Below are 56,109 nucleotides of genomic sequence, written 5' to 3'. Positions count from 1 at the left end.
CAACAGGCTTTGTATTGCTACCGTGGAAAACTTACGGCGTTGCGACAGAAGCGCACGCTCTGAGCTTCGACGTCGTCGGCACCCGGGAGCGATATGCGAGGGAATGTAAGTACATAATGCGATGCCTCCTGGCTGGGAAAACGTTCGTCCTCCGGTGATTGTAGGAAAGATTATTCGCAAGGTGAGAGAAATTTGTTATCGCTACACTCCCCTCTCTTTTTGCTAATGCGCCTTCCGGGGGGAGTCTTCGAGAAAGGCTTCCAGAACGGCTGAGGCCTGCAACCGAATCTATCTGCGAGTTCGGCGCATCTGTTCAGCACCGCGTTGCGATAGCTGACCAGTGAATCATCGTCCTGGTGGTCGCAGAGTTCGTATCCCGTCTCTTCGACCATAAAGCGAGTAACAACCCCTTCATTCCCGTCTACGCTTGCTGGACGAGGCTAGGTTCTGTACGGAAAGTCTTGAGACGAAGGTAAGTCAAGGCGAAAACAGCCGTGGAACGGCCGGGGTCGCGTCCGACTGTACTGGAGTACATGAGCATTCCGAGGCTGTTTTCAACGCAGCATGAACGAGTATCAAGGCTTTTCGTACAGAACCTAAAGCGCTCGACAACCCCGGTCCGTAGAAGACAGATGGGGCTGAGCGCCGAATAGACCGATAGGGAGATCATCCTGTGATAGATAGATATGCAGTCAAGACTGCCCGCTGACGTCCGAACCCGAGCCAGAGGACGCCGTTGATGCCAATCACGCAAAACACCCGCCTGGTGCAGGTCGACAGCCCCCTTGGTGGTAACGTCCTGCTGCTGCAAAGCATGGAAGGCAGTGAAGAATTAGGCCGGTGTTTTCACTATGAACTGGATCTGACCTCCGAAGACCGGGCGATCACCTTCGATCAGTTGTTGGGCAAGCCCATGGGCTTGACCCTGGAGCTGTACGAAGGCGCTAAACGCTACTTCCACGGGATGGTCTGCAGTTGCCGTCAGTTGACCGGACACGGCCAGTTCGCCGGTTACCGTGTCACGCTGCGGCCCTGGTTCTGGTTGCTCACGCGCACGTCGGATTGCCGGATTTTCCAGAACAACACAGTGCCGGACATCATCAAGCAGGTGTTCCGCGACCTCGGTTTCTCCGACTTCGAAGACAGCCTCAGCGGCAGTTATCGCGAGTGGGAATACTGCGTGCAGTACCGCGAAACCAGCTTCGACTTCGTCAGCCGATTGATGGAACAGGAAGGCATCTATTATTACTTCCGGCATGAAAAGGCCCGCCATGTACTGGTGCTGGCCGATGCCTATGGTGCCCATACCACGGTGCCGGACTACGCCTCGGTTCCCTTCTATCCGCCTGATCGACAGATGCGCGAACGGGATCATTTCTACGATTGGCAACTGGCACGGGAAGTCCAACCCGGTTCCCTGGCGCTGAACGACTATGACTTCCAGCGCCCGCGCGCCAGCCTTGAAGTACGTTCCAGCGTCATGCGTGGCCACAGCAACGGCGACTACCCGCTCTATGACTATCCCGGGGAATACCTGCAGAGCAACGATGGCGAGCATTACGCGCGTACCCGTATCGAAGCCATCCACAGTCAGTTCGAGCGGGTGCAGTTGCGCGGTCTCGTTCGTGGGCTGGGCTCCGGTCATTTGTTCACACTGACGGGTTACGACCGGGCGGACCAGAATCGCGAATACCTGGTGGTGGTCGCACGCTACCAGATTCGCCAGGATCCCTATGAAAGCGGGCAGTCGGACCTCACCGAACAGTTCGTCAGCGAACTGGACTGCATGGACGCCCACCAGGCCTTCCGCCCTCTTCCGCTGACGCCCATGCCCATTGTTCGCGGGCCGCAGACGGCGGTGGTGGTGGGTCCCAGTGGCGAGGAAATCTGGACCGACCAATATGGCCGGGTCAAAGTGCATTTCCACTGGGACCGTCATGACCAATCCAACGAGAACAGCTCCTGCTGGATTCGGGTGTCCCAGGCTTGGGCCGGCAAGAATTGGGGTTCGGTGCAGATTCCAAGGATCGGCCAGGAGGTGATCGTCGGTTTCCTGGAAGGCGACCCGGACCGACCGATCATCACTGGCCGCGTCTACAACGCCGAACAGACCGTGCCCTATGGGCTGCCCGCCAATGCCACCCAGAGCGGGGTGAAAAGCCGCTCCAGCAAGGGCGGTTCACCGGCGAACTTCAACGAGATCCGCATGGAGGACAAGAAAGGCGCGGAGCAGCTGTTCATCCACGCCGAAAAGAACCAGGACATCGAGGTCGAGAACGACGAAACCCACTGGGTCGGTCATGACCGCAGCAAGACCATCGACAACGACGAAACCGTGCACGTCAAACACGACCGCAAGGAGACGGTGGACAACAACGAGACCATCACCATCGGCGTGGACCGTACCGAAGATGTGGGCAACAACGAAAAAATCACCATCGGCGTCAATCGTACCGAGAAAGTCGGCAGTAACGAGACCATCACCATCGGAGCGGACCGCACGGAGAAGGTCGGCGCCAACGAAACCATCACTGTCGTCGGCAACCGCAGCGAGGACGTGGGCGGTAACGAGACGATCGGTATTTCCGGCAACCGCAATGAATCGGTCAAAGGCAACGAAGGCATCGAGATCAGTGGCAACCAGAGCACCGATATCAACGGTAATCACAACACCCAGATCGGCCAGAACGAATCCCGCGACGTCACCCAGAACCGCAGCACCGGTATCAAGCAGAACGACAGCCTGGATGTGGGCAAGCATTTCTCCCTCACCGCCGGCGATTCGATCACGCTGACCACGGGAGCCGCCAGCATCACCATGAAGAAGGACGGCACCATCATGATCAGCGGCAAGAACATCACCCTCGACGGCTCCGGCGCCATCAACATCAAGGCCAACAGGAACGTCGTCGTCAAAGGCCAGAAGATCCTGCAGAACTAGCCATGGAGTGGCCGCTATGACCGTTGAATACCACCTACCCTCAGCCACCACCTGCGCGCCGATGCGCGTGGACGGCGTGGTGATTGGCGTATTGCTGGACGTGCCCAAGGTGGACGCCCCGGTGGTGGCGTTTCCCGGCTGTCCCGGTGAAACAGGCCTCGTCGCACGCACCACCACCCCGCTGACCCGTGAAGACATCGGCGTTCAGGTCGCGTTGATGTTCGAGGCGGGCGACCCGGCACGGCCGTTGGTGATCGGCCGCATCCAGCGCCTGGAGGAGCCTGCAGCGCCAGCGCTTGCCCACCTGGACGGTGAACGGCTGGAGTTCACCGCCGAGCGGGAAATCGTCCTGCGCTGCGGCAAGGCCAGCATCACCCTGACCCGCGCGGGCAAAGTGATCATCCGTGGCGCCTACCTCTCCAGCCGCTCCAGCGGGGTCAACCGCATCAAGGGCGGTTCGGTGCAGATCAACTAGAAGGTAGTCGGACCATGGAGCTGCTCAACGCCAGCAAACTGCTTGCTGCCTATACCCTGGGCATGGCCAGTGATGGCCGTGAATCCCTGGTCGTGGTGGTCAAGGGCACATTCAATCTGCCGCTGGACGGCCGCGTCGCGACCCTCGCCGACGTCCAGCAACCGCTACTGATGGCCGACACCTTTTTCGGCGAGCCGGGCCTCAGCGCGCCGCTGCGGGAGATGGACTTTGCGCCGCTCAAGCCATGTTGCGATGTGCTGGTGTGCGGCAAGGCCCATGCGCCCGGCGGCCGCCCCGTGACACAGTTGACCGCAGGCATTCGCGTCGGCCGCGTCAGCAAGGCCTTTTCCGTCTTCGGCCCACGGCAATGGCAACAGGGAATGCTCGGCGTCTCTCCCGGCTCACCGCAGCCATTCACCGAACAGGACATCACGTATGCCCAGGCTTTCGGCGGCACTCACTCCAGGGTGAACGCCCCCGAAATGCAGCAGTGCTACCCGGACAACCCGAGCGGTCGCGGCTGGTTTCCTGGCGGCATGGACAGCACGGTCATCATCGGCAGACCCATGCCGAACACCGAGGAACCGGGCAAGCCAGTCGACAGCCCTTGCGGTCACTTCCGCCCCATGGCCCTCGGCCCCATCGGCCGTAGCTGGCCGCAACGCGCCCGTTTCGCCGGTACTTACGACGATGCCTGGTTGGCGGACTGCTTTCCGTTTTTGCCGGGTGATTTCGACAATCGCTACTTCCAGGCCGCCCCTGCCGATCAACATACCGATTACCTGCGCGGCGGCGAGGATGTGCTGCTGTTGAACCTCACCCCCCTGGAGCGCGCCGGCTTTCGCATCCCTGAAATGGAAGTACCGGTGACCTTCTGCCTGAAAAAAGGCGGTCATGACACGGTGCAAGCGGTGATCGATACCTTGCTGATCGACACGGACGCGGGTCAGGTACAGCTGACCTGGCGTGTTTCCCGGCCCCTGCGGCGCAACCTGTTCGAGATCGCTCAGGTGCTGGTCGGGAGCATGTCCGCGGGTTGGTGGCGAGCCCGTGAATTGGGCAAGAACTACTACCCGTCGCTCTCTTCCCTGGTAAAAGCCAGGCAGGCGCCCGAGGAGACGGACTGATGAGCGCGCTTTGCATCGTCGGCTCCGGCATGGTCAGCGCGGTCGGCCTCAGCGCGCCGGCGAGCTGCGCGGCGATCCGCTGCGCCATCGATAATTTCCAGGAGACCCGCTTTATCGACCGCGGCGGTGAATGGCTGATCGCTGCCAGCGTGACCTTGGAGCAGCCCTGGCGCGGTCGCATCAAGCTGATCAAGATGGCGGCCCGCGCCATCGCCGAGGCCTTGCAGGACACCCCGGGCGTCGACCCACAAAGCACCCCGCTGCTGCTGGGGCTGGCGGAAGCCGAGCGCCCCGGCCGCCTCGAAGGTCTCGACAAGGGGCTGTTGCACGCCATCGAAGCCGAGCTGGGCCTGCGTTTTCATCCCAGCTCCAACGTCATCGTCCGTGGTCGGGTCAGTGCCGCGGTGGCGCTCCTCAATGCGCGCACGCTGATCTACCAGGGCGGCCACCGCCATGTGCTGGTCGCCGGCGTCGACTCCTTCCTCAGCGCCCCGACGTTGGACGCCTTCGAAGCGCGCCAACGCTTGCTCACCAGCCAGAATTCCAACGGTTTCATCCCTGGCGAAGGCGCCAGCGCCGTGGTGCTGGCCTCTCCCGTCGCCAGTGCAGATGCGCAACTGATGTGCGTAGGCTTGGGCTTCGGCATGGAAAAGGCCACGGTGGAAGCCGAAGACATTCCGTTGCGCGCCGAAGGCCTGACTCAAGCCGTACGCGCGGCCCTGAGCGAGGCCGGTTGTGGGCTGGAGCAGATGGATTATCGGCTCACCGACCTGTCCGGCGAGCAGTACTACTTCAAGGAAGCGGCCCTGGCCTTGGGCCGCAGCCTGCGGGTACGCAAGGAGTTCTTCCACCTCTGGCATCCGGCCGACTGCATCGGTGAAGTCGGCGCCGCCATCGGCCCGGTGATGCTTGCCGTGGCCCTGGCCGCCAGTCGCAAGGGCTACGGCGAAGGCCCGAATATCTTCTGCCATCTCGGCAACGACGCCGGCGAACGCGCCGTGGCGCTGCTCAGTTACCAGAACATGAGGGCTGCGTGATGGCGAACGAGGTCTACGCCAACAACATGGAAGTGTCTTGCAAGGCGGCGGATGGCAAGTCCGTGGCCTGCTTTCCGGATGTGTGTTTCACCCCGCCGCAAACCGCGGCCACTCCGCTTGGCGTGCCCATCCCCTACCCCAATACCGGCATGGCCAAGGACACCACCCGGGGCACGCGAACCGTGAAGATCAGTGGCAAGGAGGCCATGCTCAAGGATAAGAGCTACTTCAAGACCAGTTATGGGGATGAGGCTGGCAATGCGCCGAAAAAGGGGATCATCACCAATAAGATCAAAGGGAAGGTCTACTTCACGGCCTGGTCGATGAATGTGAAGTTCGAAGGCGAGAACGTCGTGCGAAACATGGACCTGACCACCCATAACCATGGTTCGACGGCCAACACACTGACATGGCCCTATCTGGATGCGGTGGCCATGGCGGATCCCGAAAATCCCTGCGTCAAGTCAGGAAACGTGAAGAAGGTAAAGGCCGCCTGTCCTCCACCGGCCAAGTCGTTGTCACGCGGAGCCATACCTGGCCCGGCCGACAATACCAGCCCCGAGTGTTGTGAAGCACGCAAGTGCATGCTGGTACCAAACTCGCCAAAGAGCCGCTGTTCCAAGTGCGGAGGAAAGACGCCGCACCACCCGGTGCCGGTGGCCGATCTGTCGACCCCTCGCCCCATAAACCCGAAGACCGGGAAGCTGAAAGTTCGCGGCGATCCTTTCGTGCCCACCTATGACCACAACAAGGCACCCTGCATATGCGTAGAGGGCGCCGACCACAATTCCCGTGAAGGGCCGACAGATAAACTCATGCAGCATGGACGTATCGGCCGCGGCTACGTGGTCAAGCGAGACGCGATGTTGAATGGTCGCGATGACTTCACCTACGCCGAAATCAGTGATCTCTCGGCACAAGCGGTCGCCGATGAGACGGGCTGCGACAAGGACTGCCTCAAGGCCCAGATCGACAAGGGACACCAAGACCTGGGGGTGGGTCCAAAATCAGGGATGCGCAGGGGAGAAGTTCGCGCACCTGCCCTTGAAAAAAAGCCGAAGAACCCGGCCCCATTGATATAGAGAAACCATCATGGACAATGAAGACTCCCTGTTTTTTACCTGCGGCCTGGTTGTGAAGGCCGGCACAATCGTTGTGCCTGCACAATACAACTCCCTGCCGGGCGAGCAAATGTCCAGGGTCGCCTTTTGCTTCGATGACAACTGGGTCTACAACGACGTCGACAACGATGTCATCGGGTCCGTCTGCTTCAGGCGCAGCGACAACAGCCTCTGGATGCTCGGACGCCATGGCAACCTTCGCCACGTGACGTCTGGCTCGGCGGACTTCACCCTCGCCAATATCCGAGGCAAGTTCGAAAACGATCGCATTGAAACAGGCCGCCTTGGCGAGCTGCTGTGCATCCGGGAAATCGCCAACGAATTGTACATCTGCGGCCAGTCATCCCAGGTCTATCGACATTCGAACGGAGCCTGGGCAAGCATGAGCCCAGCCGGGGCAAAGATCGGCTCGCCTACCCTGGAAAGCCTGGATGGGCTGGCCCACGACAACATTTATGCCGTGGGAGAAAAAGGCCTCATCCTGCACTACGACGGTTCACGCTGGAACTCGCTGGACTCCCCCACCAACCGTCCTCTGTCTCGCGTGCTGTGCAAAAGCGAAGACGAGGTTTACGTCTGCGGTAATGACGGTCTGTTGCTGGTTGGCAATCGCCATCAGTGGCATGTTCTCGACACAGAGAGAACCCTGAATTTCTGGGACATGGCGTTGTACGACGGGCAACTCTACATTTCCCACGTGCATGGCCTCGTTCGCTATGACGGGCAAGCCTTCTTCGATGTCGACACGGGCCTCACCCCTCCTCCCGGCGCCCATAAACTGGATACGGCAGATGGGCTGCTTTACTCCTTTGGTATCGACGACCTCCTCAAGTTCGACGGCCATCAGTGGGAGCGGGTGATATGCCCACACAACACGTGAGTTTGCGCATCGCCGTTATCATTGCGATGCCTATCCCATGAGCGACTCGCTGTCCCTGGTAATCGAACAACACGCCGAAGAAGCCAGCTTCCTCGCCAATCTGCGGGACGATGCCCTGCACGCCCCCCACTACGACATCGAACACCTCGGCACACTCGACAACCGCCTCGATGCTCACCTCGACGGGTTGCGTATCGCAGCCCATGACGGCCTGGAAATGCTCCTGGCGCAGCTCGGCCCCCATGCCATCGGCGAGATGTTCGCCTGTGTGGTACTGGCCTTCGAGACAGCCAATGGGAAAGTGTTGTCGCAGTTGAGCGAACACCTGCGACGTGCCCCAGAAACGGAACGTGGTTATCTGATGGCCTTGGGCTGGATTGACTGGGAACGGCTAGCGCCCTGGATCGAGCGCATGCTCGCCGCCCCTGAGCCGATGTTTCGCCGACTCGGCCTGGCCGCCTGCGGCATGCATCGGCACGACCCGGGCCCCGCCCTGCTTAAAGGGCTGTGCGACACGGACCCAAGCGTGCTGGCCCGTGCCGCCCGCACCGCCGGCGAACTGCGCCGGCGCGACTTGCTACCCAACCTCCGTGCCCACTGCCGACACCCGGATCCAGCCACGTGTTTTTGGGCCAATTGGGCTACCGTCCAGATGGGTGATCAGCAGGCCTTGGAGCCCCTGCGCCAAGTCGCCGAGCAGCCGGGCGAATTTCAATACCGCGCCCTCTGCGTGTTGCTGGCCTGGCAGGAACGGGAGCCCAGCATCGCCTGGATACGCCAACTGGTACAGGATCCCCGGCACCGACGCGTCGGCATCCAGGCCCTTGGATTGCTGGGTGATCCGGTCTGCGTGCCCTGGCTGATCCAACAGATGAGCGACTTGCCTTACGCCCGTGTGGCCGGCGAAGCCTTCAGCCTGATCATCGGCGCCGACCTGGCGCTACTCGACTTGGAATTGCAAGAACTGCCGGACTTCGACACAGGCCCGAACGACAACCCCGCGGACCCGAACGTCGCCATGGACCCCGATGAAAACCTGCCCTGGCCCGACCCTCGGTCCATCGAAACCTGGTGGCAAGCCAACAACGGGCAGTGGCAGGTCGGCACCCGCTACCTGCTGGGATTGGCCCACAGTGAACGCACGTTTGCACAGGCACTGGTTCGCGGCCAGCAACGCCAGCGCATCGCCGCCGCCTGCGGTCTGGCCCGTTATCGGCCGAACGAGGTGCTTTTCCCCACAAGCGCGCCGACCTGGCGGCAAAAGCGGTTGCTGGGCATGACGGCGACGTTCGGGCGTTGATCCGTCAGTCACCCAGCAGCAAAAGCGTTTTGGAATCGGGCTCACCCGAATAGAACTGATCGAGCGCCTGCGGATACAGGGCGGACTCGGGTTGCGCCGCCATGAACAGCGTCAGGCAGGAGCGAAACTTCAGATCGTCGGGCGAGCCGAATAGCTGCCCGGCGCTCAGGTCGTGGTGTTGCAGGACAGTGCTCACACACGCCTCCAGCCGGGGGCCGAGCACTTCGTGCTGCAGATACGCGCGGGCTTCGGCCACGCCAGAGATGGCGAACCGAGCGGCCATATCGGAACGACCAAGCCCCCGCAGTTGCGGAAATATGAACCACATCCAGTGACTGGTTTTCCGACCTGAGCGCAGCTCATCCATGACGCGGTTGAACACCGGGCCCTGGGCTTCGACAAAACGGGACAGATTGTAAACGTCATACATGATGCGTATCCCTCCACCCGCCGGCCGCATCGTTCGCAGCCGGCAGTGTCCGTTCCAGCGAATGACCCATGACTCAGGCAGACAGCTCCTGCTTCAGACGCTTGAGCAGCGCATGGGCGGCGGCTTCGGAAGACGCCGGATTCTGACCGGTGATCAAATGCCCGTCCTCCACCACATAACTGGCCCAGTCCGCAGCCTTGGAATACTCGCCGCCTTTGGCTTTGAGCATGTCTTCCACCAGGAATGGCACCACCTGCGTCAAGCCTACCGCCTCCTCTTCGGAGTTGGTGAATCCCGTCACCTTTTTACCTTGCACAATCGGCTGCCCGTCCGGTGCGTTAACGTTCTTGAACACCCCGGGGGCGTGGCAGACGGCGGCAACAGGTTTATTCGCCTCGTAGAAGGCTTCGATCAGGACCTTGGAGTCAGTGCTCTCGGCCAGATCCCAGAGCGGGCCGTGGCCTCCTGGATAAAACACCGCATCGAAATCATAGGGATCGATTTCACCCAGCGGCACCGTGTCGGCCAATGCCATCTGGGCCTGGGTATCCGTGCCAAAGCGACGGGTCGCATCGGTTTGCGCGTCTGCTTCGTTGCTCTTGGGGTCCAGCGGTGGTTGCCCGCCCTTTGGAGACGCGAGCGTGACCGAAGCCTTGGCGTCGACGAACACGTAGTAAGGCGCGGCGAATTCTTCCAGCCAGAAACCGGTCTTCTTGCCGGTGTCGCCCAACTGATCGTGAGAGGTAAGAACCATCAGAATGTTCATGTGCATCCAGCCTCCGAGGGTAAACGGGCGAAGTGGGCTCGCCCTGCATTACTCTCAGAGGCCACATTGAGGCAGACGTTCAAGCCGGTTGGATCAACGTCCTACCAAAGCGCGACATCGTAGGTGAAGTAGATTCGATTGCTGTCACGGCCCCGTGAGAAATCCGAACGATAGACGTAGTTGCGCAGCTTCACCCCCAGCCCCTTGAAAGTGCCTTGCTGCACGACATAGGCGACTTCGGCATCACGCTCCCATTCCTTCACGGTGCTGTTGGACTTGCCATCGTTGCCGCTCAGGTAGCGACTGGAAAACGTCAGGCCAGGCACGCCGAGGCGGGCAAAATCGTAGCCATAGCCGAGCATCCAGGTCTTCTCGTCTTCCTCGATGAACTTGCCAATCCCGACATTGCTGAAGGAATAGACCGTGGCACCGCTGATGTACGGCAAGCCGGCCTCGCCGCTGAGCGCCTGGTAGCCAGCACTGAACGTATGGCCGACAACAGCGTAGGACAGCAGGCCGCTGAGCATGTCGTTGTCGATCTTGCCGCCGTAGGCCGAACCTGTATCGACACTGTTGAAGTAGCGCAGGTCGCTGGTCAGTACCCCGCTGCCCAGCGGCAGGTCGTGTTGGATGCCGGCAAAGTTCTGTCGGTAGAAGTTCTCAAGCTCGCCGTAGAAGTAGCTCAAGCGGGTATTTTTCCCCAGCTTGTAATCGGCACCGGCGTAGTTGAAGTCACCTGACTGATCGCCACCATAGCCGTCAGGCACGATTGGCATGCTGTCGCTGGAGTCCCGCAGCTTGAAACGCTCAAGATGCCCCCCGGTCAGGGCGAGATTGTCGATGTCGGTGCTGCTGATCTGCATGCCCTGGTAGGTCTGCGGCAACAGCCGTGCATCGTTGTAGATCAGCACCGGAGTCTTGGGCAACAAGGTGCCGTACTTGAGGGTGGTTTTGGCCACCCTGGCCTTGGCGGTCATGCCCGCGCTGGCAAACTCATCGGCGGCACGACCATCGTCATGCACAGGTAACAGGCCGGTGCCACTGCGGCCACGTCCGGAGTCGAGCTTGACGCCGAGCAAACCCAGGGCATCGACGCCAAAGCCAACGGTGCCGGGGGTAAAACCGGATTGGTAATCCAAGAGGAAGCCTTGGGCCCATTCGGTGCGCTCGCTCTTCGCGGTTCGCGCCGCTCGTGCGCTCATCCCGTGCTCGTCGCGGAAGTTTTCATTGAAGTAGACGTTGCGCAGTTGCAACTTGAGCTTGCTGTCGTCGATGAAACCCTCGGCGTTGGCGGCAGCCAGCGGCAATAGGCCAAGCATAGGAAATACAGTCCCACGGATCAGAGAAGTGTGCATATCGGTTTCTCGTTGTTGTTATTTGGCGTGCAAGCCAGCGCACACCTCGGCGACGAGGCGTGACAGGCGCAAAAGAAGGTGTCGGGTGGTTCAGGAAAACAGGGTCAGCGCACCGGTCAGCAAGGCCAGCGCGGTAATCACCAGGGACGTGAGCACGGCCCACTTGACGGTCGCTTTCTGGAAGTCGCCAAGGTCACGATCGACCATGCCCACCAGCAACAAAGTCGAAGCCACCAGCGGGCTCATCAGGTGCACCGGTTGACCGAGAATCGACGCCCGGGCGATTTCCACCGGATCGATCCCATACGCAGCAGCGGCATTGGCCAGGATGGGCACGACGCCGAAGTAGTAGGCATCGTTGGACAGGACGAAGGTCAGCGGCATGCTGGTGATCGCCACCACCAGCGGGAACAGATGTCCCCACGAGGGCGGAATCCAATCGACCAGAGTCTGTGCCAGTGCGTCGACCATTTTCGTCCCGGAGAAAATCCCGGCGAAGATGCCCGCAGCGAAGACCAGCAGGACCACGGTCATGGCGTTGCCCGAATGGGCAAGAATGCGCTCCTTCTGAATGTCCAGTTGCGGATAGTTGATCATCAGCGCCAGGACGAACCCGATCAGGAACAGGATCGCCGAATGCATGAGCCCCATCACCAGAGCCGCCATGACCGCGATCACCAGGAGCAGATTGACGTAGGCCAGTTTCGGGCGCTTGTGCGGGGTGTCCTCGATGATTGCCTTGATATAGCAATCCCCGCCGCCGCTTTGCAGCTGGACGTTGCCAATGCGCTTGCGCTCGGCACGGCCCAGCAGGAATGCGGTGAACACCACCCACAGCGCACCGCCGATCATGGTCGGCAGCAAGGGCACGAAGTAATCGCCGGCATCCAGGCCCAGTGCGGCAATCGCACGGGTCGCCGGGCCGCCCCAGGGGGTCATGCCGCTCATGATGCTCAGGGAGAGCATCGCCACGGTCGCCAGGATCATCGGGTTCATGCCGATGCGCTTGTACAACGGCAGCATGGCGGCGCAGGTAATCATGTAGGTCGTCGTGCCATCGCCGTCCAGTGCCACCACCAGCGACAGCAAGGCCGTGCCGACGGCGATTTTCATCGGGTCGCCATTGACCCGTTTGAGAATCTTGCGGATCAGTGGATCGAACAGGCCGGCGTCAATCATCAGGCCAAAAAACAGGATCGCGAACAGCAGCAAGGCGGCCGAAGGTGCGACCATCTTCAAGCCGTCCAGCATCATTTTGCCGGTGGTGCCGCCGAACCCGCCGATCACCGCAAAGACAATGGGCACGATCGTCAGGGCCACGATCGGCGACAGGCGTTTGGTCATTATCAGGAAGGTGAAGACCACCACCATGGCCAAGCCAAGTAAAGCGAGCATAGGTCAGTTCTCTTGTTGTTATTCGTAGCTTTACCAACACCCAGGCGCGCGCCTTCCAACCTGCCAGGCGACACGTTCAGTGTGCCTGGCAGAATTCAGGAATGATGCTGCGCCGAGATATCGAGTTTGCCGTGACCGGCTAGAGGTGTTTCGCGGCCTTGACGTCGTCCCAGGCGTCATCTGTCGCCTGGACCACTGACGGGGAAGGCTTGCCATCCAGGGTCTGCAACAGCACCTGGCGGTCGCAGGCATTCTCCGAGAGGGCAATCACCACGGTCGCCACCGCGTTGCTTGCCAGACTCGTCAGTGCCCGAGCCTCTGACATGAAGCGGTCGATGCCGATCAACAGGGCCAGGCCGGCCAGGGGAATGTCATGGATAACCGTCAGGGTCGAAGCCAGCGCCACGAACCCGCTGCCGGTCACCCCTGCCGCGCCCTTGGACGACAGCAGCATGATCGCCAGCATGGTGACGGTCTGGGTCAGCGTCAGCTCGATGTTGCAGGCCTGTGCGATGAAGATCGCTGCCAGCGACAGGTAGATTGCGGTGCCATCCAGGTTGAACGAGTAACCGGTTGGCAGCACCAGCCCCACTACCCCTTTCTTGCAACCCAGGGCCTGGAGTTTTTCCAGCATCCGCGGCATCACCGGTTCGGTCGAAGAGGTACCCAGCACCACCAGGAACTCTTCGCGCAGGTAACGCAACAGTTTCCACAAGCTGAAGCCATGGGCCCGGCAGATACCGCCCAGGACCACGAAAACGAAGAACCCACAGGCGATGTACAAGGTCATGATCAGCTTGGCCAGGCTCCCCAGCGACGTGATGCCGTACTGCCCGACCGTGAACGCCAAGGCGCCGAATGCGCCAATCGGGGCGAAACGCATCAGGTAGGAGAAGATCTTGAACACCATGTGTGAAGCCGACTCCAGTACGTCCAGTACCGGTTTGCCCCGCTCACCCAGCGAAGACAGGGCAAAGCCGCAGAGCACCGCGATAAACAAGACCGGCAGCACCTCGCCTTTATTGAAGGCGCCGATGAAGGTGTCGGGAATGATGTGCATGAAGAAGTCGACCACCCCCAGCTTCGCCGCCGAGTCGGTGTACTGCGCCAGGCCCTGGGTGCTCAAATGGGTCGGGTCGATGTTCATCCCGGCTCCGGGCTTGAACACATAGACCGCCACGAGGCCGATGATCAGGCTGACCACGGTCAAGCCCAGGAACAGCAGCATCGTCTTGCTCAACAAGCGCCCCAGCGAGCGCTTGTCGCTCATGCCGGCAATGCCGGTGACGATGGTGCAGAACACCACAGGCGCGATCATCATCTTGATCAGCTTGATGAAGGCATCGCCCAGTGGCTTCAAGGCAATCGCCTGTTGCGACCAGAAATGCCCGACCACCACGCCCAGCAGCACGGCGCAGATGATCTGGAAGTAGAGCGATTTAACAACTTTCATGGCATCACCCATTTTTAGAATTGTTCTGATGCTAACGACAGCGACAGCCTGGCTACCCGGCCAGTCGCTGGGAACCCTTGGCGTAGACGAAACCTGAAAACAGTCGGCGCGCGGTACGCACCACCGAGGCGCGGATGGTCTCACCCTTTTCCCCGGCATAGGACAAAACAACGTCGATACCGCCGCTTGGGTGCTCGATACGGACCCGCTGCAAGCGTGGCTCGCTGACACCGCCGATCAATCCGGCGGCCACGCTGCCTTCGGTCACGCACGCGGTGGCAAGGCCGATGGACCCGGTAATCGCCAGCGCGCGATGGCAGTTGTGCGGCATGAAATAGCGCACCTGGAGCGTCCCGCCAGATTTGGCCGGCGACACCAGCACCGGCTTGGGAATCACCTTGTCACTGACGTCGCCCAGGCCCATGGCCAGGCCGGCTTTCAACCGCAGGGACTCCAAGCGTTGCAGGAACACTTTATCGGCATCCAGTTCGGCGGGGCTTTCATCGCCGCGCTTGCCGAGCTGACTCGCTTCGACGATCACCATGGGCATGGCCATATCGATGCAAGTCACCGCAATGCCGTCGATGACGTCCTGCGCTTGCCCGGTAGGAAAGAGTTTGCCCGTCTTGCTGCCCGCCGCATCCAGGAAGGTCAATTGCACCGGCGCGGCAGTGCCCGGTACGCCGTCGATGGCGGTGTCACCCTCATAGCTGACCTTGCCGCCCGGGGTTTGCACCTCGGAAACGACGAAGGTACCGGTATTGAGGTTGCGGATACGCACCCGGGTATGGTCGCCGCCCGCCTTGACCAATCCCTGCTCGATGGCGAACGGACCGACGGCGCAGAGCATATTGCCGCAGTTGGGTGCGGTGTCGACCCGACGCTGAGACACCATGACCTGGACGAACAGGTAATCGACATCTGCCTCAGGGTGCAACGATGGGCTGACGATCGCCACCTTGCTGGTTTGTGGGCTGCCGCCGCCGATGCCGTCGATCTCCAGCTCATGGCCGGATCCCATCAGGTCGAGCAACAGCTCGTCACGTTCAACGATGGCGGCCGGCAGGTCCCAAGCGAGAAACACTGGGCCTTTGGAGGTACCGCCGCGCATGAGCACACAAGGGATTCGCTGCATGAACACTAACTCTTGTTGATCAATCTGGATAATTGATGTTCTGGAGGCAAGAGTGGCAGGCTTTGAAAAGTGTTTCCAATGCAAAGATCGGAGGCTTTATTGCGTTTTACGAATGAATGGTCGTAGGATGATCGGCACGACGCCTCGCTTTGCTTATGGGATCTGGCATGGAATATGAGCTTCAGGACATACGATCTTTCGTTAAAATCGCCGAACTAGGCAGTTTCCACGAGGCTGCTGATGCACTGCACCTGTCTCAGCCCGCCCTGAGCCGTCGCATGAAAAAACTGGAGGAAGGTCTGGGCACCGCCTTGCTTGATCGCACGACGCGCAAGGTCAGCTTGACCAGCGTTGGACGCGACTTCCTGCCCAAAGCCCGGCGTCTGCTGGACGACTTCGACGATTCGATCCTCAACATTCGCGAGCTGGCCGAGCGGCAAATCGGCCGGGTGACCCTGGCGTGCATTCCCACCGCAGCCTTCTACTTCCTGCCGTCGGTGATCCGCTTGTACAACGAGCGCTATCCGAAAATCCGCATCCGCCTGCTCGACCTCAGTGCCAACGAAGGACTCGAGGCGGTCCTGCGCGGCGAAGCCGACTTTGGCATCAACATGATGAGCGGCCAGCACCCGGACATCGAATTCGTGCCCCTGGTCAACGAACCCTTTGTCCTGGCCTGCCGCCGCGATCATGAATTGGCTGGGCGCAGCGCCGTCACCTGGTCGGAACTCAGCGACTATCGCCTGATCGGGGTGGGTCGCCTGAGTGGCAATCGGATGCTGCTCGATCACGCCCTGGCGGGCCTGAGCTGGCGTCCGCAGTGGTTCTACGAGGTGCAACACCTGTCCACGTCACTGGGGCTGGTGGAAGCAGGCCTCGGGGTGTCGGCAATGCCCAGCCTGGCGATGCCCGCCGGGGACCATCCGACCCTGGTCAGCGTGCCGCTGATCGAGCCGGTGGTCAACCGATCACTGGGTCTGGTCTACCGACGAGGCGCCTCCTTGTCCCCCGCCGCCGAGAAGTTTGTCTCGATCCTGCTTGAGCAGTGGCCGCAGTAAGAGCGGTCCGCGGCAGGGACAGTCCTCAAACTCAGCACGCTTTGGGTCAGTCACCTGCGCCCGGCTGCGCCGCAACGGTTCGCTCGCCAACGAAGTCAGTACCTCCTGAGTGCCAAGACGAGCGTGACTTGCGCCTCAGGAATGATCTCGCTCAATCAACATCCGAGTCAGCGTGTTGTCTCTTACCCAATAGTGATGAAACAGTCCCGCCGCCGCATGCAGACCGATCAGCCAGTAGCCGGTACTGCCCAACAGTTCATGCCAATACTTCAGGCGCTTTGCGAAGTCAGGATCGATCGCCACCGGGGCCGGCAAATGGAAACCGAAATACGGGAACGGTTTGCCTCCAGCGGCCAACATCATCCAGGCCAGTAGCGGCGTGGCGATCATCAGCACGTACAAAGCCAGATGCATCAGGTGAGCCATGCCGGTTTGCCATGCAGGCGGTTTCGGGGTGACCGGTGGGCGTGGCGTCAGGCGGCCGAGCAGTCGCACCCACACCAGAGCAAAAATGCTCAGACCGAAGAGACCGTGAAAGCCCATCAGCAGGCCACGTGCTTCGCTGCCCCTGGGCAGGAAGCCTTTGATTTCAACACACGCGTACACGCCGACAAACAACACGAGCATCAGCCAATGCAGGGTGATTGAAAGTTTTCCATAACGGGGTATGCCTTTGTCGCGGGTCATAGGAAGCGCCTCGTGATTGTCCTTCTCGACGGTCGACTCATTCGACAGTCTCCGGTTGCCCAGCGAACCGATGCCGCCACCCTGCCAGTCCATCCTTAAGGCAATCTGAAGGCAGAGCGCTCGTTAACTTGTTTCTGCGCGCATGAGCATCATTGCCATCATTTGTCCGCCAGCCGTGGGCGGACTGGGCCAAAAGCGGCCCTCCAACCCGTCCATACAAAGAGCATAAAGAGTTTCACTGATTCGCCTGGGCATGGAAAAAATAAGCTACCTTGTTGAGCCAGTTTGCTTATCGCTCAGGGAGAGCACCGTGCCTTTGAACATCCAACTTTCGGAAAATGTGACTGAAGCAGAGCGGTTAGGAATCTTGAATCCGCTGCTGGCCCATAACCTGGCCAATGGTGGGGACGATGCACACGAGACGTTCGCCCTGTTGCTACGAGCCCCAGACAGCAATGAAGTGATGGGTGGACTGTATGGAAAAATTTCTTATCGATGGCTACTCATCGATCTCGTCAGTGTTCCAGAGTCGATGCGTGGTCAGGGTATCGGAGAACGACTGATGCACATGGCAGAAGAAGTCGGAAAGGAAAAGCACTGCATCGGTATTTGGCTGGAGACTTTCAGCTTCCAGGCGCCGGAGTTTTATCAAAAACTGGGTTATACCGAATTTGGACGCCTGGTGGATTATCCGCCGGGACATACCCGGTTTTATTTCCAGAAGCGGCTGTGCTGACAGCGCCTTATCACGCACTTCCAAGGTCGCCTTCTCCATACATCGTCCAGGGCCGATCGCATGTCAGCTGAAAGAACGGCATTGATCTTGGCCAGCGCATTCGCCACAGCGAGGGTGAGCGTATCGTCGGCTTGGCGACTCACCCACTGGTCGCCGATGGCTAGCGCCTGTATTTCCTCTTCGGTGAAAGACAGCAGGGGCAGAAGGAATCCTGGTCGAAGAATGTAGCCGACACCGGGTTCTCCCTCGATGTCGGCGCCCATGTCCTGCAATGTGGCGACGTCACGGCGAATGGTGCGCTGGGACACACCCAGCTCATGCGCAAGCGCTTTGCCTGACACCGTTCTGCGGTGTCGGCGAAGCGCTTGCATCAGGTCGAGTAATCGGTGACTTCTGCTCATGCCTACTCCATCACCACGAGGCCCTTGCCACCGAGAGTCGTAGACGCTCTGCACGCCGAGCGATCTGGCCCGTTCCATGTCTCGGGCGCTGCAACTGCCGGAGACAACAGCACCGAAAAGCCGTGCGATCTGCACAGCGGCTTCGCCCACCGCCCCGGCACACCCGTTGATGAAGACATGCTGATTGGCCTGCAGCTTTGCTTTGTCGATCAGCCCATTCCACGCAGTGACGCCAGGGGTGCCCAGGCAGGCCGTCTCCTCGAAGGAAACACTGTCGGGCTTTTTGGCCAGGATGCCTTTTTTGTCACCAGCGCTTGGCAGAGCGCACCACTGTCCTTGAAGCGGGCTAGACCGAATACGGCGTCACCGACCTTGAGTCGCGTGACACCGCTACCAACGGCCGTGACGATGCCGGAGAAGTCCATGCCCATCGCGCGGGGAAACGCTCTGCCGGTGACAATCTTCATCTGTCCGTCGCGCAGCTTCCAGTCGATTGGATTGATGGCTGCGAACCTTACCCCCACCGCTACTTCCCCGTTGTCGGGCGCGGGTAATTCGAAATCTTCGACCCGCATCACTTCCGGGCAACCATAGTTGTTGTACTGGATACGTTGAAATCCGGGCATGGTGCAGTTCCTTCACAAAGCAAGCAGCGACGAGAATGGATGGGTATCTCTGCTTGAGGAGCGCAGCATAAAACCCGGTGGTGCCAATTTATGGCACCATTCATAAAGATCGCGGGGCGTGGACGGTCGAGTTTCGAGCGGCCTGATCAGTGCCTCCCTTCCATCAACTCCAAAGGAACTTGCAATGCCTCCAGGGCAACATGAACTGGTGCAGATCGAACGCCGGTTGATCCGCACGCTGACCGAAGCGTGCGAAACAGCAAAAGGTGAAATCAAAGGCTTTACCTGGCTCACCCACACGGCTGACCTGAACGCGCTGACTAAAACCCTGAAGGTGACCTGGGTGTTCGAAACCCTCGCTGACAGACAGCAGGCCCAGATTGAGGCGAAGGCTCGCATCCTTGAGCTGACGGCCATCGCGTTGAAAGAGGCTGGCATCGATCTGAACGTGTCGGATCGCAATGTTCGCCTTGACTCTGAGGAAGAATGCCAGCGCGGTCATAGCGGTGATTGGCAAAAACGTCTGGCTAAAAGTGGTTAAGGATGGCCAAGGCAATCGCCCTCCTGCATCTCGATATGCCAACTGAGGGGGACCTGCATGGAACGACCTCGCTATTTGCTGCTCTGGATGTGGCAACCGGTTCCAGCCGCGAGTTTCTGATCTTAAAAGTATCGCGGTTCAATAGCCTTGCGCCGGCTCAACCGGCGCGAACGCTTTGGCAGCGGCTACGGTGTCCATGGATTCGCGCAATAGTTGAATTTTGCCGTCTTTGGCCACCAAGCGGCCGGCGTACATCTGCCGGTAGATGCGGCCGGTGGCAGGCACCAGGGCCTCTACGCTGTATTCGGCAAACGCCTGGTCGGGGGTGTCGATCAGAAAGCGCACGTTGCGGAATTTGAAATCTGGCACTTTACCAAGCAATGAGCTGATAAAGCCCTCGATGGCTGCTGGGCCCTGGACGCTGTGGGGGATGCCGAGCGACTCCAGATAGGGCAACTCCAGCACGCCATCCTCTGCAAACAGAGCCGCCGCCAAGAACGGCGTCTGGATGGAATCCAGGTACTGTTGAAGCAATTCCACGGCATTTCTCATGATAGCTTTCTCCCGAAACGAGTTTGGATGGGCACTCCGCGCGGTGCCGACCAAACCACGTTAAAGGATCCATTCCGCTTCAAAAATAGAAGCCAATGAAATTCATCGTTTCATAATTGAAAGGCTAGTACCCATCGTCTCATAACGGCCATCGCCAGACGGGCTCACTTAAATGCTCGGCAAAAAAGTCCGACAATGCTTTGATTTTTACCGGCCGGGTACGGGCCGTGGGGGTGACGAAATACAGGCCGCCACGGGCCATGCTCCATTCCGGTAGCACCAAGACCAAGCGCCCATCCGCCAGGTATTCGCTGGCAATGAATTCCGGCAGTTCAGCGATGGCCAGTCCCTCAAGTAACACGGGTAATAACGCATCCGAGTTGGTCACTCTCAACGGGCCGCTGGGCACCACGTCTTCTTCGGTGCCGTCTTTATGGGTGAACCGCCACACTTGGCTACGGGCTCGGTAGGCATAACTCAGGCACGTGCGGGCCGCCAGTTCGCGGGGATGACCGGGGTGGCCATGGGTGTCTAGATAAGCCGGTGAGGCGACCAGATATTGGGTGACAGCGCAGAGATGCCGTGCAACCAGCGATGAGTCCGGCAATACGGCAATGCGTAATGCCGCATCAAAGCCCTCGGCGATCAGGTCTACCGAGGCGTCTGAAAGGTGCAGGTCAATCGACAGCTCGGGATACTGCCGGATCAACTGCGGCATCAGCGGTGCCACCCAACGCAGTCCGAACGACATGGGGATCGCCAGGCGTACCTGGCCGCGGGGCTGGATCGATAACTCCTGAGCCTCGCTTTCCACCTCCTCGGCCTGCCGATAAATCTCCCCAGCCTTGGCTGCCATGCTCGCGCCGAACTCTGTGAGTGCCAGTTGCCGCGAGGTACGGTTGAACAAGCGCCCACCCAGACGTTCCTCCAGCCGCGCGACTGCTCGGGATACCGTTGGCACCGACACGCTCATGACACGCGCCGCGCCAGCGAACGAGCCTTCTTCGGCCACCTTGGCGAACATCGCCAACCCTTCGAAATCCGGAAGTTTGCTCATTTCATTTCTGCAACGATAGGTTTCAGACAATTCTATTTTGAAAGTTTCGCCCCGTCGATAAGCTTCTCCCACACCGCAACTCACTCAATCGAAATACGGGAGAAACACCATGACTAACAAACTCGAAGGCAAAATTGCATTGGTTACCGGCGGCACTACTGGCATCGGCCTGGCCACCGCCAAACGCTTCGCTCAGGAAGGCGCCCACGTTTACATCACGGGCCGTCGCCAAGCCGAACTGGACGCCGCGGTCGCCGCGGTCGGCAACGCCACCGGCGTGCAGGTGGACTCCACCAAGCTCGACCAGCTGAACGCGTTGTACCGCCAGATTGGCGCGGCCCACGGCCGAATCGATGTGCTGTTCGCCAATGCCGGCGGCGGTTCCATGCTGCCACTGGGCGACATCACAGAACAGCAGTACGACGACACCTTCAATCGCAACGTAAAAGGCGTGCTGTTCACTGTGCAAAAGGCCCTGCCGCTGCTGGCCCAAAAAGCCTCGGTGATTCTCACCGGCTCCACGGCGGGCAGCTCGGGCACTGCCGCCTTTAGTGTGTACGCCGCGTCCAAGGCCGCCGTGCGCTCATTTGCACGCAACTGGATTCTGGATTTGAAAGACCGCCAGGTGCGCATCAACACCATCAGCCCCGGCGCCACCCGCACTCCTGGCCTGGTTGAATTGGCCGGCCCGGATGCCGCTCAGCAGCAGGGCTTGCTGGACTACATGGCGTCGCTGATCCCCATGGGGCGTGTCGGTGAAGCTGACGAAATTGCCAGCGCTGCGTTGTTCCTGGCCTCGGATGACGCCAGCTTCGTCAACGGTATCGAGCTGTTTGTTGACGGCGGCCAGGCACAAATCTGACCACCCAGCGGGCGACTGCCACGGTCGCCCGCCAACCCATCTCAAGAGGAACAGGTTATGAACCCAGTGCAATGGGCACTGCTGGCCGCCAGCGTGACTCTGACTACCGCTACTCATGCGGCGACCACGCCCCCGCAGAGCCACCCCGCCACGAGCGCAGCCGCACCGCTTCAAGTTTCAGCCATCGACCATGTTGGCATCAATGTGCCGGATATCGACGCAGCCATCCGCTTTTTCTCCGCGCTGATGGGCGCACGGGTGGTTTCGGATATCAGCCCCGGCAAGATCCCGGATCAGTGGAAAAGCCAATTCCGCTGGCATGGCTCCAGCGAGCTGCAACGCTTTGTGATGTTGCAAATAGACGGCGGCGCGAAGCTGGAGTTGTTTCAATACCAAGGTTCTGAGGTCAATCAGGCCCAACCCCATGGCGACGACGCCGGGGCCAGCCATGTGGCCTTGCGTACCGCCGATATTGACAGCAGCCTGGCTACCCTCAAGCGCCTGAATGTGACCATTCTCAACGAACCCATCACCAACTCGGACGGTATTCGTTGGTTCTATTTTCAAGCGCCGTGGGGCACGCAGATTGAGCTGGTGTCGCTGCCCCATAGCGTCGGTGGCTAACCCCGCTGTAACTCCAACACAATACTCTTCGCCTCCAGAAACCCTTCCAACCCAAACACACCAAACTCCCGCCCAACCCCGGACTGCTTGACCCCACCGAACGGGGCCAGCAGCTCCGGTGTGACTCTGTTGATCAACACCGAGCCCGCCTGCAGCCGGCTCGCCAGGCTTCGGGCGCGGTCCGGCTTTCGGGAAAACACATAGGCCTGCAGGCCGTAGAGGCTGGCATTGGCGATGTCAATCGCCTGCTCTTGCGAGTCATACGCGATGATTGACAGCACCGGGCCGAAAATCTCCTCTTGTGCAATATCCATGTCATTGCTGACGTCGGCAAAGACGGTGGGCCTGACGAAATAGCCTTGGTCAAAACCAGCCGGCCTGCCCTCACCGCCAATGACCAGCGTTGCACCTTGCGCCTGGCCGCGGCGGATGTAGCCCTGCACGCGGTCGAACTGGGCCAGGTTGACCAGCGGTCCAATGACGGTGGACGGGTCCTGCGGATGGCCGACGACCATCGCCTCGACCAGGCTTTTCACCCGTTCAATGACTTCTTTGGCCTGCGTGCGCGGTACGAGCAGGCGCGTGCCAGCGACGCAGGCCTGGCCGTTGTTCATGAACGCCGCGTTCAAGGCAAGGGGAATGGCCGTGTCGAGGTCGGCGTCATCCAGGACGATAGAGGCCGACTTCCCGGTGAGCGACAGGTTTACGCGTTTCATGGTCTCGATACCGGCACGAGCGATCAGCTTTCCGGTGGCGGTGGACCCGGTGAATGAAATCTTGGCGACCTGTGGGTTGGTGCTGATTTCATCACCAACGTCACTGCCGCGTCCCAGCAAAATGTTGAAAACGCCTTTCGGCAAACCGGCGCCATGCAATGCGCGGGCAAGCACGTCGGTCTGCAAGGGACTCAACTCGCTCGGCTTGATGACCGACGCACAACCGGCGGCGATGGCCGATGCCAGTTTGCTGCAGATCGTTCCGGCGGTGCTGTTCCAGGGGGCGATCAGTGCCGATACGCCGACCGGCTCCATCACCACGGTGGCGTCGCCGATCGAACGAACCAGCTCGTAGTCCTTCAACACCTGCGCCGCGTTGGCAAATGATTGCGAAGCATAACGACTGACCCATTGGGCACGGGCGAGCGGCGCGCCGTATTCCTCGATGGCGGTGTCGCGGATCTCGTTCGTGCTCGCCAGCACGGCGGCCTGCAAGCGTTCGAGCATCTCGATACGCTCAGCCTTGGAGGTGCGATTCATCGCGGCTTGCGCACGGGCCGCCGCAGCGATGGCGCGGCGGGCATCATCGCGATCAGCCAGGGTGACCGTTCCGATGACCGCCTCGGTCGCCGGGTTGATGCATTCCACCGTTTCATTTCCATGGACGGGAACGAAGGCTCCATCAATGTAACTGTGATCGATTTTCCACATCGCGGCGTACCTGATTGATTGCGGTTTTTACGAGATGAAGCGTCAACGCCCGGAATGCCCAGGCGTGCGCAATGGCAGCGCTGCGGTTCAACCCGGCATGGACTCGCGGCTGAAGGCTTGCACCTCTTGCACCAGGCCTTGTGCGGCCAGCATCACCAGTTGCCGGCCTTTCTCCGCAGAAGCTTGCGCCGGGTCTGACCCCATGCGGCCATCTGGATGACGGGCGCGGAAATCCGCCGCCTCCCGGATCGGGCCCCAGTTGGCGATCTGTGGCGAGTAATCCGCCGATTTAATGGCGTGGGGATAGGCCCATTGGGTCACGGCGATTTCCGACGGCGTCGCATGAATGCCGTGACCGGTGGGGAACTGCTCCCGCGCCAGCTCATTGACCCCTTCCAGGTCCCACCAATTGCACAGCTTCAAGGCGAAACCCGCCGGGCGCCGGGCAAAACTCGCCTCGGCGTAGAGCTCCGAGAACGCCGCTTCAATGGAGGCGATATTGCCGCCGTGGCCGTTGAGGAACAGTATCTTCTCAAACCCGTGGGCAGCCAACGAACGTACCCAGTCACCGATGGCGGCGATGAACGTCGAAGGCCTGAGCGAGATCGTTCCCGGGAACCCGAGGTGATGCTGCGCCATGCCGATGTTGAAGGTCGGGGCAATCAGAATGTCTGCGGCCTGCTGCGCCTGATGGGCGATGATTTCCGGGCACATCCAGTCCGTCCCCAACAAGCCGGTAGGCCCGTGCTGCTCGTTGGAGCCGATCGGGATGACCACGGTACGGCTGCGTTGGAGAAATGTTTCGATTTCGGCCCAGGTCGATAGATGTAAAAGCATCTGCGTTCTCTCTTTGGAAAGGTTCCTTGCGGAACACGATGGGTGTTAAGTTCAAAGCGCCTGTTCAATCTGCACGGGATTCAAGACCCGGTCGCGACGCGCCAGCGGTTTGCTCGCGATGATCACCAACGCGGCGCAGAGAAACACGCAACCGACCGCGACGATGCCAGGGTTCATGCTCGCCGTTGATGTCTTCGCCCAACCGATCACCGCTGGCCCCCAGAAACCGCCGCACAGGCCGATGGTGTTGATCAGGGCGATGCCTCCCGCTGCCGCTTCGCCCTTGATCAACTCGGAGGGCATCGCCCACAAGACCGTGTAGGCCATGAACATCATGGCGATCGCCAGCGTCAGCAGAACCATTGATAGCATCAGGTTCCCATCGGCAGAAGGATACAAAAGTATCAGTACCGCCCCGACGGCTGCCGGGACCGCACAGTGGTAGCGACGCTCGCCGAAACGGTCTGAGCGGCGCCCGATCCAGTACATGCCGGCGCCCGCTGCCACGTAGGGAATGGCCGCGCACCACCCTAACTGCATCATGTCGTGGACACCTTGGGCCTTGAGGATTGCCGGCAACCAGAAGCTCATGGCGTAGATCGAAAAGATGATGCAGAAGTAGGCGCTCGCCAGGATGTAGATCCTGCGATCGCGCAACACCGCCCGGAACGAATGCGCGCCGCCAGGGGCGGTCCCCAGCTCACGCTGCAGCATCTGCTTTTCCTCGCCGCTCAGCCAGCGAGCCTCGGCCGGGTGGTTGCACAGGTAGAAATAGGCAAACACACCGAGCAGGACGCAGGGCAAGCCCTCGATCAGGAACATCCATTGCCACCCGGCAAGCCCACCCACACCTTCGAATGTGGTGATCAGCCAGGCCGAAAGCGGCCCACCGATAATGCCGCCAGCGGGACCGGCGATGAATACGATCGCGATGGCCCGGGCCATGCGCTTGGGGCCGTACCAGCAGGACAGGTAATAGATCATCCCCGGGGCGAATCCAGCTTCGAAGACCCCCAGCAGAAAACGCATGGCATAGAACATCGGCACGTTGCGCACGAACAGCATGCAGGCCGAGGTGATGCCCCATAACACCAGGATGCGACTGAAGGTCTTTCGCGCTCCTACCCGGGGTAGCATCAGGTTGCTGGGCAGTTCGAACAGCACATAGCCCAGGAAGAACACCCCTGCCCCGACACCATAAGCGGCGTCGGACAGCCCGAGGTCGTTTTGCATCTGCAACTTGGCGAAGCCGACATTGATGCGGTCCAGGTAGGCGAAAACGTAGCAAACGAACAGGAGTGGCAACAGGCGCCAATTGAGCTTGCGGTACAACGTTGAAAGGGCTGCGCTGGGTACCGGATTCACGATGGTCGACATGGGCGTCTCCAATTTTCTTGTTGCTCTGACGTGTCGAGGATGTTGCGCCGACGGCCTCAATAGCAGCAAGAGCAACTATGTTCGTGTAACGTTGCTCTATGGGCAACGCAGATTCGAAAGGACAACAGCCATGCGCGAGATCAACCAGCAACGCTTGCGGTATTTTCATGAGGTGCTGACCCACGGATCGATCCGTGGCGCAGCGGACAGCATCAACACCTCTCCCTCGGTGATCACCCGTCAGATCAAGTTGCTGGAAGAGGAATTGGGCGCCAGGCTGTTCGAGCGCCAGGCCCGTGGGGTCCAGCCCACCGAGGCAGCCGCGCACCTGCTGGAGTTCTGGCGCGGCTATCGATCACATCAGGAGAAGCTCGAAGATCAGCTCCAGGCCATCAAGGGGCTGCAACAGGGACACGTGCGGGTGGTCATCAGCGAAGGCTACGTCGATACCCTGGTGGACCACGTGCTCGCACCGTTCTGCAAACAGTACCCCAGGCTCGACGTCAGGCTGGACATACTGCCCGTGGACGATGTCCTGAACGAAATCGCGGAAAATCGCGCGCACATAGGCCTGGCCTACAACCCGCCTCCCCACGCTCACATCGATTACCACGCAACGTCCCGGCAGCCCATCATGCTGCTGGTTCGCCCGGACCATCCGCTGGCCTTGAAAGGGACAATGGCCACCGTCGCCGACTTGCTCCACTGCCCACTGGTGCTGACGCCGCCAAGCTTCGGTATCGGCCACGCGCTGAAGATGCTCGAGTACGCCGAGAAAATCGAGATTCGTCCGGCGCTGGTCAGCAACTCCTTGGCCGCCCTCAAGCGCCTTGTCGCCAGCGGCGAGTTTGCCTCGCTATTGGGCGAAGTGGCGGCCTATCGGGAGATTGCACAAGGCAGCCTCACGGTGGTGGCCGTCGATCATCCTCTGTTCCAGGGGGTCGAGGCGAAACTGCTGGTGAAGTCCGGACGCCCGCTGGCGGCACCTGCCCAAGAGTTGCTGAACTGGATGTTGCAGCGGTTGCCAATGTTCGCGTCCGGCAACCCTGCACAAGAACCCGGTTCAGTCGTTTGAAACCTGCGACTCGGCCCCGGCGAGCCTGAACTCCGACCGCACCGCCTGGACGATACCGCTGATGACATCCGCCACCAGCAACTGCCCCTTCTCTGCGCTCGACCCCAGCGCGGATGACAGCACGCCGCTGGCCGGCACCCATTCGGTTCGGCTCGGGTACATGTCGTAGACCGGGAACTCGGCCGGGCCGTGATCGGGGATTTGGTCCAGGCACACCAGCTCCGGGTGGTAATGCAGCATCATCGACGTCTCGATGACTGCTGCGTGCTCCAGTGCGATGCCCGGAAAACCGTTCGGAAAGACCTTGTCGAGGGTCTGTGACTTCACGAACTCCCAGTGCTCCAGGCGCATGACCTCCAGCCCGGCCTCCGGGCCGATATCCCGCATCGCCAGCTCGATGCCTTCGGTCACGAACCATTGGTTTTCATAGTGACCGATCACCAGGACCAGGCGCTTCACGCCATGGCGATGAAACTCGCGCACGGCATCGCGGACCATGGCGATCAGCGTCGCGCCATCCACGCTGGTGGTGCCGCAGAAGTGCTGCCCGCCTCCACACTTGGGCTGGGATTTATAGCCGTAGGACAAGGCCGGGGCGACCACACCGTCGATCTCCCGTGCCACGTCTTCACTGATTGCACTGGCGAGCAAGGCGTCGGTACCCAAGGGCAGATGGGGCCCGTGCTGCTCCGTGGCGCCGATAGGCAGCAAGACCACTGCGCCTGATCGCACTCGGCGCTCATAGTCCACCCAACTGATGTTATCCATCCGGACAGGGTTCATGGTTCTACTCCTGTGTCGTTGCAAAGCGGCCAAGCCTGGACGCTAGGCTCTGTACCTAGTGGCGCCCAGGCGAAACCCGGTGATGCCGTGCGGGCTTATGCCCGAGGCGGATACCAGGACTCCGGCTCCGGATAATCCCAATCGGCAGGAAAGGCGTAGGTTTCGAAGACCGTGGTGGTGTCGGCCTCGGTGCCGAAGAACGCGAAATGATTCACACCCATCCAGGAGCCGGACTGCACGCATTTGAAACCGCGCCGCTGCAATTCAGCGATACGTTCCTCGAACGGAATGTTGTTGCAGTCATAGGCAACGTGCTGGATCCCTTCGCCGTGTTTTTCCAGGAAGTCGGCGAAAATCGTCGGCCCGGACACCGGCTCCATCAGCTCCCAGACCATGTTTCCGGATTGGGCGAAGCAGACTTTCAGCACAAAATCGGCCGGTTCACCGTGGTACGTCTGGTTCTGGGTGTTTTCCGGGCTGAAGGTGTACACCCGCCATGGACCGATCCCCAGCTTGAGCAAGCCGTCCATGGTGCGTTTGTGATCCCGGGTCACGATCGCGATCTCCACGACGTTGCCCAGGAACGCATCGATCTCGGCGCCGCCGCTCAGCGCAGCCAGCACATTGGTTTGTTCAAGATGAGACATTTGCAATAACCTCTTTAATGATGAATCGTTGCACAGCGCTTACTTGGCCATCACTGACGAGCGAATAACTTCAGTGGGGCGCGAACGGTGCAATACGTAATAAATACCGCCGCCCACGCCAAACCCGGCCAACCAGGACAAATCAATTCCACCCAATGCCATCGCAAGAGGGCCTTGCAGCGATTGAATGGTGCCTACCTGGAATAACCAGGCCGCCAACACCCCGACCGCCAGTGCAAATACCCCTCTCCAGTTCACATCGGTGCAGTTGCTTTCCGAGTGATGGCAGTAGAGCGACTTCAAATCGACCTGGCCCCGGCGAATCAGGAAAAAATCGACCAGGGTGATACCCGCCCACGGACTGATCCACACCACGAAAAACACCATCAGGTTTTCAAAGGCGTGGACAAACTCGCCGGATTGCAGGAACAGATAGAGGATGAACAGCGCCACCAGGCCCGAGACCGTTGAAACCACCCAACGTGGGACGCGCAGGTCCAAGGACAAGGTGGCCAGCGCTGCCGAGTAGATGACCACGATGTTGGTCGCCACCGGGCCATGGAGCAGCACCAGCAGGACCGGCAACGCCATGGTGCCGAAGACCGCAATGATCAGTTGCGCAGGGTCCGAGCCGGCCCCCGCGGAGGCAATCGCCGCGCCCAGGAACGCCAGCCATACGGTGGGCAGGAACATGCCGAGGAACGTCGAGCGGAACACCTGCCCATCGGACAGTTTGCTCTGGGTGAAGCGGGTGTAGTCCGAAGCGTATACCAGCCACGAAATGCCCCAACCGATCCCGATCGCCGTCATGAGACTGCTCATGGCCGATAGCTTGCCGATGCCCTCGACGGTCGAACGCTGCCACTGGATATCCACGTGTGTGAAGGCCAGGCCGGTCATCACCACCATGATCAGCAGGATCACCGGCATGGTGTAGCGCTCGAAGCACTTGATGGCGTTGAACCCCCAGGCAGCGATCCCGACCTGCACGATCATGACGACCAGGGCAATGCCGTACTTGAGCTCCATGCCACCACTGATGCCGATTCTTTCCAGGGCGGCCACCGCAAGGTCCAGCACGATCCATGTGTTGGTCGCCACCCAGCCCATCGGCATCAGCACTTGCATGAGGGTCGGGAGGTAGGCACCACGGCGGCCAAACGCCAGCCGGGACAGCACCATCTGCGGCACTCCCGTGCGGTGTCCCATGATGCAGATGCCGCCGAACAAGGCGGCGCCCAACAGGTTGCCGACCACAATGACCAGCAGGGTTTCGATCAGGCTCAGGCCCAGCTGGATACCGATGGCACCCAATACCCAGTTGATCGGCGCCACGTTCGCCCCTGCCCAGATCCAGAACTGGTCCAGGGGTGTAGAAGTACGATGGCTATCGGGCACGGGCTCGACACCGAGTGCATCATAGTTAGCCTCGTTGATTAAGCTGTTTTCAGATTCGCGACGCGTTGACATTATTATTTTCCTCGCTGACCGGCGACCACCTGTATCGCCCGGATTCATTAAAGCGAGGTCTGCAAGTTTAAGTAATTGACGATAACTAAAGCGTCCTTTAGAAAATTTGCCGCCTTGAGTTTTCCTCAAGCGCGCAAGACTTCCAGACATGAAACTAGCATTTCAGGGCTGAAAATAACGTCTTTTCAAAACAGTCCGAGCAAGAACAATCACTTGTTGAGTTTTATTTGATGTCGTTCAAATAAATATCAATAGTCGAACAACTGAACCCCATGGCCAACTTGTCTCCGTCACTGAGGTAGTTCCACCTTGGTATTAACAGGAAACATGACATGACCACCCTTCTTCACATTGACGCCAGCGCACGATCCGACCGCTCACTGAGCCGTAAACTGTCCCAGGCCTTTGTCGAGGCGTGGCGTGAGCGCGATGCCAACACTCAGGTCATCACCCGTGACGTCGGCCGCAACCCACCGCCCTTCGTGACCGAAGCCTGGATTGCCGCAGTCTTTACCCCCGCAGAGCAGATGACGCCGCAAAAACGTGAGGAAATCCGCCTCTCGGACGAACTGATCGATGAGCTCGACCGCGCCGACGTCATCGTCATCGGCTCCCCGATGTACAACTACGGCATGCCCGCCGCGCTCAAGTCCTGGTTTGACAAGGTGATCCGAATCGGCAAAACCTTCACCTTCGACCTGGAGCGTGGCGACTACCCACTGGAACCGATCATGAGCGGCAAGAAACTGGTCATCCTGTCGTCCCGAGGCGAATTCGGGTTTGGCCCGGGTGGCGTTCGCGAGAACATGAACCACCTGGACACGCACATCCAGACGTGCGCGCACTACCTGGGCGTGAATGAAACCCATGTGATTTCCATCGACTACCAGGAGTTTGCCGACGCTCGCCATGAAGCCTCCATCGCCAATGCCTTCGACGCCGTTCCGGTGCTGGTCCGGCAGATGATCGAGCAGAGACAACACCAGGTGTCGCTGGCTTGAGCGTCCAGCACCGTCGCCTATTCGACAAGGGAGAACACATGATCACCATGTTGCAAACCGCCGAGCGATTGAGGCAAGGCCTGACGACACCCGAAGAGTTGGTCGCCTGCGCATTGGCCGCGGCGAAAGAAGCGCAGCCGGTGTTCATCTCCCTGCTGGAGCAACGCGCCCTCGACGCCGCCCGCGCGTCGACCCGGCGCTGGCAACAAGGCACCCCGTTGAGCGCCTTCGACGGCATTCCCTACGCGGTCAAAGACCTGCTGGACGTTGCCGGCAGCCGGACGACGGCCGGCTCCATCACGCGGGTCGACGCTGAAATCGCCGTCGAGGATGCGGCAGTCATCGCCGCCCTCACCGCGCAGGGCATGATCCCGCTGGGGAAAACCAACCTCGCGGAGTTCGCTTATTCCGGCCTGGGCCTGAACCCGCATTTCGGGACACCGACCTCAGCTGTCGTGGTCGATGAAACCCGCGTGCCCGGCGGCTCCTCCTCCGGTTCGGCCATCGCGGTTCAACGGGGCATCGTCACCAGCGCCATTGGCACGGACACCGCCGGCTCGATCCGCGTCCCGGCGGCGTTCAATGGCGTGGTCGGCTACAAGGCCTCGACAGGCCGATACAGCCAGCAAGGCGTTCACCCCCTCGCTGTCACGCTCGACAGCCTGGGCGCCTTCGCCCACAGCGTGGCTGACTGCGCCGCGCTGGACAGGGCGATGCGCGGGATCAACGACGGGGGTTACCAGGCTGCGAGGCTTTCGGACCTGCGCATTGTGGTCGACGAAGGTGTGTTGTCCGACCCGGCACTGCAACCAGCGGTACGGCAGAACCTTGTCGCCACGATGGAACGGCTGCGCGCCGCCGGGACCCAGGTTGAGTATCGAGCGGTAGCCGCCGTTGCCCGAACCCGTGAACTGATTGCCCGCTCGGGCTGGTTGGGCGCGATAGAAGCCTGGCGCCTGCTGGGCCCGATCGTGGAAAGCCCGCAGGGTGTCCGGATGGACAGACGCGTGCGCGCGCGCCTGCGTGCGGCCAAGGACATCGACTCGGCCACCGAGGCCAGGATCCGACAGTCACGTGAAGCACTGATGGCGGCCATCGAGCATGAGCTCGACGGTGCCTTCCTGGTCATGCCGACGGTCAAGCATGTCGCCCCGCCCATGGCGCCCCTGGAGCAAGACGACGCGCTGTTCGCGGCGGTCAATCTGGAGACCTTGTCACTCACCATGATCGGCAGCCTGCTGGACATGCCGGGGGTCGCCCTCCCATCCGGCCAGGACAGCCTCGGGCTTGCCACCTCAGTGTTGTTCTCGACGACCCGGGATCGCGATGACCCACTGCTCAGCGCATGCCTGGCCATAGAGTCGGCCATGCTCGCGGATGGCCTCAGGTGGTGAGCAACCGTTGATGTCCCGCCAGGTCATTGAGGGCATTGCCCCTGAATGACCTGGCCTCGTCCAGGAGCCATTCCCTGAACAGCACCAGGCTGCGCCGCGGGTTGCCATGGCTGTTCTCGACCAAGTGATAGGTGAACCCCGCCAACACCGGTCCTTCAAGCCGCCGGATCCGCCCGGAACGCAGCTCATCATCAATCAGCACATCGCTGCACAACAAGGGCCCCAGGCCCTGCTCCAACGCATGCAGCGCCAGGGTTTCCTCGCTGTACCAGGAAATACGCAGATCTGCGGCAGCATCGCGCTTGACCCCGGCCAGCCAGGCTGACCACGAGGGGGCTTCGAGTGCCTGGTTCTTCCATTTGAACGCCAGCAGCGGTCGATTAGGGAAATCGTTGATCGTTGCGTTGTGTTCCAGTGGGCAAATGCGCTTGTCCGCGACCGCGATGAACCTGTCTTCGAATAACACCGGCCCGCGCACATCGGCATCGACCGGTCCATATCGGATCGCCAGGTCGACGGTTTCAGCACGCAGATCCACGACTTTTTCCGAGGCGTGGATGGACACCACGATGTTCGGATAAATCTCGTTGAACTTCGCCAGACGCGGCATGAGCCAACGTTCGGCGAAGGCCCGTGTGGTGGACACGTGGATGGCATCGCCCTCCTTTGCCCCGCCCAACAAGGCAAACGCCTGGGCAATCTGGTCGAAACCCTCGCGCAGCAACGGATAGATCGCCTTCCCGGCAGGCGTGAGGGTCACCATCCGGCCTCTTTCCAGGAGCTTCTGCCCCAAGCCTTCTTCCAGCTGGCGCACTTGATGGCTGACCGCGGCGACCGTCACCGAGAGCTCGTTCGCCGCGGCAGAAAAACTCTGGTGCCGTGCGACCGCCTCAAACGCGCGCACGGAATTCAGAGGGGGGATTTTGCGCATGGTTTTCTCCGGACACCCGACGGGTGCTTGCGACGTATTCAGTGTCCTGCCGGCGAGCAACAGGGGCCAGCAGGTTGGCGATCCGTCAGAGGATGCGGTAATGGACGTCCTGGGGCCGCATGCCGTTTACCGCCGTCACGTCCTGGGGGCAGGCGGACAGCACCACAATAGCGTCCATTTCCGCTTTGAGGCAGACATATTGTCCTGGCTTGCTGACAGGCTCGGCAAACTCGATGCGTCCATCTTCGTGCACCGGGACGTTCATGAAGAGGTTCAAGGGGCTCGGCGTATCAGGCGCCAACAGACCGATGGCCTCCAGGGCCAGGAAGAGGTTTTCGTTGCAGCTGGCGTGGTGGCCGACGACGCCCAGTTGAACATAGCGGGTCGGGTCACAGGCGGCGACCAGGGTGTCGTGGATGCCCGGCGTCGTGTCCTCGACCAGCGTCAGGATCCTGCGGCGCTTGTTGGTCAGCAAGCTGTCGCCTTCCCGTGGGTTGAGTTTCAACCAGAAGGGACGACTGTGCTCCATCGACATGGCTTCCTGCAGGTCGCTCGGGTTGAAGGCCCAGGTGTCCACCACCTGTTTGCCATGGGTGTTGATCACCTGGAGGGTCTGCCCCTGCCTCAACCGGAGCGCTACACCCTGCCGCGCTGGCAAGAGAAGCCGCTCACCGGGGGTCATCGAAGTCATCGTGTTCATGTCGCGGTTTTCCTCTGCACTGATGGGCCTGCAATCAAGGAAAACACAGAAGAAAACCTCAAACCAATAATATAAAGTGGCTTCAGTATAAGTTGAATCTATAGGTCAACCCATGCGAATCCGCCAGCTCGAGTGCTTCAGAACCTTGATGATTCACGGCACGATGACCCGCGCTGCGGAGCTCTTGAATATTTCCCAGCCGGCGATCAGCAGCACCATCGCCAACCTGGAACATGAAACCGGCCTCAAACTGTTCGTGCGCAAGGGCGGTCGCCTGCAACCCACCCCTGAAGCCCGGCTGTTCTTCATCGAGGCGGAACGGGCGCTGGAGGCCGTGGAGAAAACCCAGCGTATCGCCAGGGAAATCCGCACGGGCAAGCGCGGTCATCTGGCGATCGCCGCCTACGCCAGCATCTCGATCAGTTTGCTGCCACGCCTGATGGCCGAATTCGCCAGGGAGCGCCCGGGCCTGGAGCTCAAGGTCATCACCCGCAACTCCCAGTCCGTTCGTGAGTTGATCACGACGCAGCAATTCGACCTGGCCATTGCCGAGCTGCCGCTCGACTATCCGACGTCCCGCATGGAGGTGATTGCCTATGAATGCCAGTGCATGATGCCTGCCGATCACCCGCTGGCAGCATTGGACATGATTACCCCGGCGGACCTGGATGGCGTGCCGTTCGTTTCGCTGTTCAAGGGCGACCCCCTCTACCAGCAACTGGCAATGGCGTTTTCGGCGTACGGGTCATCCTGGAACGTGGTGGCCGAGACAGAGTTCTTTGCGACAGCATGCGAACTGGTCCGCTCCGGAATGGGCGTCGGTATGGTCGATCCGGTGGTCAGCCGTCCCTTCGCCCGCGACCTGGTCCTGAAACCCTTCAAGCCCGCCATCAAGTACGAGATTGCCTTGCTGCTGCCTACCCAGGAAGAACCTTCGCAACTGGCCCTTGAGTTTATACGCTTCCTGAAGCAGCACCTGTGACGTCCTAGAGCTTGTGGCTCCCCAATGCCAGATATCGCTCCGGAGCGCTTTTGCGCAGTCGAGCCGCCAGGAACACTCCGGCCAGCAAAGCTGCGGGAATAATCGCGCAGAGGCCATAGGACAAGGTCTGGCTGGCGCCTGTCAGCACATCGAAATGCAGCACCGCGATGATCAGGACCGCCAACAGGACCAGGCAGGATAGCGCGGGAAAGATCCCCCCACGCCAGAGTCCGAGCCTCAGCTCGGGGTGGCTGCGGGAAAAGGCAAATACCGCGGCGGACGTGAGCGCCATCAGCAAGATCACGCACAGCGTGGCCAGGTTGGACAGCCAGGCAAACAACTGCAGGATCGGATCGGCATCCATGGCGGCGAAAATCAGCACCACCACCGCAGAAATCAAGCTCTGCAAGACAGAGCCCATATGGGGACTCTGGTGGACGCGATGAGTCGTCCCCAGTTGGCGCGGCAACAGGCCGTCGCGTCCGATGGCGTAGAAGTAACGGGCGGCTGCGTTGTGAAAGGCCAGCAGCCCGGCATAGATACTGACCATGAACAGCACCCGGATAATCTGGGTCAGGTGTGGGCCGACAAAGTGATCGGACATGCCGTAGATGAAGGTCGTGGGGTCCTGCAAGGCCTGCAGCATCGGCACGATCTTGTCCGCGCCCACACCCACCACCATCGACCAGACCGACAGTGCATAAAACCCGCCGATCAGCAGTACCGAGCAGTAGGTGGCAATCGGGATGGTCCGTTGCGGGTTCCTGGCCTCTTCGCCGTAGATGGTCGTGGCCTCGAAGCCGATGAACGCGGCGAAGCAGAACAGCAAGCCGATCGAGGGTGTGCCGCTGAACACATGGCTGCGATCGAATGCGTCGAGATTGACGCCACTGTCACCGCCCGTGCTGAGGATGGCGAAATCCAGGGTCAGGATCGCCAGGTACTCGGCAATCACGATGACCGACAGCACCCGGGCCGAGAGATCGATCTTGCGATACCCCAGGATCGCGACGCTGGCCATGGCCATGAGCGAATAAGCCCACCAGGGCAGTTCCAGGCCGAACACGCTGGCCATGGTGCCGCTGACCACGCCACCGAACATGCCGTACAGCCCCACCTGGAGGATGTTATAGGCAAACATCGCCAACACCCCTGCCGCGCCACCCGCCAGTCCACCCAGGCCGCGGGAGGTGAATGCATAGAAACCACCGGCATTGGTGACGTGCCGGGACATGGTGGTGTAACCCACCGAGAACATCAGCAACACCAGCAGAGCCAGGATCAGCAACGCCGGTGTACCGGCACCGTTGCCCAGCATGATGCCAATGGGAAAACCACCGGCGATGACACTCAACGGACTCGCCGCCGACACTACGAAGAAAATGATGAAACCGACACCCAGGGCACCACGCTTGAGCTCCGTGGAGCTGTTGACCGGGAGAGATACACTCATGTGCTTGACCTTTCTGTATGAGGCAGTCGCTGTGGGATCGATGCAGTCATCCGTCCACCGGCACCGAATGGCTTATTGTTTTTGTTGCACGCCGGGTTCGATCCTATGCCTGCCCATCCATGTCGCACTAACCCAAATCGGTCATCAGACTGTTCTTCCCATGAAAATCCCGGGCGCCCCTTCAGCCCCACAGAAACTGTGGCGAGGGGATTTATCCCCGCTGGGCTGCGTAGCAGCCCCCATAAAGCCAGTTGCAGTTAGCTGACACTCCACAATGGCGGGATCTGGGGCTGCTACGCAGCCCAGCGGGGATAAATCCCCTCGCCACAGGGGTTGTGTTGCTCAGGCGAGGGCGCAATCGGGAATGGCTGCGCGCTGGGTATGGGACGGCAACTCTGCGAACAGTTCCTGGTACTCCGCCGCGAAGTGGCTCAGGTGATAAAAGCCCCACTGGGCAGCGGCATCGCCAATCGACAGATGCGACGCCTGGGTGGACATCAAGGTGCGGCGCACACCGTTCAGCCTGACGGAGCGCAGATAGTTCAGCGGCGTCGTCTCGGCCACCGCACGGAAGCTGTTCTGCACGGTACGCCGACTCACCTGCAAGCGCTGGCACAACTCGTCCACGCTGGGCACGTTGTTCATTTCGGCAGTGGTCAGACGGTGGCATTTCTCGACAATGAAGCTACGGGTGGAGCTCGTGGTGCGTTGGTACTTGTCGCAGGCCGGATCGGTCATGAGCTGCAGCATCTCGCCGAGCATCGCCTGTTCCAGCTCCTGTTCCCACACATTGTCGAGCTCTTCGTTCACCAGGGCCTGGGAGAATATCGCCAGCAACCGCCGACGCGCCTGCGCGAAGTGCGGCGTGGAAACCCTGATCACCGGTTGACGCAGCAGTTGGCTGATTTCCTTTGCCGAAGCCGTTTGCGCCAGCGCCTGCTCGAACAATTCCCGTTCGAAGGTGATGGACAGCAGCTCCATGCCCATCGGCATATGGAACATGAACTCTTCTCCACCGTGGAGAAAGAACAGGCTGCTGTCATCCACCTCGCGCCCTTGCATCCGAATCGCGCCAGGGACATTGATCGGCACTGCAAAACACATTTTGCCGCGGGGGGCCACGCCGTGCTGCACGACGCGCTGGTTGATCTGCTCACGAAAGATATGGCAATGGGCGGTGGTCAGCTGCATGAGCGTACTTTCGGCCGAACCGGCGGTGAGCTGGTTGTAGTCCTGACTCCACTCCTGAACGGTAGCGGCATGGAGGTGGACGTCGCGAAAGTGGTTTATGTGAACATTTCTCATAATATGCGAAAGCCTCTCAAATATTATTGTTCTTATCCTGCCTTCTTGACCGATATTCGCACATTAAAGGAATTTAGCAAAATTCCATAGCGGAATATCACTCGCCACCTTCAGCGCAATTTACCCATGTGCCGATTCGGGCTACCGCCTGGAGACGCGGGCTAGAGATGATCGGCACACTCCAACCGACATCCAGAGAGACCGTCATGAGTGAAGCCAAACTTGAATCCCTCCACTTCGCGGATGCCCCGCGGATTATTTCCAGCACCCTCCCCGGTCCCATGACCCGCGAGGCCCTGGCGTTGTCGGCGCGTACCGAGTCCATGGCCCGCGGCGGCGGACGCATGCCGGTGGCCATGGACCGGGCGTTCGGCGCGACCTTCAAGGACCCGGACGGCAACACCTACATCGACCTGTCCGCCGGCGTGGGCGTCAGCAGCGTGGGCCGTTGCCACCCGAAAGTGGTGCAGGCCATCCGCGAACAGTCCGAAGTGCTGATGCATGCCCTGGAAATCAACAGCACCCGACGCACCGAGCTGGCAGCCAAGATATCCGAGATCGCGCCCGATGGCTTGCGCGGCGATTGCACCACATTCTTTACCCAAAGCGGCAGCGATGCATTGGAGGCCGCGGTCAAGTTCGCCAAGCGCATCACCGGGCGGCACCAGATCATCGCCTTCCATGGAGGCTACCACGGCGTCTGGAACGCATCAGGCGCGCTGACCACAGGTACGGCCTACCGCAAGGGCTATGGCGCCATGATGGGGGGCGTCATTCACGCCCCCTACCCTTACGCCTACCGCTTCCCGTTCGACACCACCCACAAAAGCGCCGAGCAGATCGCCGGCGATTACGTCGACTACTTGCTGAACACCCCCTACACCGCCGCCGATGACGTCGCCGCCGTGATCGTCGAGCCGGTGCAGGGCGAAGGCGGCTATGTGCCCCCTTCACCCGAGTTCCTGCAGCTCCTGCGCAAGGCCTGCGACCGCAGCGGCGCGCTGCTGATCGTCGACGAAGTACAGTCCGGCGCCGGCCGTACCGGCAAAATGTGGGCGGTCGAGCACTCGGGCGTCAAGCCCGACATGCTGACGTTCGGCAAAGGCATCGGCAGCGACCTGCCCATGGCGGGCCTGATCATGCGCTCGGACCTGGCTGCCGCGATTCCTGACGGCTCGGTGCCCAACACCTTCGCTGCCAACTCGTTGTCCGCCGCCGTGGCGCTGACCAACATCAGCATCCTGCAGGATCCGGAGCTCGATCTGCTCAACCGTGCGCACACCCTGGGGCTGGAAGCGCAGAAGCGTATCCGTGGCTTTAACAGCCCGTTCGTGGGTGAGGTGCGCGGCCGCGGCCTGATGATCGGCATCGAACTGGTTGAAGACCCGGCCACCAAGGCACCGCTGGAAGGCGCCAAGATCGGCCAACTCATGGGCTACCTGCTGAACCACGGCGTGCTGATGATCCCCTGCGGTCGCTACAGCAACGTGATGCGTGTCATGCCTTCGCTGACGATCTCGCGCTCGCTGTTCTTCAAGGCGCTGGACATCTTCGGCGACGCCCTGGCCTCGCTCAAGGCATGAAACGGGTCTACCTGACCACTGCACAACATTCATGGATCCAAACATGACACAGCATCTGAATCACTTCATCGAAGGCGGCTCCTTCGAGGCCTCCGACGGCCGTCGAACGAACCTCATCAACCCCGTGACGGAACAGATCTACGGCAGCGCCGCGCGCGGTACGGCCGAGGACGTGAACCGCGCCGTGGCGGCCGCCCGCAAGCAGCTTGAAGGCGGCGCCTGGAGCCAGCTCGACGGTGCCCAGCGCGGCCGGTTGCTGCTGAAACTGGCGGACCTGGTGGAGCGCGATACCGACCTGCTCGCCGACATGGACGCCGACGCCATCGGTCGCTCGCCGATCGAACCGCGTCGCCTGGACATCCCCAACGTGCTCGCCAACCTGCGTGCCGCCGCCGGTTGGGCCAATCAGCTCGAAGGTCGCACCATTCCCTCCGGTGGCTACTTTGGCACCAAGACCCTTTCCTACACCGTACGCGAGCCGGTGGGCGTGGTCGGGGCCATCGTGCCCTGGAATTCGCCGCTGATGATCACGGTCTGGAAACTCGCCGCCTTGCTGGCGGCCGGTTGCACCGTGGTGATCAAACCGTCGGAAGAAACGCCGCAGTCCGCCCTGCACTTGGCGGCCCTGGCCCAGGAAGCGGGCTTTCCCGACGGCGTGATCAACGTGGTCACCGGTTACGGCAATGAAGTCGGCCGAGCCCTGTGCGAGCACCCGGATGTCGCCAAGATCAGCTTCACCGGCAGCCCCGAGGCCGGACGCGAGATCCAGCGCACCTCCGGTGTGTTGTTCAAGCGCGTGGCACTGGAGCTGGGCGGCAAGAGCCCGCAGATTGTCTTCGACGACGCCTCCTTCGACGATGCGCTGTTTGGTTGCACCCTCGGCCTGTTCGCCAACCAGGGCCAGGTCTGTGCCGCCGGTTCGCGCATCCTGGTCCAGCGCAGCCTCGCAGAGCGCTTCGCCGCGGCGCTTGCCAACGCTGCGTGTGCCGTCAAGGTGGGTGACCCTCGGCAGCCCGACGTGCAGATGGGGCCGGTGGCCAAGAAAGCGCAGTTCGATCGGGTCAACCGTTACATCCAACTGGGCATCGATCAAGGCGCTACGCTGCTGGCCGGCGGTGTATCGCACCCTGAGCAGGGTTGGTTCGTGCGGCCGACGATCTTCGCCAATGCCCGCAATGACATGTCTATTGCCCGGGACGAGATTTTCGGCCCGGTCGGCACGGTGATTGCCTTCGATACTGAGGAAGAAGCTGTCGCATTGGCCAACGATTCCAGCTACGGCCTCGCGGCCACGGTGTGGACGAGCGACCTGGTGCGAGCCCATCGCGTGGCCGCAGCGGTGAAGGCCGGTGCCGTAGGCATCAACTGCTGGAGCCCGCTGGACGCCAACCTGCCCTGGGGCGGCGTCAAGGACAGCGGTATTGGCCGTGAAGGAGGGTTCAGCGGCGCACTGGCCTACACCGAGGAGAAGGTCATTACCGTACTGCTACCGGCCTGAGAACAATATTGCACTGAGCTAACTACCCTCCAAACCCTGAGAGGTGTCGAGGGTGGTGGTTCAAGTGCGTTCCCGATGTCTTTGACGATTGATGAGGCGACTGCGATGAACACCACAAATCAAGAGATAATTGATCGGTATCCGACGTCCCTGTTGCTGTTGCACTGGGTACGCGCCGTGCTCGTAGCCGGCCTCCTCTGGGCAGGCTGGCACATGACCGGGATGAATGACGAAGTGGCAAGCAAGTACGAGCTCTATTACCCCTGGCACAAATCCTTCGGGGTGTTGACGTTCCTGGTGGTGCTGGTCCAGATCGCCCTGCGCTACATGACGCCCAGGTTGCCGAGGCCGCTGCACACGCTGACCGGCCCTGAGCAGGTGATGTCAAACCTGGTGCAACGGGTCATGTATGGGCTTCTGGTGATCGTGCCGTTGATGGGTTACTCCATGTCGAGCACCTACACGATGAGCGACGGGGTGTTCTTTTTCGGGGTCAACCTCCCGGAGCTGCTCCCGAAAAATGACGATTGGTTCGTCGTGTTCCAATGGCTGCACAAAGTACTGGCCTATACCCTGCTCGTCCTGATTCTGCTGCACATCGCCGGCGCCCTCAAGCATCGGTTCCTCGACCGGGATCCGCACAAAGACGTGCTGCGTCGCATGCTGTAATTGAATGAGGCGTGGACGCAAAACGCCCACGCTTCATCTCTCGGTGTGGAGGCAGTTGTCAAAAGTCCTGCCGGATCGTTTTCATGTGCATATCCCGAAGTTTCAGAAAGTGACCCAGGCAATGAACTGGAAGTAGGTGTTCGTCGATGCGCTGCCACTCTGCAGGCCACCGTTTCCAAGCCACTTGTCCGGCTTGTAGAAACCAATGAGCGGCGACAGCGTGAGGTTGTCCGTCACCATCCAATCCAGAAACAGATCGAACTCGCGAGCGCTGTAGTCCCGCTCCTGTCGATCGGAAAGCTGGTGGAAGTCGAAGACCATTGCGTTGAGGGTCAATTTGTCGGTCGGTTTGACCGAAAGAAGCACATCCTGGGTCTGCATGTTCGAGGTGACCGAGCCGGCGTAATTCACCGCAACCTCACCTTGATAGCGTTTGCGATAGCCGCCCTGGAACAGGAAGTCCCAGCCCTCGGAATAGCGTGCATAGCGGTAGCTGACCGTCGGTTGCCACTTGACGTCGGCGAAGGTGTAGCCGACGTCGAAGAACATCGCTCGCTGCGACCCCGAACGCTTTTCCTGTCGCGCCACCTCGAAGGCGAAATCGGCATTCTCGATGCCGGCGTTGCCCTGGCCACGGATGCTGTAGATGTCCATGCCCTTGCGCTCAAGCCGATCCGCGAAGGCATAGCGCTTTTCGACGTCCAGGCCGTGCACGTAAGTCGAACCGATCGAACCGATGGGCGTGGTGTAGTCGACAGTGGCTGCGGCCACTTCGGTCTTGGACTGACCGGGGTTATCCGATTTCAACCACAGCAGGCTACCGTGCAGTCCCTCGGTGCCGCCCAGCTTCAAGACGGCGGTGTTGCCGAACGCCAACCGCGGGCCGAGGTAAAAGGCACCGCCGCGATTGAACCGGCCATCCGCAACGCCTTCGATGGGGTTGAAGGCCTTACCCGGGGCAAAACCATCATCGGTAATCAGGAACCCGTCCACCGTGACGAGCTGGCGGCCGAAAGAGAAATCGACGCCATCCTGGCCCAACGCGGGAACCAGATCGCCCGACTTCCAGCCCAGGTAGGCGTCCTCTACGGCGGTTCTTCGCTCAGTGCCGTCGGTGAGCGCTCCGGGGTCTCCATCGCCCCATGATCCGGTGCTGATCAGGCTGAATCCGCCGTACACCGAACCGGCAGCGATCTTGTCCGTCGTGCCGCTCAGGCCGTATTTGGCGAAGCCTTCCTGCCAGCGCATGCTGCCGGGCTCTTTTTCCGGGTCTGCGATGTAGTTTTCCTGGCTGCCGAACCAGCCAAAGCCGGCCCACAGGTCGGCGTTCAGCACGGTGGTGCCATCGCCTTCGTTATAGAGCTCGTAGCCGTGAGCCTGCGGCTCGAATGTACAGAGTGCGACCAATGAAAGCATGGGGGCATAGATGGGGGTGCGCATGACGTCTCTCCTGTTTTTATATTTATGAGGCGAGACGGGAGTGTTTCGGCTTGGGTTGCGCAAGCGGTAACCCAAATCAGCAAGTACCACGGGCCGCTCGTCCTCGACGTCAGTCGCAACCCCAACCGTGGCGAGGGAGCTTGCTCCCGCTCGACTGCGCAGCAGGCCCAGAAACAGGGCCACTTCGCGCCCCAGCGGGAGCAAGCTCCCTCGCCACAGTGATGGGTAGAAACAGCTTTCGGGCTTGAGAAGTTGCCGTTTTGGGTTACGGCTCCGGTCCATGCCGCTCTTATGCTGGCCCCATAAGAACGCATAAGAACGAGGCCCACGTCATGACCCCCACGCCATCCTTTCCGTCATTCCGTCAGGGGCTTCGCCTGCTGACCATCGTCGCCTGCGGCGTCCTTCCCGCCGTTGCGACGGCCCACCATTCGTTCGCGATTTTCGACCAGACCAGGACGATCACCGTCAAGGGCGTCGTCGAGCGCTTTGCCTGGACCAACCCTCATATCGCGATCTACCTCGATGTCCCCGGCCCGCCACCGCAGAAAATCAAGATCGAAACCGGCAGCGTCAACGCATTGAGCCGCACGGGCTGGACGGCGGACTCGATCAAGGCCGGCGAGAACGCCGAGGTCACCTACAAGCCGCTGAAGAACGGTGATCCTGGTGGGTTGCTGGTGGAAATCAAGATCGGTGACGTCGTGCTCACGGGCGGTGGATGAGTCCGCTCGCTCCCCTGCTTCATTGGGTACTCGATGGCACAAACCAACAGGGTGGAGACGCTTGAATGAAACCGACACGAACCTTGAATCCGGCAATGATTTTCCTGGGCATCGCCCTCATGACATTCGCCGGGCTGAGCATGGCGACAACGCCCAAACAAGGCGCAGCCAAGGCACCCGACATCAGCGGCACCTGGGAAAGAACCCCGGACGACTGGTTCGGCGAGAACCCGGACGATCCGGTGCATCCGGGCGGACCGATGGACCTGAAGGAGCCCTACGCCCGTCAGTATGCCGAGCTGAAAAAGAAGGAAGCCGCGGCGAACGAAGCCGGCACGCCCCTGGCCACCACCAGCGCCCGATGCCTGCCGGAGGGGATGCCGGTGTTGATGGCGGCGCTCTTCCCGATCCAGATCATCTACGACGATAAACAAGTGGTGGTCCTGGGCGAGTACCTCCAGCAGGTGCGGCGGATTTTCCTGAACGAAGCGATGCCGCCGAAGGAGAAGCTGGACCCGACCTATCAAGGCCATTCGCGCGGCCACTGGGAAGGCGGCACCCTTGTCGTGGAAACCCTGGGCGTGCGCACCGATGACGTGGCGTTCTACGGCGTTCCCCACAGCAAGGACATGAAGATCACCGAACGTTTGCGGCTGACCGCGCCGGATCATCTGGAAGACCAGGTGTTGATCGAAGATCCGCAGGTGCTCAACACACCTTATCGCTTCACGTTCGAATACAAGCGCTCCGACTACCGCATCCAAGAATACGTCTGTGAGAACAACCAGATCGTGATCGACAGCGAGGGCAAGACGAGCCTGCGCCGTGAATGACGCCACATTCCCCTCGATAACCTTTTGGAGTCACCGGATGGAACGACTGATGCCCTTCGACATCCTGCGGCCAACGTTGCAGGGCGCCCTTGTGTCGCTGCTCCTGCTGTCGAGCGCGTTCGCAGAGGTGCCCAGGATGCCCACCGTGGTGCCAGTGCCGCCTTCAGGCAAGCCACCGCTCTCGTCGGCCAACGCCCAGGGTACCGAATACAGCGACCTCAACCGGTATGGCTACGTCGAGGAAGAGTTTTACCTGCAAGGCGTGGCGCCGGCCATTACCGCAGCGGGTAAAAGCCTCTTCGAGGCGCCCTACACCACGCGCATCCTGGTCCGTAAACCAGCGGACCCGGCGCGCTTCAATGGCACGGTGGTGATCGAGCCGTTCAGTTGGTTCGGCGAGCGCGGCGCCGGCTGGATCCTGACCCGTGATTACCTGTTGCGTCGCGGCTACGCCTACGTCGGCTACACCTTGAACCTCAACAAGCCGCCAGTGGACCCCAAGTTCATCTCCGAGACCCCGGCCGCCGAGGCCGAGCAGATCGCCCAGTACGGACGCATCGTCAATTTCGAGTTCATGCGCCGCTTCGACTATGCACGCTATGCACCACTGGGCAGCTATTACGACCCGCAACGCTTCACCCGCGGCAACGGGCCCGATCCATTCGTGCCGCAGTCCCAGGGCATCGGCGCGCAGCTGGCGTTGCTGCTGAAGACCCATTCGGCGCAAGGCCCGTTGGCGAACCTCGACGTGCATCGGGTCTACGTCAACAGCTGGGCCGTGACCGCGCAAGTCTGGATGGACTACCTCGACCAGGGCCGGCACCAGCAATGGCGCATGCCCGACGCGACGCCGCTGATCGACGGTTATATGACCGGTCGCATGGCCTATGGCGAGGTCGGCGGCGACGTTATCCGCGTGCCACGCCAGATGCCTGCCGGCGTGCCGTTCGTGACCGTCTACAGCCAGTCCGAACTGATGCACGACGTGCTCGAAGGCATCGACCTGCCGCCCGACACCGACAGCCCGCAACTACGTTATTACGAAGTGACCGGCATGCCGCACCTGCGCTTGGCCGACCTCGGCACGGAGCATACCGAACACGTCGCGGCGGACATCGGCAAAGGCGACGACCCACAGTGCCGGACACTGTACGACGAGCCGGCAGAATTGGTGGTCTCGGCACTGCTGGATGACATGGACCAATGGGTGCGCGACGGCAAGCCGATGCCCAAGGCCCCCCGCGTGCTACGCGAGGGCAAGACCGTCGTGCGCGACTCCGTTACCGGCAACCTGCAAGGCGGCGTGCGTCCGCCGTGGGTGCAAGTGCCCAGCGCGACCTACCTCACGGACCAGGAAACCAACTGCGGCCTGATCTACGACACCAAGGTGCCCTACGCCAAGGACCGGCTCGGGCAGCGCTATGGCAGCTTCGGCAACTACGAACGGCAGTTCGAGGACGCCAAGGCCATTTCGATCAAGGAAGGCTATCTCCTCCCGGAAGATGCGCCGGGCCTGCGTCCGATCGCCAAACCCCAAGACTTCTAACCCACAGTGGGAGAAAGCACATGTCATCAGCACCGATCATTGACTGGCTCTACGCCACACCGGTGAGCACCGCCATCAGGGACATGCTCTGGGTCGTGCCCACGGTCCAGTCCATTCATATCGTGGCCATCGCGGTGATCTTCGGCTCCGCCGTCATCTCCGACCTTCGGCTGGCCGGTGTGTTCGCCACGGACGAGCCCACGCGCGGCGTCATCCGTCGCTATTACCCGTGGATGCGCAATGCACTCATCGTCCTGCTCCTGACGGGGTTGGTCATGACCATCGGCGAGCCGGACCGGGTGCTCGTCAACTCGACGTTCTGGCTGAAGATGGCCTTGGTGGTCAGTGCGTTCACCCTGGCCTGGTGGGTCCGACGCCCGTTGCTGCGCCCTGCCGATCCGGCTCACGGCGAAGGCACGGACGGCTTGGTCAAGACGCTGGCCTGGCTGTCGATCGCCTTGTGGTGCGTGGTGATCTTCTGCGGCCGCTGGATCGCCTACACGATCTAACGGCGCGCATCTTCAACATACGCTCTCAGGTATTTGCCATGGACATTCAATCGAACCTGCAAGCCCTCGAGGCCACCGCTGTCGCCTCCCTGATCAGAGAGTCGGGCTTCGCCTTTCCAACCCTCGAATCGGTGCACGTCATCGGCATCGCCCTCGTGTTCGGGACCATCGCCGTGGTGGACTTGCGCCTGCTCGGCATCGCGTCCCATCGCCGCAGCGCGCTAAGGCTGATCCAGGAACTGTTGCCGTACACCTGGGTCGCCTTCGCGGCATGCGTGATCACGGGGCTGCTCATGTTCGTCTCCAACGCCTCCACCTATGTCCAGAACCCGGTTTTCTGGGCAAAGATGGGGCTGTTGCTGCTGGCGGGCCTCAACATGGGGATCTTCCACCTGGGAGTCTTTCGCCGGATCGGCGAATGGGACACGACGCTGCCGCCCCCCGGCCGTGCCCGTGTCGCCGGCTTCGGTTCGATGGTGCTGTGGGCAGGCGTGATCTGCCTTGGCCGCTGGATCGCGTTTTTCTGATGGCGCGCCTACTGCCACGCTGGCCTCGGCCCACCACAGGCCTGCCCGGCGGCGACCACGGCGAAGCAGCCAATGTGGTGCGCCCGGTGTCCGGTCGGTGGGAGTCCTTGGCGATGCTGTTGGCGACCCTGGCGGTCATCGCCGGCGTGGCCGGTTATGTACTGCTGCGCCCCCAGGCAGTCGGCCCGCCCACTGCATTGAGCTGGCAGGTGCGATCCTTCGATGGCCTGGGTACGGTCGATCAGGCCATTCATAGCGCGCTGTTGCCTGCCGGTGAAGAGATCATCTGGTTCAACAACGATACCGGCGGCTGGATCACCCTGGAGCATGCCCAGGAGCTGGTGCTGCCACCGTTCTACCGCGACGCATTCTGGAAGAAAAACGGCCAGGTGCACTGGCAATTGATTCTGCCTGGCACCCACCAGCCCCACAGCCTTTCCGGCGACCAGCACATTGACGACGCGCCCCCTGCGGACAAGAGCGTCAGCGAGGTCTCGCAAGCCACCCTGGGCCAGGGCGCCACGGTCTACTACGGCTCCGGCGGCAGCGTGCCGGGCCAGAGCGCCTATCTGCTGGTGATCGGGCACGCCCATGCCGGTGTCATGTGGGCCAACCAGGCGACGATCTGGGTCCATCGGGACCCGAACGCCCCCTACCCCGGCATCGTCAAGCCCGAATCGCTGGTCAGCAAGGGTTGGCGCCAGGTCATTCCCTATGACGGCGCCCGCGAAGTCGAACGCGTAAAAGGAACCCAGCCATGACCGTCCCTGCAAAACACCGCGCACCGCTGCGCCGCTGGTTCGCGCTGCTGATGCTGATACCCGCCCTCCTGCTCCTCGGCCAGGCACACGCCGAGGGCAAGAAGCTCAAGGTCGGCGTCACCCTGCATCCCTACTACAGCTTCGTGGCAAACATCGTCGGCGATCGGGCGGAGGTCGTTGCGCTCATTCCGGCGGAGGCGAACCCACACAACTACCAGCCGCAACCCGCCGACATCACCCGCGCGATGAGCCTCGATGCGCTGGTCGTCAATGGCATCGGCCACGACCAATGGGCCTTCCAGATCGTCAAGGCCGCCGGGCGCAGCGAGAACCTGCCGATCATCCAGGCCAACGCCACCGTTGCCCTCATCCCCATCGGCGGCGACCAGGGCGGTGCCAAGGTGGTCAACCCGCATACCTTCGTCTCCACCACCGCGGCGATACAACAGGTGTTCGAGATCGCTCGCCGCTTGGGCGAACTGGACCCGGACAACGCCGCGGCCTATCGACACAACGCTCTGGCCTATGCCGGGCGTATCCGTGCGCTGCGGGCGCGCTTCATGACGCGGTTTGCCAACCTGGACCTGTCTTCGTTCCGATGCGCCACCACCCATGCCGGCTACGACTACCTGATGCAGGAGTTCGGCCTGTTCGTGAGCGCCGTCATCGAGCCGCGTCACGGCGTTGCGCCGACCGCGCGGCAGCTGGCCAATACCATCGACGCGATCAAGAAAGCCAACGTCCGCGTGCTGTTCGCCGAGAAGTACTTTTCCATCGACCTGGCCAAACCTATCGAGGCGGCGACCGGCGTCAGGGTCTTCGCCCTGTCCCATATCACCGGCAGCCGCTACAGCGCCGACGAATTCGAGGTGGCGATGAGCGAGAACCTCGAGACCCTGGCCGAGGCCGTCGAGTTCACACAACAACAATGAAGGAGGAACCAGCGATGCGCGGACCCGCCGTGGTGTTCGACAACGTTTCACTGCAACTGGGCGGTACGCGAGTGCTCGACGCCGTGAGCTTCCGGATCGAGGCCGGTGCCCTCCATTGCCTGGTCGGTCCGAACGGCGGCGGCAAGACCTCCCTGGTGCGCGCGCTGCTGGGACAAATGCCGCACTCCGGGGCCATCCGCTTTGAAGGCGGGCTCTCCAGGCCGTTGGGGTATGTCCCGCAATTGCTGGATTTCGACCGCAACGTGCCGATGACCGTCAACGATGTCATGGCCCTGCTCGGCCAACGCCGGCCGGCGTTCCTGGGTTCGGCCCGCGCTACCCGGGCGGCCACTGCCTGGGCCCTGGAGCGTACCGGCGTCGCCGGAATGGGCAGCAAACCCTTTGGCAGCCTGTCCGGTGGCGAACGCCAGCGTGTGCTGCTGGCCCAGGCGATCACCCCGGTGCCGTGGCTGCTGATCCTCGACGAACCGACCGCCGGCATCGATGAAGCGGGCGTTCTCCTGGTGGAAGCGCTGGTGGCCGAGCTGCACCAGAGCGGCGTCACCATCCTCTGGATCAACCATGACCTGGGCCAGGTCAGGCGCATTGCGCAGTCGGTCACCGGCATCAACCAGCGGGTGATATTCGATGGCCCGCCCCATCAGGTCGCCCAGCATCTGGAGAGCAGCCGATGAACGCCTTCTACACGTTCATCCGCGACCACCTCCAGGCACTTGCCGCGAACCACCTGCTGCCGCAGCCGTTCGAATACGAGTTCGTGATCAACGCGCTGCTCTGCGCACTGCTCATCGGGCCGTTGCTGGGTGTGTTGGGTTCCATGGTGATGATCAAGCGCATGGCCTTCTTCAGCCAGGCGGTGGGCAATGCGGCGATGACTGGCGTGGCCATTGGCGTGCTGATCGGCGAATCCTACACCTCCCCCTACCTGTCGATGTTCGGTTTCTGCGTGCTGTTCGCCCTGACATTGAAGTACACCCAGCATCGCACCACCCTGTCCAACGACACGCTGATCGGCGTGTTCCTGTCGATCTCGCTGGCGGTCGGCGCCTCGTTGCTGTTGTTCGTGTCGGCGAAGATCAACACCCATGTGATGGAAAGCGTACTGTTCGGCTCCATCCTGGCGGTGGACCACACCGACATGAACGTGCTGCTGATCGTCACGGCGACCTGTGCCCTGGTCGGATTGCCGCTGTACAACAGCATTCTGCTGGCGAGCCTCAACCCGAGCCTGGCCCATGCCCGCGGCGTGCCGGTGCGTGTCGTCGAATACCTGTTCGTCGTGCTCGTCACCCTGGTGACGGTCGCCTGCCTGAAGATCATCGGCGCCGTGCTGGTGGAAGCCCTGTTGCTGATACCGGCGGCGGCCGCACGCAACGTCAGCCGTTCACTCCCGGGGCTGGTCACCCTTACCATCCTGATTGCAACGTTTGCCTGCGTGGTCGGCATCCTCGCACCGATGCAATACCAGATCCCCGTGCCCACCGGCGGTGCCATCGTGATCGTCGCCGCCCTGGTGTTCGTCGTGACCGCCGTCATCCGCGCCTCCACGTCCCGATTCAGGGGGGCCAGCGTATGAAGCCGCTCAGCCTGTCACGTCGATCCTGGCTGGTGGTGCTGGCACTGCTGCTGGGCAGCCAGCTCAATGCCTTCGCCGGTCCCCGGGTGCTGGTCGCACTGCCCGGCGTGCACGCGCTCACCTCGGCGCTCAGCGAGGGTACGAGCATCGAGGTGGTCCGTATTCCATCGGACGCTGCCGTGCCCATGGAAAGCCAGGCCAATGCGCTGTCGCGCCTGGATGCCAAGGTGTTCCAGCAGGCCGACGCGGTGATCACCCTGAGCAGCCTCTGGCGCGCCGATCCGTTGTTTGCGGCGGCCCGTCGCCACAACCTGCGGATCATCGAAATCGATGCCTCGCGCTCCTGGGACCCGATCAAGCCCGGCGTGGCGGTGGTCCGTACACCGGCGAACGACGTGCCCTGGGCCGGTCCGCGTGATGTCGGTGTCGGCCCGTCGCCCTATGCCTGGCTCGGCCCCGTCAACGCCATGCGCATGGCGGCGCTGATCAGCGCCGACCTGGTGCGCCTGTCCCCCGCCGATGCGCCTCGGATCACTCGCAACCTCGCCACGCTGGAGGACCGATTGCGCCGGCTCAAGGCCGAATACGGCGCCCGGCTGATGGAACTGCCGGATCCACGGGTGCTGTCGCTGGCCAACGAATTCATCTACCTGTTCGGCGAGTTCGACATCTTTGTCGATGGCTGGTTTGTCCGGCAGGACATCGACTGGAGCGACGACGACCGTGCCGCACTGACCCGATACCTGCGCGAGCGCGACATCCACGTGGTCGTCCACAAATGGGCACCGGACGCCAGGATCGCCAAGGCCATCGAGGATGGCGGCGCTCGGTTGCTGATCCTGGACGCGGGCAACCCGGGCCTGTTCGCCGACGCGGCCAACGGGTACGAGGCGCTCCTGCGCTCGAACCTGGACGCACTGCTGGCCGCCTTCGCCTCCCCAATAATCAAGCCGACCGTGGAGTCCTTATGAAACCCCTTTGCTCAGTACATCGGCTATCGATGGCAGGTGCCCTGCTGTTCTGCCAGACGGCCTTCGCCCATGCGCCTGTTTTCGACTGCTACATCGACAGCGATGACTGGGTGAAGTGCGAGGCCGGCTTCACCGACGGCAGTTCCGCCGCCGGCCGGAAAATCCATGTCCGGGACATGAGCGACAAGGTGCTGCTCGAAGGCGCCGTCGGCCAGGACAATACCTACCGCTTCCAACCCCCGAGCGAAAACTACTCGGTGCTGTTCCTCGGCGGCGACGGCCATGACGTCACGATCCAGTCCTCAGACATCTCAAAGTGAAACCGCCCATGATCAACAAGAGAACACTGCTCCAGGCCCTCGCTGCGGCCTCCCTCTGCCTGACCGGCGTCGCACAGGCGCATTTCCAGATGCTCTATGTCGAAGAAACGGCGTTGCAGCGTGGGGACCAACTGGAGTTCGCGGTCGTCTTCACCCACCCCTTCGCCGGCGGCCCCACCATGGCCATGGGTGAGCCGCGCATTTTCAGCCACACCAGTTCGCTGGGCGGGGAGAAAACAGACTTGCTCAAGTACTTGCGCCCCATCGAATGGCACACCCGCGATAATCGGGCGGCCGCCTATCGCGCGACGATTCCACGGGAGCTGATGCGTTCGATGGGCGACCATGTCTTCGTGCTCGAACCCGAGCCGTACCTGGAAGCCGAGGAAGACCTGTACATCCAGCAGTTCACCAAGCTGATCGTCAATGTCGGCGGCGTGCCCGGCCAATGGGCCGAGCCCCAGGGCTTGCCGGTGGAGATCCAGCCCCTGAGCAAGCCCTATGCAAACTGGACCGGCGGCGTATTCCGCGCCCGGGTGCTGGCCGACGGTAAGCCCGTCCCGAACGCCAGGGTCGAAATCGAATACCTCAACCACGCCACCGACTTCGAGAACAATGCCTTTGGTCCGCAAGCCTATGTCACGGCTCCGCAACCATCCTTCAACGTGCTGAGCACCTACGCCGATGCCGAAGGGGTCGTGATCATCGGCCTGCCCCGCGCCGGCTGGTGGGGCATCGCGGCACTCAACATCGGTGCGACGAAAACCCACAAGGGCAAACCCCTGTCCCAGGACGCCGTGCTGTGGGTGCAGGCCAGGGACATGAAATGACAACGCCGGCGGCAGCATCAATCGGCAGGAATCCGTCTAACGACTGAGCGCGACCACGAACTCCAGGAACGCCCGCACCTTGGCCGGAGGAAGATGCCGGGAGGGGTACAAGGCGTACAGTGGAAAATACTCATCCGGCCAGTTCGGGAACAGCTCGACCAGCGTGCCCGCCCGCAAAGCGGGCTCCACACCCAACGCCAATACCTGGGCAACGGCTTGGCCTTCTTCGCAGATCCGATGCATCGTGCCTACATCGTTGACCATCAGCCGCCCATGGGTCTTGACGCTCAGCCGCTCGGCGCCACGATGAAATTCCCACGGGAAGGCCCTGCCGGTTTGCGGATTGCGAAAATCAACACATACATGCCCGGCGCTTTCCAGCTCGGTCGGATGAAGCGGTCGACCATGCTTTTTCAGGTAGGCCGGAGAAGCAACGGTCAGGACACGGGTTCGCAGTAACTGCCTCCCGATCAATGACGACGAGGGCGGCTCGCCGAAGCGCACGGCCAGGTCCATCCCGTCTGCGATCAGATCGCCCAACTGCTCGCGGGTCACCAAGTCCAACTCGATGGCGGGATAGGTTGCCATGAAGCCGCCCAGGGCCGGCGCCAGGATCAGTCGGGAGAAGTACGGGTCGACGTTGACTCTCAACCGTCCACGTACCGCCGTGGCACTGCCTGAAGCAAGCGTCGCGGCCTCCTCCAGGCTTGCCAGCAACGGCGCGATCTCCTCATACAACCGCCGTCCCTCATCGGTCAGTTTCACGGAACGGGTGGTGCGGTCGAACAGCCGGATTCCGAGCCTCGTCTCCAGGCGTGCAACCGCACGGCTGACCCCGGACTGGGTGATGTCCAGCGCCTCGGCGGCCCTGACGAAACTCCCGGTCTCCACCACGGCCGACAGCACCCCCATTCCACCGACCAAGCGTCCATCGAAGCTCATTAATGACTCCTCATCATCAAACTGATGACATTGATGATATCGAAGAAGTATTGCCTCGCCGCGATAATTCAACGACAGCGACGTCGGGTCGCTCTGCATGAGGACAGCATATGTACACGGTCATGGGTGTGACAGGTCAGGTCGGCGCTGAGGTTGCACGCGCCTTGTTGGTTGCTCGCCAGCGCGTCAAGGTGGTGGTGCGTGATCTCGAAAAAGGTCAGGCGTGGGTGGAAAAAGGTTGCGAAGTCGCGGTGGCCGATGCCAATGACCTCAACGCGCTGACCGTTGCGTTCAGTGCCAGCACTGGCGTGTTCATCCTGCTGCCGCCCAATTTCGACCCTTCCGAGGGCTTTGAAGAAACGCGCCGGATCATTGAAAACCTGCGCGCGGCGCTCGCCACCGCTCGACCTGAAAAGGTCGTGTGTATTTCATCCATCGGCGCACAGGCTCGTCAGCCCAACCTGTTGAACCAGTTGCAACTGCTGGAGCAGAGCTTCAGCACGCTGGAGCTGCCCGTCACCTTCCTGCGACCGGCCTGGTTCATGGATAACAGCCTCTGGGACATCGAACCCGCCAGGCACAGCGGCGTGATCCCGAGCTTCCTCCACCCCCTGGACAAGCCGGTTCCCATGATCGCGACGGCCGACGTGGGCCGGGTGAGCGCGCAGTTGTTGCAGGAGGACTGGCACGGCAAACGCATCGTCGAGCTGGAATATGAACATCCTGTAACGCCGAACGACATCGCGGCAGCGTTTTCGGAACTGCTCGGTAAACCAGTGAGCATGGAAGTCGTGCCCGGCGATACCTGGGAGTCGCTGTTCCGCTCCCAAGGCATGCACAACCCGCTGCCCAGGATTCAGATGCTCAACGGTTTCAATGAAGGCTGGATTCGATTCGAAGGCCTCCCTCGCAAAGGACACACCGGTCTGAAGGAGGTCCTGGCGGGTTTGCTTGCCCGCTGATGGCTATGCCTCCTGCCCTACCGCGTCTCGGTCACTTTCTTCAAGAACCGCGGCTGGTCAGGATCGCGCCCCCGAGCCTGGGCCAGTCGGGCGGCCATCAGGTAGAACCCCTGGATCATGGTGAACGGCTCCAGCAGCGGGTGTCCGGTGGGCTCGCTTGCAAGGTCGAGCCCTGCCGTGCCCAAGGGCGCGACAACCAACACGTTCGCGCCGCGTTTGCGCATGTCATCGACGAACGCCAGCGTGCCGGCCTGCTCGGGTCCACTGGGAGCAAACACCAACACGGGATAACCCGGCTCGATGATCTCCATCGGCCCATGACGCACCTCCGCGCTGGAAAACGCTTCGGCCTGGATGCCGCTGGTTTCCTTGAGCTTGAGGGCGGCTTCCTGGGCAATCGGCAACGCACTGCCGCGGCCGATGACCAGCATCTTGTCGGCCGTGGTGAGCAAGGCCACCGCCCTGGACCAGTCATGTTCGGCGGCAGCCCGCATCTGGCCCGGCAACGATGGTAATGCATCCATCAATGCGCGGTCGTTCGTCAATGAGGCCGCCAGGTTCGCTGTCAGCTGAACGCCAGCCATCAGCATGGCGACAAAGCTCTTCGTCGCTGCCACGCTCTGTTCGAGGCCGGCGGGCAACAGCAGCGGTGTGTCGCAGACTTGCGCCAAGGGAGACGCCGGGGTGTTGACGAAGGCCGCGGCTTTCGCCCCCAGTTGCTGGAGCCGTTCGACACTGTCGATCAGGTCAGGGCTTTTGCCGGATTGAGAGAAGGCCGCCACCCAGGCATTTTTCAGGCGCAATGGCGCTCGTTGCAGGCTGACCAGGGACAACGGGATGGACAGGCACGGCACACCCACCTGGCTCATCAGCGCATGCCCGAAGTAGGCAGCGGCATGATCCGAGCTGCCCCGCGCCACGGTGATCATCAAGTCGGGAACGTCCGCAGCCAGTGCCTGCGCAAGCGCCTGGAGGGCGTGATCATCCTCCAGCATGCGCTGGAGAATGTCTGGAATGGACAGGGTTTCGATATGCATCAACGACATCAATTTCTCCAGAGGCCGGTTCAAGGGATGGCCACAGGTTCAAGCGTGGCAGCGATCGCTCGCTGATCGATCTGCTCAAGATGAGCGGCTTCCATGGCCATGCTCAGGGCTCCCCACAGCGGTGCGTCCTGGGCAAACCGGGCCGCCACCACCTGCGGCGCGAACGGTACGATCCGGTCGATCAAGTCCTTGATGAGCGGTTTCAGAAGGCTGGCCTGGCGGTACAGTCCACCGCCAATGGCGATGCGCTCCACATCCAGGGCAACGGCGACGTTGGCGACCTGCACCGCGCAGGCCGTGATGCGCTCGCGCAGTGCCCTGTGCACCGCCGCATCGCCACTGGAAAAAAGATCCAGCGCCTGGTGGCCTTCACCGAGCAACTGCCGGGCAAGCTCGCCCAGCGCGGTGCCGGAAAACAGCTCTTCCAACGGCGCGGCGCCCTCGGCATGAGTGCGCCATTTGCCCGGGTCTTCGCTG

55 protein-coding genes and 2 pseudogenes (1 of these 57 cut by a window edge) are annotated in these 56,109 nt (G+C 61.3%); 32 read left to right on the top strand and 25 right to left on the bottom strand.

Annotated elements, in window-relative coordinates; genetic code table 11:
- Positions 1-739 precede the first annotated feature (739 nt).
- From ACODTO_RS07040 to ACODTO_RS07010, 7 genes are read left to right on the top strand one after another with little or no spacing between them, the layout of a single operon-like run.
- Complete coding sequence (locus ACODTO_RS07040) at positions 740-2,941, top strand: type VI secretion system Vgr family protein (RefSeq protein ID WP_489106136.1); 2,202 nt, start codon at positions 740-742, stop codon at positions 2,939-2,941.
- A 16-nt stretch (positions 2,942-2,957) separates the two neighbouring features.
- The gene (locus ACODTO_RS07035) at positions 2,958-3,416 is read left to right on the top strand and encodes a DUF6484 domain-containing protein (RefSeq protein WP_139642856.1); all 459 of its coding nucleotides are present in this window, start codon (positions 2,958-2,960) and stop codon (positions 3,414-3,416) included.
- 14 nt (positions 3,417-3,430) lie between these two features.
- On the top strand, positions 3,431-4,543 hold the full coding sequence (locus ACODTO_RS07030) for a DUF2169 family type VI secretion system accessory protein (protein ID WP_139642859.1): 1,113 nt from the start codon (positions 3,431-3,433) through the stop codon (positions 4,541-4,543).
- Positions 4,540-5,580: a beta-ketoacyl synthase N-terminal-like domain-containing protein gene (locus tag ACODTO_RS07025; RefSeq protein ID WP_139642861.1), complete on the top strand. Its 1,041-nt coding sequence runs from the start codon at positions 4,540-4,542 to the stop codon at positions 5,578-5,580. Before ACODTO_RS07030 ends, ACODTO_RS07025 begins: the two co-directional genes overlap by 4 nt.
- The gene (locus ACODTO_RS07020; RefSeq protein WP_175362671.1) at positions 5,580-6,662 is read left to right on the top strand and encodes a PAAR-like domain-containing protein; all 1,083 of its coding nucleotides are present in this window, start codon (positions 5,580-5,582) and stop codon (positions 6,660-6,662) included. Before ACODTO_RS07025 ends, ACODTO_RS07020 begins: the two co-directional genes overlap by 1 nt.
- 10 nt (positions 6,663-6,672) lie before the next feature.
- Entirely contained in the window at positions 6,673-7,581 is a 909-nt protein-coding gene (locus ACODTO_RS07015; RefSeq protein WP_139642864.1) for a hypothetical protein, read from the top strand.
- Positions 7,582-7,618: 37 nt separating this feature from the next.
- Positions 7,619-8,881 (top strand): TIGR02270 family protein, encoded by a 1,263-nt coding sequence (locus ACODTO_RS07010; RefSeq protein ID WP_139642867.1) that lies wholly within the window; start codon positions 7,619-7,621, stop codon positions 8,879-8,881.
- 4 nt (positions 8,882-8,885) lie between these two features.
- Here ACODTO_RS07010 and ACODTO_RS07005 read toward each other — a convergent pair whose 3' ends face one another.
- From ACODTO_RS07005 to ACODTO_RS06980, 6 genes are all read right to left on the bottom strand, one after another.
- The gene (locus ACODTO_RS07005; protein WP_139642870.1) at positions 8,886-9,311 is read right to left on the bottom strand and encodes a DUF1810 domain-containing protein; all 426 of its coding nucleotides are present in this window, start codon (positions 9,309-9,311) and stop codon (positions 8,886-8,888) included.
- Positions 9,312-9,384: 73 nt separating this feature from the next.
- Positions 9,385-10,077: a type 1 glutamine amidotransferase domain-containing protein gene (locus ACODTO_RS07000; protein ID WP_139642873.1), complete on the bottom strand. Its 693-nt coding sequence runs from the start codon at positions 10,075-10,077 to the stop codon at positions 9,385-9,387.
- 101 nt (positions 10,078-10,178) lie between these two features.
- Positions 10,179-11,432 carry an OprD family porin gene (locus ACODTO_RS06995; protein WP_139642876.1) on the bottom strand — a complete coding sequence of 418 codons (1,254 nt, stop codon included), beginning with the start codon at positions 11,430-11,432 and terminating at the stop codon, positions 10,179-10,181.
- Positions 11,433-11,522: 90 nt separating this feature from the next.
- Positions 11,523-12,827, bottom strand: coding sequence for a CitMHS family transporter (locus tag ACODTO_RS06990; RefSeq protein WP_139642878.1), 1,305 nt, complete (start codon positions 12,825-12,827; stop codon positions 11,523-11,525).
- Between the two features lie 139 nt (positions 12,828-12,966).
- Positions 12,967-14,292 carry a dicarboxylate/amino acid:cation symporter gene (locus tag ACODTO_RS06985; RefSeq protein ID WP_139642880.1) on the bottom strand — a complete coding sequence of 442 codons (1,326 nt, stop codon included), beginning with the start codon at positions 14,290-14,292 and terminating at the stop codon, positions 12,967-12,969.
- A gap of 40 nt (positions 14,293-14,332) precedes the next feature.
- Entirely contained in the window at positions 14,333-15,415 is a 1,083-nt protein-coding gene (locus ACODTO_RS06980; protein WP_139642883.1) for a 4-oxalomesaconate tautomerase, read from the bottom strand.
- Positions 15,416-15,582: 167 nt separating this feature from the next.
- Between ACODTO_RS06980 and ACODTO_RS06975 the strand changes: the two genes are divergently transcribed.
- On the top strand, positions 15,583-16,473 hold the full coding sequence (locus ACODTO_RS06975; RefSeq protein WP_139642887.1) for a LysR family transcriptional regulator: 891 nt from the start codon (positions 15,583-15,585) through the stop codon (positions 16,471-16,473).
- Positions 16,474-16,608: 135 nt separating this feature from the next.
- Here the strand turns inward: ACODTO_RS06975 and ACODTO_RS06970 are convergent, their stop codons facing one another.
- Complete coding sequence (locus ACODTO_RS06970) at positions 16,609-17,160, bottom strand: cytochrome b (RefSeq protein WP_139643655.1); 552 nt, start codon at positions 17,158-17,160, stop codon at positions 16,609-16,611.
- 310 nt (positions 17,161-17,470) lie between these two features.
- On the opposite strand from ACODTO_RS06970, the gene ACODTO_RS06965 reads away from it, so the two are divergent.
- On the top strand, positions 17,471-17,896 hold the full coding sequence (locus ACODTO_RS06965) for a GNAT family N-acetyltransferase (protein WP_489106135.1): 426 nt from the start codon (positions 17,471-17,473) through the stop codon (positions 17,894-17,896).
- A gap of 41 nt (positions 17,897-17,937) precedes the next feature.
- Here ACODTO_RS06965 and ACODTO_RS06960 read toward each other — a convergent pair.
- Positions 17,938-18,297 (bottom strand): annotated as a pseudogene (locus ACODTO_RS06960) (helix-turn-helix transcriptional regulator); the annotation flags it as partial.
- A gap of 209 nt (positions 18,298-18,506) precedes the next feature.
- On the bottom strand, positions 18,507-18,923 hold the full coding sequence (locus ACODTO_RS06955) for an alcohol dehydrogenase catalytic domain-containing protein (protein WP_489106134.1): 417 nt from the start codon (positions 18,921-18,923) through the stop codon (positions 18,507-18,509).
- Between the two features lie 184 nt (positions 18,924-19,107).
- Between ACODTO_RS06955 and ACODTO_RS06950 the strand changes: the two genes are divergently transcribed.
- A complete protein-coding gene (locus ACODTO_RS06950) occupies positions 19,108-19,464 on the top strand; it encodes a hypothetical protein (protein WP_489106133.1) in 357 nt (118 codons plus the stop codon).
- A 138-nt stretch (positions 19,465-19,602) separates the two neighbouring features.
- Here ACODTO_RS06950 and ACODTO_RS06945 read toward each other — a convergent pair whose 3' ends face one another.
- Positions 19,603-20,016, bottom strand: a complete 414-nt coding sequence (locus ACODTO_RS06945; protein ID WP_175362682.1) for a nuclear transport factor 2 family protein — start codon at positions 20,014-20,016, stop codon at positions 19,603-19,605.
- 139 nt (positions 20,017-20,155) lie between these two features.
- Positions 20,156-21,073, bottom strand: a complete 918-nt coding sequence (locus ACODTO_RS06940) for a LysR family transcriptional regulator (protein ID WP_139642912.1) — start codon at positions 21,071-21,073, stop codon at positions 20,156-20,158.
- A gap of 109 nt (positions 21,074-21,182) precedes the next feature.
- On the opposite strand from ACODTO_RS06940, the gene ACODTO_RS06935 reads away from it, so the two are divergent.
- Together ACODTO_RS06935 and ACODTO_RS06930 are read left to right on the top strand one after the other, a co-directional pair.
- Positions 21,183-21,935: an SDR family NAD(P)-dependent oxidoreductase gene (locus tag ACODTO_RS06935; RefSeq protein WP_489106132.1), complete on the top strand. Its 753-nt coding sequence runs from the start codon at positions 21,183-21,185 to the stop codon at positions 21,933-21,935.
- Positions 21,936-21,992: 57 nt separating this feature from the next.
- Positions 21,993-22,559, top strand: a complete 567-nt coding sequence (locus ACODTO_RS06930; RefSeq protein ID WP_139642917.1) for a VOC family protein — start codon at positions 21,993-21,995, stop codon at positions 22,557-22,559.
- On the opposite strand, the gene ACODTO_RS06925 is transcribed toward ACODTO_RS06930, so the two are convergent.
- From ACODTO_RS06925 to ACODTO_RS06915, 3 genes are all read right to left on the bottom strand, one after another.
- Entirely contained in the window at positions 22,556-23,986 is a 1,431-nt protein-coding gene (locus ACODTO_RS06925; protein WP_489106131.1) for an aldehyde dehydrogenase family protein, read from the bottom strand. The two genes, ACODTO_RS06930 and ACODTO_RS06925, sit on opposite strands and share 4 nt — an antisense overlap.
- 87 nt (positions 23,987-24,073) lie before the next feature.
- A complete protein-coding gene (locus tag ACODTO_RS06920; protein ID WP_041023536.1) occupies positions 24,074-24,823 on the bottom strand; it encodes a creatininase family protein in 750 nt (249 codons plus the stop codon).
- A 51-nt stretch (positions 24,824-24,874) separates the two neighbouring features.
- The gene (locus ACODTO_RS06915) at positions 24,875-26,200 is read right to left on the bottom strand and encodes an MFS transporter (protein WP_139642926.1); all 1,326 of its coding nucleotides are present in this window, start codon (positions 26,198-26,200) and stop codon (positions 24,875-24,877) included.
- A 130-nt stretch (positions 26,201-26,330) separates the two neighbouring features.
- Between ACODTO_RS06915 and ACODTO_RS06910 the strand changes: the two genes are divergently transcribed.
- Positions 26,331-27,275 (top strand): LysR family transcriptional regulator, encoded by a 945-nt coding sequence (locus tag ACODTO_RS06910; RefSeq protein WP_139642929.1) that lies wholly within the window; start codon positions 26,331-26,333, stop codon positions 27,273-27,275.
- Here the strand turns inward: ACODTO_RS06910 and ACODTO_RS06905 are convergent.
- The 3 genes from ACODTO_RS06905 to ACODTO_RS06895 all read right to left on the bottom strand — a co-directional run bounded on the left by ACODTO_RS06905 (position 27,264) and on the right by ACODTO_RS06895 (position 30,103).
- Positions 27,264-28,058 carry a creatininase gene (locus ACODTO_RS06905; protein ID WP_139642932.1) on the bottom strand — a complete coding sequence of 265 codons (795 nt, stop codon included), beginning with the start codon at positions 28,056-28,058 and terminating at the stop codon, positions 27,264-27,266. The genes ACODTO_RS06910 and ACODTO_RS06905 overlap by 12 nt on opposite strands.
- A gap of 95 nt (positions 28,059-28,153) precedes the next feature.
- Positions 28,154-28,705, bottom strand: a complete 552-nt coding sequence (locus ACODTO_RS06900) for a VOC family protein (protein WP_139642935.1) — start codon at positions 28,703-28,705, stop codon at positions 28,154-28,156.
- A gap of 39 nt (positions 28,706-28,744) precedes the next feature.
- Positions 28,745-30,103 carry a purine-cytosine permease family protein gene (locus ACODTO_RS06895; protein ID WP_257225607.1) on the bottom strand — a complete coding sequence of 453 codons (1,359 nt, stop codon included), beginning with the start codon at positions 30,101-30,103 and terminating at the stop codon, positions 28,745-28,747.
- A 404-nt stretch (positions 30,104-30,507) separates the two neighbouring features.
- Between ACODTO_RS06895 and ACODTO_RS06890 the strand changes: the two genes are divergently transcribed.
- Both ACODTO_RS06890 and ACODTO_RS06885 read left to right on the top strand, forming a co-directional pair.
- Positions 30,508-31,176 (top strand): FMN-dependent NADH-azoreductase, encoded by a 669-nt coding sequence (locus tag ACODTO_RS06890; protein ID WP_139642940.1) that lies wholly within the window; start codon positions 30,508-30,510, stop codon positions 31,174-31,176.
- A 38-nt stretch (positions 31,177-31,214) separates the two neighbouring features.
- Positions 31,215-32,453, top strand: a pseudogene (locus ACODTO_RS06885) (amidase family protein); the annotation flags it as partial.
- Between the two features lie 106 nt (positions 32,454-32,559).
- Here the strand turns inward: ACODTO_RS06885 and ACODTO_RS06880 are convergent.
- Positions 32,560-33,501, bottom strand: a complete 942-nt coding sequence (locus ACODTO_RS06880) for a LysR substrate-binding domain-containing protein (RefSeq protein ID WP_139642946.1) — start codon at positions 33,499-33,501, stop codon at positions 32,560-32,562.
- A gap of 85 nt (positions 33,502-33,586) precedes the next feature.
- Positions 33,587-34,201, bottom strand: coding sequence for a DUF1989 domain-containing protein (locus tag ACODTO_RS06875; RefSeq protein ID WP_139642949.1), 615 nt, complete (start codon positions 34,199-34,201; stop codon positions 33,587-33,589).
- A gap of 112 nt (positions 34,202-34,313) precedes the next feature.
- On the opposite strand from ACODTO_RS06875, the gene ACODTO_RS06870 reads away from it, so the two are divergent.
- Complete coding sequence (locus tag ACODTO_RS06870) at positions 34,314-35,183, top strand: LysR substrate-binding domain-containing protein (RefSeq protein ID WP_139642951.1); 870 nt, start codon at positions 34,314-34,316, stop codon at positions 35,181-35,183.
- A gap of 4 nt (positions 35,184-35,187) precedes the next feature.
- Here ACODTO_RS06870 and ACODTO_RS06865 read toward each other — a convergent pair whose 3' ends face one another.
- Positions 35,188-36,636, bottom strand: a complete 1,449-nt coding sequence (locus tag ACODTO_RS06865; RefSeq protein WP_139642954.1) for an APC family permease — start codon at positions 36,634-36,636, stop codon at positions 35,188-35,190.
- Between the two features lie 342 nt (positions 36,637-36,978).
- A complete protein-coding gene (locus tag ACODTO_RS06860) occupies positions 36,979-37,941 on the bottom strand; it encodes a helix-turn-helix domain-containing protein (protein ID WP_139642957.1) in 963 nt (320 codons plus the stop codon).
- A gap of 206 nt (positions 37,942-38,147) precedes the next feature.
- Here ACODTO_RS06860 and ACODTO_RS06855 point away from each other — a divergent pair, with 206 nt between their 5' ends.
- The 3 genes from ACODTO_RS06855 to ACODTO_RS06845 all read left to right on the top strand — a co-directional run bounded on the left by ACODTO_RS06855 (position 38,148) and on the right by ACODTO_RS06845 (position 41,691).
- Positions 38,148-39,524: an aspartate aminotransferase family protein gene (locus ACODTO_RS06855; RefSeq protein WP_139642960.1), complete on the top strand. Its 1,377-nt coding sequence runs from the start codon at positions 38,148-38,150 to the stop codon at positions 39,522-39,524.
- A gap of 43 nt (positions 39,525-39,567) precedes the next feature.
- Positions 39,568-41,022, top strand: coding sequence for an aldehyde dehydrogenase family protein (locus ACODTO_RS06850; RefSeq protein ID WP_489106130.1), 1,455 nt, complete (start codon positions 39,568-39,570; stop codon positions 41,020-41,022).
- A gap of 105 nt (positions 41,023-41,127) precedes the next feature.
- A complete protein-coding gene (locus ACODTO_RS06845; RefSeq protein ID WP_464708966.1) occupies positions 41,128-41,691 on the top strand; it encodes a cytochrome b in 564 nt (187 codons plus the stop codon).
- A gap of 102 nt (positions 41,692-41,793) precedes the next feature.
- On the opposite strand, the gene ACODTO_RS06840 is transcribed toward ACODTO_RS06845, so the two are convergent.
- Entirely contained in the window at positions 41,794-43,131 is a 1,338-nt protein-coding gene (locus ACODTO_RS06840) for an alginate export family protein (RefSeq protein WP_489106129.1), read from the bottom strand.
- Positions 43,132-43,463: 332 nt separating this feature from the next.
- Here ACODTO_RS06840 and ACODTO_RS06835 point away from each other — a divergent pair, with 332 nt between their 5' ends.
- The 12 genes from ACODTO_RS06835 to ACODTO_RS06780 all read left to right on the top strand — a co-directional run bounded on the left by ACODTO_RS06835 (position 43,464) and on the right by ACODTO_RS06780 (position 52,682).
- Entirely contained in the window at positions 43,464-43,856 is a 393-nt protein-coding gene (locus ACODTO_RS06835; protein ID WP_047703056.1) for a DUF6152 family protein, read from the top strand.
- Positions 43,857-43,921: 65 nt separating this feature from the next.
- Positions 43,922-44,689, top strand: coding sequence for a hypothetical protein (locus ACODTO_RS06830; protein ID WP_175385030.1), 768 nt, complete (start codon positions 43,922-43,924; stop codon positions 44,687-44,689).
- A 37-nt stretch (positions 44,690-44,726) separates the two neighbouring features.
- A complete protein-coding gene (locus tag ACODTO_RS06825) occupies positions 44,727-46,235 on the top strand; it encodes an alpha/beta hydrolase domain-containing protein (RefSeq protein WP_175385029.1) in 1,509 nt (502 codons plus the stop codon).
- Between the two features lie 20 nt (positions 46,236-46,255).
- Complete coding sequence (locus ACODTO_RS06820; protein WP_175385028.1) at positions 46,256-46,744, top strand: DUF6644 family protein; 489 nt, start codon at positions 46,256-46,258, stop codon at positions 46,742-46,744.
- Positions 46,745-46,782: 38 nt separating this feature from the next.
- Positions 46,783-47,271 (top strand): DUF6644 family protein, encoded by a 489-nt coding sequence (locus ACODTO_RS06815; RefSeq protein WP_175385027.1) that lies wholly within the window; start codon positions 46,783-46,785, stop codon positions 47,269-47,271.
- Entirely contained in the window at positions 47,271-48,032 is a 762-nt protein-coding gene (locus ACODTO_RS06810; protein ID WP_175385026.1) for a DUF6162 family protein, read from the top strand. Before ACODTO_RS06815 ends, ACODTO_RS06810 begins: the two co-directional genes overlap by 1 nt.
- A complete protein-coding gene (locus ACODTO_RS06805) occupies positions 48,029-48,964 on the top strand; it encodes a metal ABC transporter solute-binding protein, Zn/Mn family (RefSeq protein ID WP_175385025.1) in 936 nt (311 codons plus the stop codon). The genes ACODTO_RS06810 and ACODTO_RS06805 overlap by 4 nt, the downstream gene beginning before the upstream one ends.
- A 14-nt stretch (positions 48,965-48,978) precedes the next feature.
- Complete coding sequence (locus ACODTO_RS06800) at positions 48,979-49,659, top strand: metal ABC transporter ATP-binding protein (RefSeq protein ID WP_489106128.1); 681 nt, start codon at positions 48,979-48,981, stop codon at positions 49,657-49,659.
- Positions 49,656-50,561 (top strand): metal ABC transporter permease, encoded by a 906-nt coding sequence (locus ACODTO_RS06795; protein ID WP_489106127.1) that lies wholly within the window; start codon positions 49,656-49,658, stop codon positions 50,559-50,561. The genes ACODTO_RS06800 and ACODTO_RS06795 overlap by 4 nt, the downstream gene beginning before the upstream one ends.
- Entirely contained in the window at positions 50,558-51,532 is a 975-nt protein-coding gene (locus ACODTO_RS06790) for a metal ABC transporter solute-binding protein, Zn/Mn family (RefSeq protein ID WP_217510051.1), read from the top strand. The genes ACODTO_RS06795 and ACODTO_RS06790 overlap by 4 nt, the downstream gene beginning before the upstream one ends.
- The gene (locus ACODTO_RS06785; RefSeq protein ID WP_052126432.1) at positions 51,529-51,852 is read left to right on the top strand and encodes a hypothetical protein; all 324 of its coding nucleotides are present in this window, start codon (positions 51,529-51,531) and stop codon (positions 51,850-51,852) included. Before ACODTO_RS06790 ends, ACODTO_RS06785 begins: the two co-directional genes overlap by 4 nt.
- An 8-nt stretch (positions 51,853-51,860) precedes the next feature.
- On the top strand, positions 51,861-52,682 hold the full coding sequence (locus tag ACODTO_RS06780) for a DUF4198 domain-containing protein (protein WP_175385022.1): 822 nt from the start codon (positions 51,861-51,863) through the stop codon (positions 52,680-52,682).
- Positions 52,683-52,718: 36 nt separating this feature from the next.
- Here ACODTO_RS06780 and ACODTO_RS06775 read toward each other — a convergent pair whose 3' ends face one another.
- Entirely contained in the window at positions 52,719-53,624 is a 906-nt protein-coding gene (locus ACODTO_RS06775; protein ID WP_175385021.1) for a LysR family transcriptional regulator, read from the bottom strand.
- Between the two features lie 110 nt (positions 53,625-53,734).
- Between ACODTO_RS06775 and ACODTO_RS06770 the strand changes: the two genes are divergently transcribed.
- On the top strand, positions 53,735-54,586 hold the full coding sequence (locus ACODTO_RS06770; RefSeq protein ID WP_489106126.1) for an NmrA family NAD(P)-binding protein: 852 nt from the start codon (positions 53,735-53,737) through the stop codon (positions 54,584-54,586).
- 17 nt (positions 54,587-54,603) lie between these two features.
- Here ACODTO_RS06770 and ACODTO_RS06765 read toward each other — a convergent pair whose 3' ends face one another.
- Positions 54,604-55,632 carry an SIS domain-containing protein gene (locus tag ACODTO_RS06765; protein ID WP_489106125.1) on the bottom strand — a complete coding sequence of 343 codons (1,029 nt, stop codon included), beginning with the start codon at positions 55,630-55,632 and terminating at the stop codon, positions 54,604-54,606.
- Between the two features lie 20 nt (positions 55,633-55,652).
- Positions 55,653-56,109, bottom strand: partial view of an ROK family protein gene (locus ACODTO_RS06760; protein ID WP_489106124.1) — the final stretch only. It continues 551 nt past the right edge of the window; only the last 457 of its 1,008 coding nucleotides appear in the window; its start codon lies off the right edge, out of view — the gene reads right to left on this strand; it ends in the stop codon at positions 55,653-55,655.

The sequence above is a fragment of the Pseudomonas sp. FG13 genome, from assembly GCF_057809755.1.
The sequence above is the reverse complement of the archived record's forward strand: the minus strand, read 5'-3'. Positions and strand labels throughout refer to the sequence as shown.

Bases quoted from the DNA above. Each gene is read 5' to 3' on its own strand.
- ACODTO_RS06995 (WP_139642876.1), bottom strand. From the start codon at position 11,432: ATGCACACTTCTCTGATCCGTGGGACTGTATTTCCTATGCTTGGCCTA.
- ACODTO_RS06920 (WP_041023536.1), bottom strand. From the start codon at position 24,823: ATGCTTTTACATCTATCGACCTGGGCCGAAATCGAAACATTTCTCCAA.
- ACODTO_RS06840 (WP_489106129.1), bottom strand. From the start codon at position 43,131: ATGCGCACCCCCATCTATGCCCCCATGCTTTCATTGGTCGCACTCTGT.
- ACODTO_RS06925 (WP_489106131.1), bottom strand. From the start codon at position 23,986: ATGTGGAAAATCGATCACAGTTACATTGATGGAGCCTTCGTTCCCGTC.
- ACODTO_RS06860 (WP_139642957.1), bottom strand. From the start codon at position 37,941: ATGAGAAATGTTCACATAAACCACTTTCGCGACGTCCACCTCCATGCC.
- ACODTO_RS07015 (WP_139642864.1), top strand. From the start codon at position 6,673: ATGGACAATGAAGACTCCCTGTTTTTTACCTGCGGCCTGGTTGTGAAG.
- ACODTO_RS07030 (WP_139642859.1), top strand. From the start codon at position 3,431: ATGGAGCTGCTCAACGCCAGCAAACTGCTTGCTGCCTATACCCTGGGC.
- ACODTO_RS06790 (WP_217510051.1), top strand. From the start codon at position 50,558: ATGAAGCCGCTCAGCCTGTCACGTCGATCCTGGCTGGTGGTGCTGGCA.
- ACODTO_RS06930 (WP_139642917.1), top strand. From the start codon at position 21,993: ATGAACCCAGTGCAATGGGCACTGCTGGCCGCCAGCGTGACTCTGACT.
- ACODTO_RS06780 (WP_175385022.1), top strand. From the start codon at position 51,861: ATGATCAACAAGAGAACACTGCTCCAGGCCCTCGCTGCGGCCTCCCTC.
- ACODTO_RS06970 (WP_139643655.1), bottom strand. From the start codon at position 17,160: ATGACCCGCGACAAAGGCATACCCCGTTATGGAAAACTTTCAATCACC.
- ACODTO_RS06765 (WP_489106125.1), bottom strand. From the start codon at position 55,632: ATGTCGTTGATGCATATCGAAACCCTGTCCATTCCAGACATTCTCCAG.
- ACODTO_RS06830 (WP_175385030.1), top strand. From the start codon at position 43,922: ATGAAACCGACACGAACCTTGAATCCGGCAATGATTTTCCTGGGCATC.
- ACODTO_RS06845 (WP_464708966.1), top strand. From the start codon at position 41,128: ATGAACACCACAAATCAAGAGATAATTGATCGGTATCCGACGTCCCTG.
- ACODTO_RS06935 (WP_489106132.1), top strand. From the start codon at position 21,183: ATGACTAACAAACTCGAAGGCAAAATTGCATTGGTTACCGGCGGCACT.
- ACODTO_RS06955 (WP_489106134.1), bottom strand. From the start codon at position 18,923: ATGCCCGGATTTCAACGTATCCAGTACAACAACTATGGTTGCCCGGAA.
- ACODTO_RS06975 (WP_139642887.1), top strand. From the start codon at position 15,583: ATGGAATATGAGCTTCAGGACATACGATCTTTCGTTAAAATCGCCGAA.
- ACODTO_RS06805 (WP_175385025.1), top strand. From the start codon at position 48,029: ATGACCGTCCCTGCAAAACACCGCGCACCGCTGCGCCGCTGGTTCGCG.
- ACODTO_RS06875 (WP_139642949.1), bottom strand. From the start codon at position 34,201: ATGAACACGATGACTTCGATGACCCCCGGTGAGCGGCTTCTCTTGCCA.
- ACODTO_RS06945 (WP_175362682.1), bottom strand. From the start codon at position 20,016: ATGAGAAATGCCGTGGAATTGCTTCAACAGTACCTGGATTCCATCCAG.
- ACODTO_RS06785 (WP_052126432.1), top strand. From the start codon at position 51,529: ATGAAACCCCTTTGCTCAGTACATCGGCTATCGATGGCAGGTGCCCTG.
- ACODTO_RS06850 (WP_489106130.1), top strand. From the start codon at position 39,568: ATGACACAGCATCTGAATCACTTCATCGAAGGCGGCTCCTTCGAGGCC.
- ACODTO_RS06815 (WP_175385027.1), top strand. From the start codon at position 46,783: ATGGACATTCAATCGAACCTGCAAGCCCTCGAGGCCACCGCTGTCGCC.
- ACODTO_RS06855 (WP_139642960.1), top strand. From the start codon at position 38,148: ATGAGTGAAGCCAAACTTGAATCCCTCCACTTCGCGGATGCCCCGCGG.
- ACODTO_RS06880 (WP_139642946.1), bottom strand. From the start codon at position 33,501: ATGCGCAAAATCCCCCCTCTGAATTCCGTGCGCGCGTTTGAGGCGGTC.
- ACODTO_RS06810 (WP_175385026.1), top strand. From the start codon at position 47,271: ATGGCGCGCCTACTGCCACGCTGGCCTCGGCCCACCACAGGCCTGCCC.
- ACODTO_RS06825 (WP_175385029.1), top strand. From the start codon at position 44,727: ATGGAACGACTGATGCCCTTCGACATCCTGCGGCCAACGTTGCAGGGC.
- ACODTO_RS06770 (WP_489106126.1), top strand. From the start codon at position 53,735: ATGTACACGGTCATGGGTGTGACAGGTCAGGTCGGCGCTGAGGTTGCA.
- ACODTO_RS06985 (WP_139642880.1), bottom strand. From the start codon at position 14,292: ATGGGTGATGCCATGAAAGTTGTTAAATCGCTCTACTTCCAGATCATC.
- ACODTO_RS06775 (WP_175385021.1), bottom strand. From the start codon at position 53,624: ATGAGCTTCGATGGACGCTTGGTCGGTGGAATGGGGGTGCTGTCGGCC.
- ACODTO_RS06915 (WP_139642926.1), bottom strand. From the start codon at position 26,200: ATGTCGACCATCGTGAATCCGGTACCCAGCGCAGCCCTTTCAACGTTG.
- ACODTO_RS07035 (WP_139642856.1), top strand. From the start codon at position 2,958: ATGACCGTTGAATACCACCTACCCTCAGCCACCACCTGCGCGCCGATG.
- ACODTO_RS06800 (WP_489106128.1), top strand. From the start codon at position 48,979: ATGCGCGGACCCGCCGTGGTGTTCGACAACGTTTCACTGCAACTGGGC.
- ACODTO_RS06940 (WP_139642912.1), bottom strand. From the start codon at position 21,073: ATGAGCAAACTTCCGGATTTCGAAGGGTTGGCGATGTTCGCCAAGGTG.
- ACODTO_RS07000 (WP_139642873.1), bottom strand. From the start codon at position 10,077: ATGAACATTCTGATGGTTCTTACCTCTCACGATCAGTTGGGCGACACC.
- ACODTO_RS06980 (WP_139642883.1), bottom strand. From the start codon at position 15,415: ATGCAGCGAATCCCTTGTGTGCTCATGCGCGGCGGTACCTCCAAAGGC.
- ACODTO_RS06865 (WP_139642954.1), bottom strand. From the start codon at position 36,636: ATGAGTGTATCTCTCCCGGTCAACAGCTCCACGGAGCTCAAGCGTGGT.
- ACODTO_RS07005 (WP_139642870.1), bottom strand. From the start codon at position 9,311: ATGTATGACGTTTACAATCTGTCCCGTTTTGTCGAAGCCCAGGGCCCG.
- ACODTO_RS07020 (WP_175362671.1), top strand. From the start codon at position 5,580: ATGGCGAACGAGGTCTACGCCAACAACATGGAAGTGTCTTGCAAGGCG.
- ACODTO_RS07010 (WP_139642867.1), top strand. From the start codon at position 7,619: ATGAGCGACTCGCTGTCCCTGGTAATCGAACAACACGCCGAAGAAGCC.
- ACODTO_RS06905 (WP_139642932.1), bottom strand. From the start codon at position 28,058: ATGAACCCTGTCCGGATGGATAACATCAGTTGGGTGGACTATGAGCGC.
- ACODTO_RS06820 (WP_175385028.1), top strand. From the start codon at position 46,256: ATGTCATCAGCACCGATCATTGACTGGCTCTACGCCACACCGGTGAGC.
- ACODTO_RS06900 (WP_139642935.1), bottom strand. From the start codon at position 28,705: ATGTCTCATCTTGAACAAACCAATGTGCTGGCTGCGCTGAGCGGCGGC.
- ACODTO_RS07040 (WP_489106136.1), top strand. From the start codon at position 740: ATGCCAATCACGCAAAACACCCGCCTGGTGCAGGTCGACAGCCCCCTT.
- ACODTO_RS06835 (WP_047703056.1), top strand. From the start codon at position 43,464: ATGACCCCCACGCCATCCTTTCCGTCATTCCGTCAGGGGCTTCGCCTG.
- ACODTO_RS06990 (WP_139642878.1), bottom strand. From the start codon at position 12,827: ATGCTCGCTTTACTTGGCTTGGCCATGGTGGTGGTCTTCACCTTCCTG.
- ACODTO_RS06795 (WP_489106127.1), top strand. From the start codon at position 49,656: ATGAACGCCTTCTACACGTTCATCCGCGACCACCTCCAGGCACTTGCC.
- ACODTO_RS06890 (WP_139642940.1), top strand. From the start codon at position 30,508: ATGACCACCCTTCTTCACATTGACGCCAGCGCACGATCCGACCGCTCA.
- ACODTO_RS06910 (WP_139642929.1), top strand. From the start codon at position 26,331: ATGCGCGAGATCAACCAGCAACGCTTGCGGTATTTTCATGAGGTGCTG.
- ACODTO_RS06950 (WP_489106133.1), top strand. From the start codon at position 19,108: ATGCCTCCAGGGCAACATGAACTGGTGCAGATCGAACGCCGGTTGATC.
- ACODTO_RS06870 (WP_139642951.1), top strand. From the start codon at position 34,314: ATGCGAATCCGCCAGCTCGAGTGCTTCAGAACCTTGATGATTCACGGC.